The 57,671-nt window shown below is 26.3% G+C and carries 72 protein-coding genes and 1 tRNA gene (1 of these 73 running past the window's edge); 60 read left to right on the plus strand and 13 right to left on the minus strand.

Going from position 1 to position 57,671, the window contains the following annotated elements:
• The first annotated feature begins 83 nt into the window (after positions 1-83).
• From rpsJ to secY, 22 genes are all read left to right on the plus strand, one after another.
• Positions 84-395, plus strand: coding sequence for a 30S ribosomal protein S10 (gene rpsJ / locus AWT63_RS05195; protein WP_156414512.1), 312 nt, complete (start codon positions 84-86; stop codon positions 393-395).
• 66 nt (positions 396-461) lie between these two features.
• Positions 462-1,088: a 50S ribosomal protein L3 gene (gene rplC / locus AWT63_RS05200; RefSeq protein WP_068268800.1), complete on the plus strand. Its 627-nt coding sequence runs from the start codon at positions 462-464 to the stop codon at positions 1,086-1,088.
• 18 nt (positions 1,089-1,106) lie between these two features.
• Positions 1,107-1,751: a 50S ribosomal protein L4 gene (gene rplD, locus AWT63_RS05205; protein ID WP_068268807.1), complete on the plus strand. Its 645-nt coding sequence runs from the start codon at positions 1,107-1,109 to the stop codon at positions 1,749-1,751.
• A gap of 1 nt (position 1,752) precedes the next feature.
• Positions 1,753-2,037, plus strand: coding sequence for a 50S ribosomal protein L23 (gene rplW, locus AWT63_RS05210; protein WP_068268813.1), 285 nt, complete (start codon positions 1,753-1,755; stop codon positions 2,035-2,037).
• 146 nt (positions 2,038-2,183) lie between these two features.
• Complete coding sequence (gene rplB, locus AWT63_RS05215) at positions 2,184-3,011, plus strand: 50S ribosomal protein L2 (RefSeq protein WP_068268815.1); 828 nt, start codon at positions 2,184-2,186, stop codon at positions 3,009-3,011.
• 23 nt (positions 3,012-3,034) lie between these two features.
• On the plus strand, positions 3,035-3,307 hold the full coding sequence (gene rpsS, locus AWT63_RS05220) for a 30S ribosomal protein S19 (protein ID WP_068268817.1): 273 nt from the start codon (positions 3,035-3,037) through the stop codon (positions 3,305-3,307).
• 54 nt (positions 3,308-3,361) lie between these two features.
• Positions 3,362-3,706, plus strand: coding sequence for a 50S ribosomal protein L22 (gene rplV, locus AWT63_RS05225; protein WP_068268822.1), 345 nt, complete (start codon positions 3,362-3,364; stop codon positions 3,704-3,706).
• Between the two features lie 22 nt (positions 3,707-3,728).
• On the plus strand, positions 3,729-4,385 hold the full coding sequence (gene rpsC / locus AWT63_RS05230; RefSeq protein ID WP_068268824.1) for a 30S ribosomal protein S3: 657 nt from the start codon (positions 3,729-3,731) through the stop codon (positions 4,383-4,385).
• Positions 4,385-4,807, plus strand: a complete 423-nt coding sequence (rplP, locus tag AWT63_RS05235; protein WP_068268826.1) for a 50S ribosomal protein L16 — start codon at positions 4,385-4,387, stop codon at positions 4,805-4,807. Before rpsC ends, rplP begins: the two co-directional genes overlap by 1 nt.
• Positions 4,807-4,992 carry a 50S ribosomal protein L29 gene (rpmC, locus tag AWT63_RS05240; protein WP_068268828.1) on the plus strand — a complete coding sequence of 62 codons (186 nt, stop codon included), beginning with the start codon at positions 4,807-4,809 and terminating at the stop codon, positions 4,990-4,992. The genes rplP and rpmC overlap by 1 nt, the downstream gene beginning before the upstream one ends.
• A gap of 11 nt (positions 4,993-5,003) precedes the next feature.
• Entirely contained in the window at positions 5,004-5,258 is a 255-nt protein-coding gene (gene rpsQ, locus AWT63_RS05245) for a 30S ribosomal protein S17 (RefSeq protein ID WP_197407492.1), read from the plus strand.
• A gap of 27 nt (positions 5,259-5,285) precedes the next feature.
• Complete coding sequence (rplN, locus tag AWT63_RS05250) at positions 5,286-5,654, plus strand: 50S ribosomal protein L14 (RefSeq protein ID WP_068268830.1); 369 nt, start codon at positions 5,286-5,288, stop codon at positions 5,652-5,654.
• Positions 5,655-5,670: 16 nt separating this feature from the next.
• Complete coding sequence (gene rplX / locus AWT63_RS05255; protein ID WP_068268833.1) at positions 5,671-6,054, plus strand: 50S ribosomal protein L24; 384 nt, start codon at positions 5,671-5,673, stop codon at positions 6,052-6,054.
• A gap of 15 nt (positions 6,055-6,069) precedes the next feature.
• The gene (gene rplE, locus AWT63_RS05260; RefSeq protein ID WP_068268834.1) at positions 6,070-6,624 is read left to right on the plus strand and encodes a 50S ribosomal protein L5; all 555 of its coding nucleotides are present in this window, start codon (positions 6,070-6,072) and stop codon (positions 6,622-6,624) included.
• 18 nt (positions 6,625-6,642) lie between these two features.
• Positions 6,643-6,930: a 30S ribosomal protein S14 gene (rpsN, locus tag AWT63_RS05265; RefSeq protein ID WP_068268836.1), complete on the plus strand. Its 288-nt coding sequence runs from the start codon at positions 6,643-6,645 to the stop codon at positions 6,928-6,930.
• Positions 6,931-6,949: 19 nt separating this feature from the next.
• Positions 6,950-7,345: a 30S ribosomal protein S8 gene (rpsH, locus tag AWT63_RS05270; protein WP_068268838.1), complete on the plus strand. Its 396-nt coding sequence runs from the start codon at positions 6,950-6,952 to the stop codon at positions 7,343-7,345.
• 32 nt (positions 7,346-7,377) lie between these two features.
• Positions 7,378-7,911, plus strand: coding sequence for a 50S ribosomal protein L6 (gene rplF / locus AWT63_RS05275; RefSeq protein WP_068268840.1), 534 nt, complete (start codon positions 7,378-7,380; stop codon positions 7,909-7,911).
• A gap of 13 nt (positions 7,912-7,924) precedes the next feature.
• Positions 7,925-8,287, plus strand: coding sequence for a 50S ribosomal protein L18 (rplR, locus tag AWT63_RS05280; protein WP_068268842.1), 363 nt, complete (start codon positions 7,925-7,927; stop codon positions 8,285-8,287).
• An 18-nt stretch (positions 8,288-8,305) separates the two neighbouring features.
• On the plus strand, positions 8,306-8,803 hold the full coding sequence (gene rpsE / locus AWT63_RS05285) for a 30S ribosomal protein S5 (RefSeq protein ID WP_068268844.1): 498 nt from the start codon (positions 8,306-8,308) through the stop codon (positions 8,801-8,803).
• 17 nt (positions 8,804-8,820) lie between these two features.
• Complete coding sequence (rpmD, locus tag AWT63_RS05290) at positions 8,821-9,000, plus strand: 50S ribosomal protein L30 (RefSeq protein WP_068268846.1); 180 nt, start codon at positions 8,821-8,823, stop codon at positions 8,998-9,000.
• Positions 9,001-9,006: 6 nt separating this feature from the next.
• Complete coding sequence (rplO, locus tag AWT63_RS05295; RefSeq protein ID WP_068268849.1) at positions 9,007-9,543, plus strand: 50S ribosomal protein L15; 537 nt, start codon at positions 9,007-9,009, stop codon at positions 9,541-9,543.
• Positions 9,544-9,600: 57 nt separating this feature from the next.
• Positions 9,601-10,911 (plus strand): preprotein translocase subunit SecY, encoded by a 1,311-nt coding sequence (secY, locus tag AWT63_RS05300; protein ID WP_068268850.1) that lies wholly within the window; start codon positions 9,601-9,603, stop codon positions 10,909-10,911.
• Between the two features lie 43 nt (positions 10,912-10,954).
• On the opposite strand, the gene AWT63_RS05305 is transcribed toward secY, so the two are convergent.
• On the minus strand, positions 10,955-11,500 hold the full coding sequence (locus AWT63_RS05305; RefSeq protein WP_068268854.1) for a hypothetical protein: 546 nt from the start codon (positions 11,498-11,500) through the stop codon (positions 10,955-10,957).
• Positions 11,501-11,592: 92 nt separating this feature from the next.
• Here AWT63_RS05305 and AWT63_RS05310 point away from each other — a divergent pair.
• Positions 11,593-11,668: transfer RNA gene (locus AWT63_RS05310), tRNA-Thr, on the plus strand.
• Positions 11,669-11,700: 32 nt separating this feature from the next.
• Here AWT63_RS05310 and AWT63_RS05315 read toward each other — a convergent pair.
• The 4 genes from AWT63_RS05315 to AWT63_RS05330 are packed head-to-tail and all read right to left on the minus strand — an operon-like array spanning position 11,701 to position 13,341.
• On the minus strand, positions 11,701-11,898 hold the full coding sequence (locus tag AWT63_RS05315; protein ID WP_068268856.1) for a PspC domain-containing protein: 198 nt from the start codon (positions 11,896-11,898) through the stop codon (positions 11,701-11,703).
• Positions 11,899-11,902: 4 nt separating this feature from the next.
• A complete protein-coding gene (locus tag AWT63_RS05320) occupies positions 11,903-12,460 on the minus strand; it encodes a hypothetical protein (RefSeq protein WP_068268858.1) in 558 nt (185 codons plus the stop codon).
• Between the two features lie 15 nt (positions 12,461-12,475).
• Entirely contained in the window at positions 12,476-13,036 is a 561-nt protein-coding gene (locus AWT63_RS05325) for a DUF1700 domain-containing protein (RefSeq protein ID WP_068268860.1), read from the minus strand.
• Positions 13,033-13,341, minus strand: coding sequence for a PadR family transcriptional regulator (locus tag AWT63_RS05330; protein ID WP_068268861.1), 309 nt, complete (start codon positions 13,339-13,341; stop codon positions 13,033-13,035). The genes AWT63_RS05325 and AWT63_RS05330 overlap by 4 nt, the downstream gene beginning before the upstream one ends.
• A gap of 154 nt (positions 13,342-13,495) precedes the next feature.
• On the opposite strand from AWT63_RS05330, the gene AWT63_RS05335 reads away from it, so the two are divergent.
• The 9 genes from AWT63_RS05335 to AWT63_RS05375 all read left to right on the plus strand — a co-directional run bounded on the left by AWT63_RS05335 (position 13,496) and on the right by AWT63_RS05375 (position 23,214).
• Positions 13,496-14,920, plus strand: a complete 1,425-nt coding sequence (locus tag AWT63_RS05335; RefSeq protein WP_068268862.1) for an ABC transporter substrate-binding protein — start codon at positions 13,496-13,498, stop codon at positions 14,918-14,920.
• Positions 14,920-15,834: an ABC transporter permease gene (locus AWT63_RS05340; RefSeq protein WP_068268865.1), complete on the plus strand. Its 915-nt coding sequence runs from the start codon at positions 14,920-14,922 to the stop codon at positions 15,832-15,834. Before AWT63_RS05335 ends, AWT63_RS05340 begins: the two co-directional genes overlap by 1 nt.
• Positions 15,831-16,592: an ABC transporter permease gene (locus tag AWT63_RS05345; protein WP_068268868.1), complete on the plus strand. Its 762-nt coding sequence runs from the start codon at positions 15,831-15,833 to the stop codon at positions 16,590-16,592. Before AWT63_RS05340 ends, AWT63_RS05345 begins: the two co-directional genes overlap by 4 nt.
• Positions 16,592-18,685 (plus strand): glutamine synthetase III family protein, encoded by a 2,094-nt coding sequence (locus AWT63_RS05350; RefSeq protein ID WP_068268869.1) that lies wholly within the window; start codon positions 16,592-16,594, stop codon positions 18,683-18,685. Before AWT63_RS05345 ends, AWT63_RS05350 begins: the two co-directional genes overlap by 1 nt.
• Before the next feature lie 7 nt (positions 18,686-18,692).
• Positions 18,693-19,418 carry an ATP-binding cassette domain-containing protein gene (locus AWT63_RS05355; protein WP_068268871.1) on the plus strand — a complete coding sequence of 242 codons (726 nt, stop codon included), beginning with the start codon at positions 18,693-18,695 and terminating at the stop codon, positions 19,416-19,418.
• Positions 19,419-19,421: 3 nt separating this feature from the next.
• Positions 19,422-20,249 carry a GRP family sugar transporter gene (locus AWT63_RS05360; RefSeq protein ID WP_068268873.1) on the plus strand — a complete coding sequence of 276 codons (828 nt, stop codon included), beginning with the start codon at positions 19,422-19,424 and terminating at the stop codon, positions 20,247-20,249.
• 13 nt (positions 20,250-20,262) lie between these two features.
• Positions 20,263-20,736 (plus strand): thiamine-binding protein, encoded by a 474-nt coding sequence (locus AWT63_RS06155; protein WP_082680465.1) that lies wholly within the window; start codon positions 20,263-20,265, stop codon positions 20,734-20,736.
• 104 nt (positions 20,737-20,840) lie between these two features.
• A complete protein-coding gene (locus tag AWT63_RS05370; protein ID WP_068268875.1) occupies positions 20,841-21,827 on the plus strand; it encodes a hypothetical protein in 987 nt (328 codons plus the stop codon).
• Positions 21,828-21,957: 130 nt separating this feature from the next.
• Entirely contained in the window at positions 21,958-23,214 is a 1,257-nt protein-coding gene (locus tag AWT63_RS05375; protein WP_068268879.1) for a hypothetical protein, read from the plus strand.
• Between the two features lie 316 nt (positions 23,215-23,530).
• Here the strand turns inward: AWT63_RS05375 and AWT63_RS06160 are convergent, their stop codons facing one another.
• Both AWT63_RS06160 and AWT63_RS05380 read right to left on the minus strand, forming a co-directional pair.
• Positions 23,531-23,806 (minus strand): DUF1016 N-terminal domain-containing protein, encoded by a 276-nt coding sequence (locus tag AWT63_RS06160; RefSeq protein ID WP_156414516.1) that lies wholly within the window; start codon positions 23,804-23,806, stop codon positions 23,531-23,533.
• Positions 23,803-24,726 carry an alpha/beta hydrolase gene (locus tag AWT63_RS05380; RefSeq protein ID WP_068268881.1) on the minus strand — a complete coding sequence of 308 codons (924 nt, stop codon included), beginning with the start codon at positions 24,724-24,726 and terminating at the stop codon, positions 23,803-23,805. Before AWT63_RS05380 ends, AWT63_RS06160 begins: the two co-directional genes overlap by 4 nt.
• A 134-nt stretch (positions 24,727-24,860) precedes the next feature.
• On the opposite strand from AWT63_RS05380, the gene AWT63_RS05385 reads away from it, so the two are divergent.
• The 19 genes from AWT63_RS05385 (at position 24,861) to brnQ (ending at position 43,575) form a co-directional block, all read left to right on the plus strand.
• Positions 24,861-25,631: an undecaprenyl-diphosphate phosphatase gene (locus tag AWT63_RS05385; RefSeq protein WP_156414514.1), complete on the plus strand. Its 771-nt coding sequence runs from the start codon at positions 24,861-24,863 to the stop codon at positions 25,629-25,631.
• A 4-nt stretch (positions 25,632-25,635) separates the two neighbouring features.
• Entirely contained in the window at positions 25,636-27,018 is a 1,383-nt protein-coding gene (locus tag AWT63_RS05390; protein WP_068268885.1) for a coproporphyrinogen III oxidase, read from the plus strand.
• Complete coding sequence (locus tag AWT63_RS05395) at positions 27,002-27,544, plus strand: hypothetical protein (RefSeq protein ID WP_068268886.1); 543 nt, start codon at positions 27,002-27,004, stop codon at positions 27,542-27,544. The genes AWT63_RS05390 and AWT63_RS05395 overlap by 17 nt, the downstream gene beginning before the upstream one ends.
• Positions 27,528-28,508, plus strand: a complete 981-nt coding sequence (locus AWT63_RS05400; RefSeq protein WP_068268888.1) for an Mbeg1-like protein — start codon at positions 27,528-27,530, stop codon at positions 28,506-28,508. Before AWT63_RS05395 ends, AWT63_RS05400 begins: the two co-directional genes overlap by 17 nt.
• Before the next feature lie 33 nt (positions 28,509-28,541).
• Complete coding sequence (locus tag AWT63_RS05405; protein ID WP_068268892.1) at positions 28,542-29,759, plus strand: UDP-N-acetylmuramoyl-tripeptide--D-alanyl-D-alanine ligase; 1,218 nt, start codon at positions 28,542-28,544, stop codon at positions 29,757-29,759.
• On the plus strand, positions 29,759-30,847 hold the full coding sequence (gene mraY, locus AWT63_RS05410; protein ID WP_068268893.1) for a phospho-N-acetylmuramoyl-pentapeptide-transferase: 1,089 nt from the start codon (positions 29,759-29,761) through the stop codon (positions 30,845-30,847). The genes AWT63_RS05405 and mraY overlap by 1 nt, the downstream gene beginning before the upstream one ends.
• Before the next feature lie 8 nt (positions 30,848-30,855).
• A complete protein-coding gene (murD, locus tag AWT63_RS05415; protein WP_068268894.1) occupies positions 30,856-32,133 on the plus strand; it encodes a UDP-N-acetylmuramoyl-L-alanine--D-glutamate ligase in 1,278 nt (425 codons plus the stop codon).
• Positions 32,126-33,301: an FtsW/RodA/SpoVE family cell cycle protein gene (locus AWT63_RS05420; RefSeq protein WP_068268896.1), complete on the plus strand. Its 1,176-nt coding sequence runs from the start codon at positions 32,126-32,128 to the stop codon at positions 33,299-33,301. The genes murD and AWT63_RS05420 overlap by 8 nt, the downstream gene beginning before the upstream one ends.
• The gene (gene murG, locus AWT63_RS05425) at positions 33,301-34,365 is read left to right on the plus strand and encodes an undecaprenyldiphospho-muramoylpentapeptide beta-N-acetylglucosaminyltransferase (protein ID WP_068269012.1); all 1,065 of its coding nucleotides are present in this window, start codon (positions 33,301-33,303) and stop codon (positions 34,363-34,365) included. The genes AWT63_RS05420 and murG overlap by 1 nt, the downstream gene beginning before the upstream one ends.
• Positions 34,359-35,717, plus strand: coding sequence for a UDP-N-acetylmuramate--L-alanine ligase (murC, locus tag AWT63_RS05430; protein ID WP_068268899.1), 1,359 nt, complete (start codon positions 34,359-34,361; stop codon positions 35,715-35,717). Before murG ends, murC begins: the two co-directional genes overlap by 7 nt.
• Positions 35,718-35,720: 3 nt before the next feature.
• On the plus strand, positions 35,721-36,569 hold the full coding sequence (murB, locus tag AWT63_RS05435; RefSeq protein ID WP_068269013.1) for a UDP-N-acetylmuramate dehydrogenase: 849 nt from the start codon (positions 35,721-35,723) through the stop codon (positions 36,567-36,569).
• Between the two features lie 9 nt (positions 36,570-36,578).
• Positions 36,579-37,073 (plus strand): DnaJ domain-containing protein, encoded by a 495-nt coding sequence (locus AWT63_RS05440; RefSeq protein WP_068268901.1) that lies wholly within the window; start codon positions 36,579-36,581, stop codon positions 37,071-37,073.
• Positions 37,074-37,130: 57 nt separating this feature from the next.
• Positions 37,131-37,793 (plus strand): cell division protein FtsQ/DivIB, encoded by a 663-nt coding sequence (locus AWT63_RS05445; protein ID WP_068268905.1) that lies wholly within the window; start codon positions 37,131-37,133, stop codon positions 37,791-37,793.
• An 11-nt stretch (positions 37,794-37,804) separates the two neighbouring features.
• A complete protein-coding gene (ftsZ, locus tag AWT63_RS05450; protein WP_068268906.1) occupies positions 37,805-38,890 on the plus strand; it encodes a cell division protein FtsZ in 1,086 nt (361 codons plus the stop codon).
• A 16-nt stretch (positions 38,891-38,906) separates the two neighbouring features.
• The gene (locus AWT63_RS05455; RefSeq protein ID WP_068268907.1) at positions 38,907-39,536 is read left to right on the plus strand and encodes an adenylate kinase; all 630 of its coding nucleotides are present in this window, start codon (positions 38,907-38,909) and stop codon (positions 39,534-39,536) included.
• Position 39,537: 1 nt separating this feature from the next.
• On the plus strand, positions 39,538-40,308 hold the full coding sequence (gene map / locus AWT63_RS05460) for a type I methionyl aminopeptidase (RefSeq protein WP_068268908.1): 771 nt from the start codon (positions 39,538-39,540) through the stop codon (positions 40,306-40,308).
• Between the two features lie 22 nt (positions 40,309-40,330).
• Positions 40,331-40,867, plus strand: a complete 537-nt coding sequence (locus AWT63_RS05465) for an isoprenylcysteine carboxyl methyltransferase family protein (RefSeq protein WP_068268910.1) — start codon at positions 40,331-40,333, stop codon at positions 40,865-40,867.
• Positions 40,868-41,103: 236 nt separating this feature from the next.
• Positions 41,104-42,321 carry a sodium/glutamate symporter gene (gltS, locus tag AWT63_RS05470; RefSeq protein WP_068268915.1) on the plus strand — a complete coding sequence of 406 codons (1,218 nt, stop codon included), beginning with the start codon at positions 41,104-41,106 and terminating at the stop codon, positions 42,319-42,321.
• Positions 42,322-42,336: 15 nt separating this feature from the next.
• Positions 42,337-43,575, plus strand: coding sequence for a branched-chain amino acid transport system II carrier protein (gene brnQ / locus AWT63_RS05475; RefSeq protein WP_068268916.1), 1,239 nt, complete (start codon positions 42,337-42,339; stop codon positions 43,573-43,575).
• A gap of 44 nt (positions 43,576-43,619) precedes the next feature.
• On the opposite strand, the gene AWT63_RS05480 is transcribed toward brnQ, so the two are convergent.
• From AWT63_RS05480 to AWT63_RS05495, 4 genes are read right to left on the minus strand one after another with little or no spacing between them, the layout of a single operon-like run.
• Positions 43,620-44,393: an ABC-2 family transporter protein gene (locus AWT63_RS05480; protein ID WP_068268917.1), complete on the minus strand. Its 774-nt coding sequence runs from the start codon at positions 44,391-44,393 to the stop codon at positions 43,620-43,622.
• Positions 44,393-45,166, minus strand: coding sequence for an ABC transporter permease (locus tag AWT63_RS05485; RefSeq protein WP_068268921.1), 774 nt, complete (start codon positions 45,164-45,166; stop codon positions 44,393-44,395). The genes AWT63_RS05480 and AWT63_RS05485 overlap by 1 nt, the downstream gene beginning before the upstream one ends.
• Complete coding sequence (locus AWT63_RS05490; protein ID WP_068268923.1) at positions 45,141-46,058, minus strand: ABC transporter ATP-binding protein; 918 nt, start codon at positions 46,056-46,058, stop codon at positions 45,141-45,143. Before AWT63_RS05490 ends, AWT63_RS05485 begins: the two co-directional genes overlap by 26 nt.
• 10 nt (positions 46,059-46,068) lie before the next feature.
• Entirely contained in the window at positions 46,069-47,682 is a 1,614-nt protein-coding gene (locus AWT63_RS05495; protein ID WP_068268925.1) for a PTS transporter subunit EIIC, read from the minus strand.
• 153 nt (positions 47,683-47,835) lie between these two features.
• Here AWT63_RS05495 and AWT63_RS05500 point away from each other — a divergent pair, with 153 nt between their 5' ends.
• From AWT63_RS05500 to AWT63_RS05520, 5 genes are all read left to right on the plus strand, one after another.
• Positions 47,836-48,417 (plus strand): TetR/AcrR family transcriptional regulator, encoded by a 582-nt coding sequence (locus tag AWT63_RS05500; protein ID WP_068268928.1) that lies wholly within the window; start codon positions 47,836-47,838, stop codon positions 48,415-48,417.
• A 128-nt stretch (positions 48,418-48,545) separates the two neighbouring features.
• Positions 48,546-49,529, plus strand: a complete 984-nt coding sequence (locus AWT63_RS05505; RefSeq protein WP_068268930.1) for a LacI family DNA-binding transcriptional regulator — start codon at positions 48,546-48,548, stop codon at positions 49,527-49,529.
• A gap of 15 nt (positions 49,530-49,544) precedes the next feature.
• Entirely contained in the window at positions 49,545-50,420 is an 876-nt protein-coding gene (locus tag AWT63_RS05510; RefSeq protein WP_068268932.1) for an ATP-binding cassette domain-containing protein, read from the plus strand.
• Positions 50,421-50,545: 125 nt separating this feature from the next.
• Positions 50,546-51,838, plus strand: a complete 1,293-nt coding sequence (locus AWT63_RS05515; RefSeq protein WP_068268935.1) for a hypothetical protein — start codon at positions 50,546-50,548, stop codon at positions 51,836-51,838.
• A 79-nt stretch (positions 51,839-51,917) separates the two neighbouring features.
• Positions 51,918-52,508, plus strand: coding sequence for a hypothetical protein (locus tag AWT63_RS05520; protein WP_197407861.1), 591 nt, complete (start codon positions 51,918-51,920; stop codon positions 52,506-52,508).
• Positions 52,509-52,583: 75 nt separating this feature from the next.
• Here AWT63_RS05520 and AWT63_RS05525 read toward each other — a convergent pair whose 3' ends face one another.
• Positions 52,584-53,381, minus strand: a complete 798-nt coding sequence (locus AWT63_RS05525) for an ABC transporter permease (protein ID WP_068268944.1) — start codon at positions 53,379-53,381, stop codon at positions 52,584-52,586.
• Positions 53,374-54,054 carry an ABC transporter ATP-binding protein gene (locus AWT63_RS05530; protein ID WP_068268946.1) on the minus strand — a complete coding sequence of 227 codons (681 nt, stop codon included), beginning with the start codon at positions 54,052-54,054 and terminating at the stop codon, positions 53,374-53,376. The genes AWT63_RS05525 and AWT63_RS05530 overlap by 8 nt, the downstream gene beginning before the upstream one ends.
• A 225-nt stretch (positions 54,055-54,279) precedes the next feature.
• Between AWT63_RS05530 and uxaC the strand changes: the two genes are divergently transcribed.
• The 4 genes in view from uxaC to AWT63_RS05550 are tightly spaced (at most 4 nt apart) and all read left to right on the plus strand, a layout consistent with a single transcriptional unit that may run on beyond the window.
• Positions 54,280-55,680 carry a glucuronate isomerase gene (gene uxaC / locus AWT63_RS05535; RefSeq protein ID WP_068268948.1) on the plus strand — a complete coding sequence of 467 codons (1,401 nt, stop codon included), beginning with the start codon at positions 54,280-54,282 and terminating at the stop codon, positions 55,678-55,680.
• A gap of 3 nt (positions 55,681-55,683) precedes the next feature.
• On the plus strand, positions 55,684-56,736 hold the full coding sequence (gene uxuA / locus AWT63_RS05540; RefSeq protein ID WP_068268950.1) for a mannonate dehydratase: 1,053 nt from the start codon (positions 55,684-55,686) through the stop codon (positions 56,734-56,736).
• On the plus strand, positions 56,736-57,557 hold the full coding sequence (locus tag AWT63_RS05545; protein WP_068268953.1) for an SDR family oxidoreductase: 822 nt from the start codon (positions 56,736-56,738) through the stop codon (positions 57,555-57,557). Before uxuA ends, AWT63_RS05545 begins: the two co-directional genes overlap by 1 nt.
• A 4-nt stretch (positions 57,558-57,561) precedes the next feature.
• Positions 57,562-57,671, plus strand: partial view of an HAD family hydrolase gene (locus AWT63_RS05550; RefSeq protein WP_068268955.1) — the 5' portion only. 706 nt of this gene lie beyond the right edge of the window; the window shows 110 of its 816 coding nt (coding positions 1-110); its start codon is at positions 57,562-57,564; the stop codon falls past the right edge of the window.

The following is a 57,671-nucleotide window of genomic DNA, read 5'->3' on the forward strand; positions in this document are numbered from 1 at the left end:
AAAAATAAAATACATTTAATAAAATTTGAAAACACTGCTATAAGGGGCTTTATGCCCCTTGTAGAAATAAAATAGGAGGAAAAATTTTGGAAAATAAATTAAGTATACATCTTCAATCTTATGACCACAAATTGTTAGATCAATCTGCTAAAAAAATAGCTGAAGTTATTAAAAAAGCTGGTTCTGAAATTGTAGGACCTATGCCTTTACCAACAAAAATAAAAAAATACACAGTATTAAGATCAGTTCACGTTAATAAAGATTCGAGAGAACAATTTGAAATGAGAATACATAGAAGATTTATTGAAATTAACAATTCAAGCCAACAAGTTATGACAGCTTTAAGTTCACTTAGCTTACCATCAGGAGTTGGAATTGAAATAAAACAAAATTAATTGTGTTTAAGGACACTTTGATACAAGTTGGGTATTCCCAACCAATATATTAAGGAGGAAATATAAATGATATTAGGTAAAAAAATTGGTATGACACAAATCTTTGAAAACGAAAAATTAATACCTGTTACAGTAATAGAAGCAGGTCCAAGTTTCGTAGTTCAAGTTAAAACAATGGAAAAAGAAGGATATAATGCTATAACATTAGCATTTGATGAAAAAAAAGAAAAAAATACAACTAAACCTGAAATGGGTGTTTTCAAAAAGGCAGGAATTACTCCTAAAAAGTTTGTAAAAGAATTTAGAGTAGATTCAACTGAAAACTATTCACTAGGTCAAGAATTTACTGTTGCTTCATTAGAAACAATAGAATTTGTTGATATTCAAGGTGTGTCAAAAGGTAAAGGTACTGCGGGTGTTATGAAAAGACATAACTTCGGTGGAAACAGAGCTACACACGGGGTTTCAAGAAACCACAGACTTGGAGGATCAAATGCAGGGGGAGCAGCATCAAACAGTAACGTTCCTAAAGGTAAAAGAATGGCAGGAAGATTAGGAAATGAAAATGTAACTATTCAAAATCTTCAAGTTATTAAATATGATGAAGCTAATAGCTTACTATTAGTTAAAGGTGCAGTACCAGGTCCAAAAAATGGATACTTAGTGATAAAGAAATCAGTAAAAAAATACTAAAATTGGAAGGAGTAAACAATGTCAGTTATTAATTTAAATGTATATAAATTAGACGGTTCAAGTGCAGGAACTGTTGAAATTAATGAAAATATATTTGGTATTGAACCAAATACACATTTAATGCACGAAGTATTAACAGCAGAACTTGCAGCATTAAGACAAGGAACAGCTTCAACAAAAACAAGAGCTGAAGTTTCTGGTGGAGGAAGAAAACCTTTTAGACAAAAAGGAACAGGTAGAGCAAGACAAGGTTCTACAAGAGCAGCAAACATGGTAGGTGGAGGAGTAGTTAATGGTCCTAAACCAAGATCATATGAAAAGAAAGTAAATAAAAAAGCAAGAAAATTAGCTTTAAGATCAGCTTTAGCTACTAGAATACAAGCAGGACAAGTTATTGTATTAGATGATTATACTTTAGAAAGACCAAAAACAAAAACACTTGTTGAATTTGGTAAAAAAGTTGGTTTAAATCAAGAAAAGCAATTATATATAGTAAATGATTTCACTACTGATATGGATTACAATTTATATTTATCAGTTAGAAACATTGAAAAGACTTTCGTATTAATGCCTAATGAAATTAGTGTTTACTGGCTATTAAAGAGCGAAAAAATAGTAATCACTAAACAAGCTCTTTCAAATATAGAGGAGGTGCTAGGATAATATGACTATTTATGATATTATTAAAAAACCTGTACTTAATACAGAAAAAGCAAGAGACTTATTAAACAGCAACGAATATGTTTTCATAGTTGATAAAAAAGCAAATAAATTAGAAATAAAAAATGCAGTAGAAAAATTATTTTCTGTTAAAGTATTATCAGTTAATACATTAAATGTAAAACCAAAAACTGCAAGATCAAGAGCAACTGTATATACAATTTCAGGATACAAAAAAGCTATAGTTAAATTAGCTGAAGGTGAAAAAATAGCTGCTTTTGAAATATAAGAAAAAAGTAGAAAAAAAATATAATTTATGATATAATATTTTTTGTATAAAATGACTAGGCACATTATTTTTGTCTAGCATTGTTGAATAACACACGAGAATGTGTTGTATATTATAGGTTTAAATAATTGGAAGGAGAAAGTAATATGCCTATTAGAAAAATGAAGCCAGTTACTAGTGGGACTCGGCATATGTCTATACTAGTTAACGTAGAACTAGATAAAGTTAGACCTGAAAAAAGTTTAGTTGAACCGTTAAATTCTGCTTATGGAATTGATAACTACGGTCACAGAACAGGAAGAAACAGACAAAAAGGACACAAGAGATTATACAGAATAATTGACTGGAAAAGAAACAAGATTGGAATACCTGCAAAGGTTGCAACAATAGAATATGATCCAAACAGAACAGCCAATATTGCTTTATTACACTATGTAGATGGTGAAAAAAGATATATATTAGCTCCAAACGGACTTAAAAAAGGTGATATAGTTTTAGCTGGTAGTGAAGCTGAAATAAAACCAGGAAATGCTCTTAAATTAAAAGATTTACCAGTTGGTACACAAATTCATAATCTTGAATTAATACCTGGTAGAGGTGGACAATTAGCAAGATCAGCAGGAACTGCTGCAAGATTAGTAGCTAAAGAAGGAACTTACTGTCACGTTGAATTACCTTCAGGAGAATTAAGATTAATTCACAAAGAATGTATGGCAACAGTTGGAACAGTTGGAAACTCTGAACATTCATTAGTATCATTAGGAAAAGCTGGAAGAAACAGACACTTAGGTGTTAAACCTCATGTAAGAGGATCAGTAATGAACCCTGTGGATCACCCACACGGAGGGGGAGAAGGAAGATCTCCAATTGGTAGAAAATCACCAGTTACACCTTGGGGTAAACCAGCACTTGGTAAGAAAACTAGAGGTAAGAAAACTAGTGATAGGTTCATAGTAAGAGGAAGAAAAAAATAAGACGTTTAATTTAAGGAGGAAAAATGGCTCGTTCATTAAAAAAAGGACCTTTTGTTGATGCTTACTTATTAGAAAAAGTTGAAGCAATGGGAGAAAAAAAGCAAGTTATTAAAACATGGTCAAGAAGATCAACAATATATCCTCAATTTATAGGACACACATTTGCAGTATATAACGGTAAAAAACATATACCTGTATATGTTACAGATGAAATGATAGGACATAAATTAGGTGAATTTGCACCGACTAGAACATTCTACGGTCATGGAAAAGATAAAAAAGATAAGAAAAAATAGGAATAAGAACTAGAAGTACATTCTAGTTCTTATATAAAACCGAAAGGAGAAAAAATGGCAGCAAAAGCAAAACTAAGTTACCAAAGATTAAGCCCACAAAAGGCAAGATTAGTTGCGGACATAGTAAGAGGAAAAGACGTTTTATATGCGTTAAACATTCTTAGATTTACTAATAAAAAAGCAGCACCATTAATATTAAAAACTGTAAAATCTGCTATTGCAAATGCAGAACACAATTTTGGAATGAATCCAGATAAATTATATATATCAAAAATACTAATAGACAAAGGACCAGTTCTTAAGAGAATGAACCCAAGAGCTATGGGTAGAGCGGATATTATTAGAAAACCATTAGCACACATCACTGTTGAAGTTGATGAAAGAGCTGAGGAAAAATAATTAAAGTATAGGAGGTAAATCTGTGGGACAAAAAGTGGATCCTAGAGGACTAAGAATTGGAATTATTAAAACTTGGAATTCAAATTGGTTTGCTCAAGGGAAAGAATACTTAAATAACTTACATGAAGATTTAAAAATAAAAGAATACATAAAGAAAAATTATTATAACGCAGGGGTTTCTAATATATTCATTGAAAGAAACTCAGCAACTGAAATAACTGTTATAGTTGAAATTGCAAAAGCCGGAGTTTTAATTGGTAGAAAAGGTGAAGAAATTGAAGCCTTAAAATCAAAACTTGAAAAATTAACTGGTAAAAAAGTTCGTGCTAAAGCTTTAGAAGTTAAAGTTCCTAATAAAAATGCACAACTTGTTGCTGAAAATATCGCAACTTCAATTGAAAAACGTGTGGCTTATAAAAGAGCAGTACAACAAGCTATACAAAGAGCTGAGAAATCAGGAGTAAAAGGAATAAAAGTTATGGTTTCAGGAAGATTAAATGGAGCTGAAATCGCAAGAAGTGAATGGTCATTATCTGGAAGAGTACCATTACACACATTAAGAGCAGACATTGATTATGCAACTGCAACAGCAAATACAACTTACGGTTCACTTGGAATCAAAGTATGGATATTCAATGGAGAAGTTCTTCCAACTAAAAAGGAAGGAGAAGACAAATAATGTTAATACCTAAGAGAACAAAATATAGAAAACAATTTAGAGGAAAAATTGGTGGAATCGCAACAAAAGGTAACACAGTAGCTTTTGGAGATTTCGGACTTGCAGCTAAAGAGTTTGGATGGATAACATCAAGACAAATAGAAGCTTGTCGTATTACTATAAATAGAACTTTTAAAAGAGAAGGTAAAATTTGGATAAGAATATTCCCTGATAAACCTTACACAAAAAGACCTGAAGGAACAAGAATGGGTAAAGGTAAAGGTAACACTGAAGGTTGGGTTGCAGTAGTTAAAACTGGTAAAATCCTATTTGAAGTTGGTGAAGTGAACGAAGAAAAAGCAAAAGAAGCACTAAGAAAAGCAGGACATAAATTACCTATAAAAGTTAAGTTCGTAAGAAAAGAAGTAGGTGGTGAAAACTAATGACAGCTAAAGAAATAAGAGAATTATCAGTTGATAAATTAGAAGCTCAAGTTAAAGAAATGAAACAAGAATTATTCAACTTAAAATTACAAAAAACATTAGGACAATTACAAGATACAGCAAAAATTAGAACTATAAAAAGAGATATTGCTAGAATAAAGACAATATTAACTGAGAAAAAATAGGAGGTTTCGTTGTGGAAAGAAACGAAAGAAAAGTCAGAGAAGGTGTAGTTGTTTCTGATAAAATGGACAAAACGGTAGTTGTAGTAGAAGAAACAATGAAACTGCATAAATTATATAAAAAGAGAGTTAAATTTTCTAAAAAATATAAAGCTCACGATGAAAAAAATGAATGTAAAATCGGAGATAAAGTAAGAATTATGGAAACTAGACCTTTAAGTAAAGAAAAAAACTGGAGAGTAGTAGAAATAATTGAAAAAGCAAAATAGTAGTATAATGAGAGGGGAGGAACTGTAGTGGTTCAACAACAAACAATACTAAACGTTGCAGATAATACTGGTGCTAAGAAAATAATGGTTATAAGAGTACTTGGAGGATCAAGAAGAAGATTCGGAAGACTTGGAGATATAGTTGTTGCATCAGTTAAAGAAGCTATACCTAACGGTAATGTTAAAAAAGGTGATGTAGTTAAAGCCGTTATAGTAAGAACAAGAAAAGAAACAAGAAGACAAGACGGTTCATATATAAAATTTGATGATAATGCAGGAGTAATTTTAAATGCTGCATTAGAAATAAAAGGAACAAGAATATTTGGTCCTGTAGCAAGAGAATTAAGAGCTAAGAACTTTATGAAGATAGTATCATTAGCTCCAGAAGTACTTTAGGAAGGAGGCTTATAAAGTGATTAAGTCAAAAATAAAGTCAGTACCAAACAAATTACACGTTAAAACTGGAGATACAGTTGTAGTAATATCAGGTAAATCAAACAAAGAACTAAGAAGTGAAAAATCAGGACAAACTGGAGACAAAGGAAAAATCGGTAAAGTATTAAAGGTTTTCCCTAAAACTGGAAAAATAATAGTTGAAGGTGTTAATATCAAGAAAAAACATATTAAGCCTAATCAAATGAACACACAAGGTGAGATTGTTGAAAGAGAAATGCCTATTTTCTCATCTAAAGTTATGCTTTGGGACGCAGATGCTAAAAAAGCAACAAGAATAAGACATGAAATAAAAGATGGAAAAAAAGTAAGAGTATCAGTTGTATCTGGTAAAGAAATATAGGAGAGGAGGATACTAATGGCAGATAAATACATTCCAAGATTACAAAAAAAATATAAAGAAGAAATAATAGCAAATCTTATGAAAGAACTTAATATAAGTAACATTATGCAAGTTCCTAAGATTGAAAAAATAGTAGTAAACATGGGAGTTGGAGAAGCTGTAAACAATAGTAAGTTAATTGAAACTGCTATGAGAGAAATGGCACAAATTACAGGACAACAACCTGTTCCAAGAGAAGCTAGAAAATCTGAAGCTGGATTTAAATTAAGAGAAGGTCAAAAAATAGGGGTTAGTGTTACATTAAGAAAAGAAAGAATGTATGAATTTTTAGACAGATTAATCAATATAGCATTACCAAGAGTTAGAGACTTTGAAGGAGTTTCTGCAAAAGCATTTGATGGTAGAGGAAATTATACATTAGGAATAAAAGAACAAATAGTATTCCCTGAAATTGAAATTGATAAAGTTGATAAAGTTTTAGGTTTAGGAGTAACTATTGTAACATCAGCACAAACTGATGAAGAAGGAAGAGCATTATTAAGAGCATTTGGAATGCCTTTTGTAAAATAATAGGAGGTGCAAAATTAAATGGCTAAGGTAGCTATGGTTCAAAGAAATTTGAAAAGAGAAAGAATTATAAATAAATATGCTGCTAAAAGAGCAGAATTAAAAGCAGCAGCTAAAAAAGGCGACAAAGAAGCAATCTTAGAATTACAAAAATTGCCTAGAAACGCATCGCCAACTAGACATAGAAATAGATGCCAAGTTAATGGTAGACCAAGAGGGTATATGAGAGAATTTGGAATATCAAGAGTTATGTTCAGACAATTAGCTGGTGAAGGAGCAATACCTGGAGTTACTAAATCAAGTTGGTAATATTTGAGAGGAGGACAAAATGAATTTAACAGATCCTATTGCAGATATGCTTACAAGAATAAGAAATGCAAATGCAGCTAAACACAGTACAGTTGCAATACCATTTTCTAATATAAAAGAAAGCATAGCAAACATATTAAAAAATGAAGGATATATAGTAGATTACGAAATCAAAGAAGAAGGGGCTAAAAAAGATATAGTTGTTTCTATTAAATATGTTGATGGCGAAGCAGTTATCAAAGGTTTAAAGAGAATATCAAAGCCTGGAAGAAGAGTATATAGTTCAGTAGAAAACTTACCAAAAGTATTAGGTGGATTAGGAATAGCAATAGTTTCAACACCTAAGGGAGTTTTAACTGATAAAGAATGCAGAAAGCACAGTGTTGGTGGAGAAGTTATTTGCTACGCATGGTAGTACACTGTGGAAATTAATGCTTAGGAGGAAAAATGTCAAGAGTTGGTAAAAAAGTTATAACAATACCAGCAGGTGTTGAAATAACAAAAAATGAAAATATTTACACAGTTAAAGGACCTAAAGGAACTTTAATCAGAGAATTTTCTGATTTAATTAAAATAAACATTGAAGGTAATGAAATTACTTGTGAAAGACCAAATGATTTACCATTCACAAGATCATTACACGGAACAACAAGAGCAAACTTAAACAATATGATAGTTGGAGTAAGTGAAGGATTTTCTAAAAAATTAGAATTAGTTGGGGTTGGATACAGAGTACAAGCTAACGGTAAAGGACTTACATTAGCTTTAGGATATTCACATCCAGTTGAAATTGAAGCTGTTGAAGGAATTAATTTTGTTGTTGAAGGAAATACTAAAATAACAGTAAGTGGAATAGACAGACAATTAGTTGGACAAATTGCAGCAAATATAAGAGCAAAAAGACCTCCTGAACCTTATAAAGGAAAAGGTGTTAAGTATGCTGATGAAACAATTATAAGAAAAGAAGGTAAGAAAGGATAGGAGGTAGTTTAATATGTATAAAAGAATAGACAGAAATAGTTTAAGAGCGAAAAAACACGCTAGAATAAGAAACAAAGTAAATGGAACTGCTGAGAGACCTAGACTTTCTGTTTACAGAAGTTTAAAAAATATTTTTGCTCAAATAATAGATGATGTTAATGGAGTTACTTTGGTATCTGCATCAACAATAGAAAAAAATGGAAAAGTAGAAGCAGGATCAAACATAGAAGCTGCTAAAGTTATTGGTGAAAGAATCGCTAAGAAAGCGTTAGAAAAAGGAATAGAAACTGTTGTATTTGATAGAAGTGGATATATTTACACAGGAAAAGTAAAAGCTTTAGCTGACGCTGCAAGAGAAGCAGGGTTAAAATTCTAAGGATAAGGAGGATTTATTTTGGCTAAGGAAGTTAAGACTAATGAATACAAAGAAAGTCTTTTAAGAATAAGTAGAGTTTCTAAAACAGTTAAAGGAGGAAGAAGAATTTCATTCTCTGTATTAGCTGCTGTAGGAGACGGGCAAGGAAAAGTAGGAATAGGATTAGGAAAAGCAAATGGTGTACCTGATGCAATTAAAAAGGCGATAGCATCTGCTAAGAAAAGTATGATAAATGTTTCATTAAAAGGTGGAACAATTCCTCATGAACAAATAGGTAAATTTAATTCAACATCTGTATTATTAAAACCAGCAACAGCAGGGACAGGAGTTATTGCAGGTTCTGCAACAAGAGAACTTCTTGAACTAGTTGGATTAACAGATGTACTAACAAAAATTAGGGGATCAAGAAATAAAGATAACGTAGCACGTGCAACATTAGATGGGTTATCAAAAATAAGATCAATAGAAGAAATAGCAAGACTTAGAGGAAAAACAATAGAAGAAATAATTAGATAGGCTAGGAGGAAAAATTAATGTCTAGAGTAAGAATAACACTTGTAAAAGGAATTAATGGAAGAAAGCCTAATCATATAACAACTGTAAAATCACTAGGATTAAATAAAATTAATAGTAGTGTGGAACATAATTTAACAGACGATATAAAAGGGAAAATAAAATTAGTTTCTTATTTACTTAAAGTAGAGGAGGTTTAATATCAAATGAATATTAACGAATTAAGACCTGCCGAAGGATCAAAAAAAGAAAGAAAGAGAATAGGTAGAGGACACGGTTCTGGTTGGGGAAAAACAGCTGGTAAAGGTCATAATGGGCAAAAACAAAGATCTGGTTCTTATGTTTCTGCTGCATTTGAAGGTGGACAAATGCCTTTAATAAGAAGAATACCTAAAAGAGGATTCTCAAATTCTGCTTTCAAAAAAGATATGATAGTTTTAAACCTTAAAGATATAGTTGATAAATTTGAAGATGGAGAAACAGTAGCTATTGAAACATTAGTTGAAAAAGGTGTGTTAAAAAATCCAAGATTTATTGTAAAATATACAGAGGGTGGACTAAGAGATAGAGAATACACAAGCATTTTAAAAGTAATTGGTGATGCACAAGTAGATAAAAAATTAAACTTTGTTGTTGAAAAAATATCTGCAAATGCAAAAGCAAATATTGAAAAAGCTGGTGGATCTGTAGAACTTAAAGCTATTAAATCATATGCTAATATAGCATCAAACAATAAAAAATAAAATTAGGATTAAGTAAGTTTTCACTTACTTTTTTCCTATATATAAGGAGTGATTAGTTTGACATTATCTGAAGCAATTACAACAAGACTAAAATCTATTGTAAAAGTAAGAGAGCTAAGAAGAAGAGTTATATTCACTCTTTTAATGTTTATGGTTGCCAGAATTGGTATTCATATTACAGTTCCTGGAATTAATATGGCACTATTTAAGCAGTTTACTAATAATCCATTAGCACAATTTTTAGATTTGTTTTCAGGAGGGGCAATACAAAGAGCATCAATATTCTCTTTAGGTATAGCACCATACATTAATGCATCTATAGTATTTCAATTATTAGGTGTTTTATATCCTAAAATAGAAGAAATGCAAAGAGAAGGTGGAAAACAAAGAGAAAAAGTTACACAATGGACAAGATATCTTGCAATATTAATTGCGTTTGGGCAATCAATATTTAGTGTTGTTTTATTACAAACTCAAAAAATAGTACTTGAACCAGGAATAACATTTACTATCACAACTGTAGCACTTATGACAGGTGGAGCAGCATTTCTTATGTGGCTATCTGAAAGGATATCAATAAAAGGAATTGGAAACGGAACATCAATGCTTATATTTTTAAATATAGTTTCTAATTTACCACAAGTTGCTTACCGTTTATTTACAAGTCTACACTCATCAACAAAAGGACAAATATTATTAACAAGTTCTGTTGTTTTATTTATAGCACTTATAGTGATATTAGTAATAATTCAACTAGGAGAAAGAAGAATACCTATACAATATGTAGGAAAATCTAGTAGAGGCTTTGGTCAAGGACCAAGTACAGTAGGTAAAAAAACATATTTACCTATTAAAATCAATACAGCTGGAGTTATGCCTATAATCTTTGCTTCAATGCTTATGGTTATACCTACTTCAATTGGAACATTTCTTGTTAAAGATGCGACTAAAAAAGCTTATTGGAGCCAACTTCTAGGTCAAACAGGATGGGTATATTTAGCACTAACAGCAATTTTAATTATACTTTTCTCATTCTTTTATACAGCAATAGTATTTGATCCTGATAAAGTTGCAGATAGTTTAAAACAAAGTGGTGGAACACTACCATTAAAAAGAGCAGGTAGAGAAACAGCTGACTATTTAGAAAATATTGTTACACTAATTACATATGGTACAGCAGTATTTCTAGCAATACTTGGTATATTACCTAACTTATGGTTTGGATATGTACTTAATTTACCTGTTATGCTTGGTGGAACAAGTCTAATAATATTAGTTGGGGTAGCAGTAGATCTAATTCAACAAATAGACTCTCATTTAGCAGTAAAAAAATATAAGAGCTTTATAACTAATAGAAGAGATAGATAATAAAAAAACTGAATCATAAAGGTTCAGTTTTTTTGTATTATATTTATTTTCTTCTTAAAATTCGTACTATATTTTCAATTTCTTTTTGACTTTTTAATTTAAGAACTACTTTATCATTGTTAAAATATTTAACTGTTACAGTTTTATTATTAGTATTAGTGTCAATGTTTAAAATTTTTGATATATTCACGGTATTATTTCTATGCACTAATATGTTTTTGTCATATCTTACAACAGACCATGATTTTATTATATTACCGTAAGTGTACATTATAATTCCAATAGAAAGGATTGTTACATTAAGTTTTTTGTATAAAATTGCAAAAGCTATAAATGAAGCTATACTCCCAAGATATAAAAGAATAGCTAATTTATCATAAAAAGGATCTAATTTTTCTTTTTTTAGATTGGGATTAATTTTAAATAATTGTCTTAATGAAAGTAGCTCAACTACTGGTGGAAGAATTAATAGTATTGATAATAACCATGCTGTAAGCTTATCTTTATTATATATAGTAATAAATGATGCAACGGCTAACAATATATTTAAAACTATTGTTAAATATGTATTATTAATATCTTTTTTCATTTGAAAAAGCTCCTTTTCTTTTTTTTAATAATAACATAAATATGATTGACTTTCAATTGTAAATTTAGTATAATGATATTAATAATTCTTATGCCGCTTTAGCTCATCTGGTAGAGCAACTGACTTGTAATCAGTAGGTGGCTGGTTCGACTCCGGCAAGCGGCACCATTTTTAATCACTGTATGGTGATTTTTTTTATTTTAGTCCCAATAATTTGTTTGTTCAGGTATTATAAAATAAAGTATGAAATAAATTATTATGGGTAGTCCTAAAAATATTGATAATAGCCATAAAACTCTTACTATAGTAGGGTCAATGTTGAAATATTCGCCAATACCTCCTGCTATTCCAAATATTTTTTTATTTGTACTGCTACGATATAAATTTTTATTTGTCATGTTTTTATTCCTTTCTAATAATATCTGCTGTTCCAACAAAATTATTAATTAATAATTTTATTAAAGAATCAGGATTTAGTGATACATTATTATTTATTATACCCAAAGTATTGTTTATATTGTAATTTATATCAGTGTCTGCAAAAAGTTGCATAGTACCGGCAACATTAGTAAACGAATGAGAACCTTCAGTTAAATCATAATTAATTATACCTGCAAAATTTTCAATATTTAAATTAACTTTATCTTTGTATGTAATGTATATGTAATTTTCTTTTCTATTATTTTTACGAATATGTCGTATATTAAGTTTACCATCAACGTAATCGTAAGAAATATAATTATTTACTTCAATAGAATTATGATCTGATTTTTTAATTCTTAAAATGGCGTTAGTATCAATTATATTAATTTCTTTTAAATTATCATTAAGATTACTTTTAACTAAAGTAATATTTTTAGTATAGTTATAATAGTTTACAGGAAAATTTTGTAAAATACCTTTTACTATCAAAGCACCACCTATTATTATAAGGATTAATGCCAAAATATATTTTTTCATATTAATACCTCTTTTCTATTTTTTTATTTTATCATATATCCAAATTAAGATTTTATTATAAATATTAGCAATAATATTAAATAGGAATTTTATAATTCCATATGTTAGGATCATTAAACCACAGGTAGTTATTAGAGAACCGATAGTTATTAGTGAGCTTACATATGTACCTAGGAATACAGTATAATAAATTATTACTGATGGAACAATAAATATTAATATACCAAAAGCTAAAATTAAAGCGAATATAATAGCTATGATTGAAAATAAAACTACTATAAATGCTATAATTATTGGAATTGAAAGTGGAGCTCCTATTATAGTTAAAATTAAAAGTACCATAAATGAAAATGGATTGGAACTTTTTTTATTATTTTTAGTATTTCTTATATTGTATTCTAATAATATATCATTTGCTATTTTTTTAGGATCCATACTTTCAGGAATTTCATCATCTTTTTCTAAATTTAAATCTTGAAAGTACTCTTCATAATATTTGAAAAGTTCTATTTTTTCATCATATGGAAAATCTTTCAAATATTTGTCTAAATTTCTCATAAATTCTCTGGCTTTCATAAATTTGCCTCCTTAAGGAATGAATTAATTTGTTGTTGTAGCTCTTCCCATTCAGTTATATACCTTTTTAATTCTTCAAGTCCATTTTCTGTTATTTTATAATATCTTCTATTTCTGCCTTGGTAATTTTTATCATAAAAACTTACAAAGTTTTTACTTTTTAATCGTCTTAGTACGGGATACAAAGTTGATTCACTTATATTTATTTTATTTTGTAATGATTGAGTTAAAATATATCCGTATAAATCATCATTTACAAGACTGGAAAGCACACACAGTTCTAAAAAATCACTTGTTAATTGCATTTTATCACCTCTAGACTTTTATTTTGTTAATATTATATCTCATATAATATTGTTTGTCAATGAAATAGGTGATGATTTATGAATAAAAGTTGCTAAGAACAGCTAATAATGCTATAATTTATCCAACATTATTTAAAGGAAAGAGGCGTTTAAATTGAAGTATTTTTTAACTTTATTTTCAACTTTATTTTTGTTTTTATCTTGTGGTATAAATCAATCAAATAGTAGTATAAATACTGCAATGACTACAGATATTGATAGTATAAATCCATATAAATTGGTTTCAAGTAATAGTAAACAAATAATGTATAATGTGTATGAAGGATTAGTCATGCCAGATGAAAATGGAGATGTTGTACCAGCAATAGCAAAATCTTATTCAGTGTCAAATGATGGTTTAACATATGAATTTGTTATAAGAAATGATGTATATTTTCATAATGGCGAAAAACTGGTATTAGACGATGTGTTATTTTCTTTAAAAAAAGTTAAAGAATTAAAATTTCAAGAAGCATTTGAAAATATTAAAAGCATAGAAGCAAAAGATGAAAATACTCTTTTAATTCATTTAAATGAACCTGATTCATCATTTATTTATTATTTAACTACTGCAATAGTAAGTAAAAAAACATTTTATAGTATAGATACTAAAGAAAATGGAACAGGTGCATATAAAATAAAAACATATAAAAATGAACAAAAATTAGTATTGGAAAAATTTGATAAATATTATGGTCAAAAAGCCAATATAAATACTATAAATATAAATATAAGCCCAAATTCACAAACAAATTTTTTAAAATTATTAAGTGGGGAATATAACTTTTTAACAACAATAGATGTAAAAAGAGAAAAAGAACTTAAAAACTTTACTGTTATAAAACAAGTGCAAAACATGGTATTTATGATGGGTATAAACAATGAAAAAGTACCTAAAAATGAAAGACTTGGTCTTGCAACGTACATTAATAAAGATGATATAATAGCAAAAACTTCAAATAACAATTCAGTAAAAATTTATTCAAGTATGAGTCCTATACTTAAAAAGTATTATAATGACAATATAACAGAAATAGGTATACATGGAGAGAGTATTATGGGAAAAACATATACTTTAAAAATACCTACAAATGATAAAATTTATATTGAAACAGCACAAATTATAAAATCGCAATTTGAAAAAATGAGCGTTAAGATTAAAATAGTTGAAATGGAGTTTTCTGCTTGGTTAAAAGAAGTTTATACAAATAGAGACTTTGAATTGACATTAATAGGTCTTAGCGGTAAGTTAGATCCAAATTCAATTTTAAGAAGATATACAAGTACTTATAAAAGAAACTTTATAAACTTTAATAATAAAGAATATGATAAATTAATATCAGAAGCTAAAAAAACAGCTGATGATAACAAAAAAGTTGAAAATTACAAAAAAGCACAACAAATATTAGTGAGCGAAGGTTCATCCGTATATATCATGGATCCTGCATTTATAGTAGCTCACTCAAAAAATATTTCAGGATATACACAATATGCAATTCCTTATATAAATTTTGCTAAGTTAAAATTTGGAGAAAATTAATGTTTTATATAAAAAAAATAGCAAAAATGATTTTTAGTATATATATAATATCAACTATTTCATTTTTCATTATTTCTCTTATACCTGGAGAACCTGCAACCAGTATATTAGGTGTTGATGCTTCTTATGAAAATTTAGAACTTTTAAGAAAAACATTAGGTTTAGACAAACCTTTAATTACTAGATATTTTTTATGGTTGAAAAAAGCAATAATGGGTGATTTTGGAATATCTTTTAAGTATTCACAACCAGTTAAAGATTTGATACTTGAAAGGTTACCGCTTACAATAGCGATATCTTTAATTTCACTTGCAATTATTTTTACAATCTCAATATTATTATCGTTTTATTTAAATAAAAAGAAAAAATACAGTAAATTTTGGGATATTATTTTAAACCTAAGTATATCAATACCTTCATTTTGGATAGGAATAATATTTATATTTGTATTTTCTGTTATGTTAAGGCTTACAAGTGTAAGTTACAATAATACAATTACATCTTTAATTTTTCCTTGTATTATAATATCAATTCCTAAAATAGGGCATATTACAAAAAATATAAAGGAAAATTTATATGTGGAAACAAGACAGGAATATGTAAAATATCTATATTCAAATGGTATGAAATTGAAATATTTAAATTTATATGTACTGAAAAATTCATTGCTGCCGGTACTTTCTATTTTTGGATTAATAATTATTGACCTTATAACAGGCATAGTCATAGTTGAACAAATATTTTCTATACCAGGAATTGGTAGACTTATGACAGTTGCTGTGTATACTAGAGATATACCTTTAGTTCAGGCTTTAATTGTATATACATCATTTGTTATTATACTTATTAATTTTCTTGTTGATGTACTATACTCTGTATTAGATCCTAGAATAAAATTAGGTGATGTAAAATGAAAAAGTACATAAAATATATATTAATAATAGTTGCTATATTTTTTATATTTATTAATATAAAAAATCCCAGTAGAATGTCAGATAATAACCCATTATCTGCCCCAAGTATACATCATGTATTAGGAACGGATAATCTTGGCAGAGATATATATACAAGACTTTTATGGGGAACCTTTAATACTTTAGCAATATCTTTACTTTCTATATTATTGTCAACTGTTGTTGGAACAATTATTGGTGGGATATCAGGCTATTTTGGAGGCTATATTGATTTAGCCTTACAAACGTTTATTGAAATTATTTTATCCATTCCATCTATACTTATAGCTATAACAGTTGTAGTTATAATGGGTTCAGGATTTTATTCAATAATATTTGCTATATTTTTAATGTATTTACCTCTTATAGTCAATTATTCAAGAGGTTTAACAATTAAAGAAAAAGACAAAGAATACATAATGGCAGCAAAAACGTATGGAGTAAAAAATATTAGAATAATATTAAAACACATATTACCAAATATAAAAAAATATGTGATTATAAATTTTGTAATAAATTTTTCAAAAGGTATACTAACAGAAGCAGGATTAGGTTTTTTAGGAATTGGAATTGAAAGTTCAGTACCTACACTTGGAAATATGTTAAATATATCTCAGTCGTATTTTTTAGTAGCACCGTGGTTTACTTTATCTGCGGGTATCATGATTATTATATTGGTATATATTGCAAATGAGATTGCAAAAAGAGGAGCGAATTAATGGAAAATTCAATGAAAGTTTTCGGAGAAAATGCTTTTACTGAAAGTAATTTAAAAAAGAGGGTTCCCAAAGAAGTATTTAGGGAATTTAAATTATCACAATATGGAAAAACTCAATTATCTAAAGCGTCAGCGGAAGTTATAGCAAATGCTATAAAAGATTGGGCAACAAAAAGAGGAGCAACACATTATTGTCATTGGTTTCAGCCTCTAACAAATTTAACTGCTGAAAAGCATGACTCATTTATAGAACCTACAGGAGATAAAGAAATATTATATAAATTTTCTGGAAATAGTCTTGTAAAAGGAGAATCTGATGCTTCGTCATTTCCTAATGGAGGACTTAGAAGTACATTTGAAGCAAGAGGATATACAATTTGGGATACAAGTGTTCCACCATTTATAAGAGAGAATAAAAATGGAGTAACTTTATATATTCCCACTGCCTTTATATCTTTTAATGGAGATGCTCTTGATAAAAAAGTACCTCTTTTAAGATCTATGACATATATAAATAAACAGGCATTAAGAGTTTTAAAGGCTTTAGGAGATAATAAAACTAATCATGTTTTCAGTACACTTGGAGCAGAACAAGAATATTTTTTAGTAAGTAAAAAACTATTTGAAAAAAGAGATGATTTATTACTTACGGGAAGAACTTTATTAGGTGCACCAGCTCCAAAAGGTCAAGAATTAAGTGACCATTATTTTGGTAAAATAAAAGAAAAAGTAATAAATTTTATGAGCGATGTTGATGTTGAATTATGGAAAGTTGGAGTACCTTCAAAAACAAGGCATAATGAAGTAGCCCCAAATCAATTTGAAATCACACCTTTATTTTCAGTTGCAAATCTTGCTTCTGACCAAAACCAAATTATAATGGAAACTATTGAAAAAATAGCATTAAAACATGACTTAGTTGCATTATTTCACGAAAAACCTTTTCTAGGTGTAAATGGTTCAGGAAAACATAATAACTGGTCATTATCAACAGATGATGATAAGAATTTATTTAGTCCAGGTAAAAATCCTAGAGAAAATAAACAGTTTCTGTTATTTGTATCTGCTGTAATTGAGGCGGTAGATAGATATTATCCTATATTAAGATGTATGACAGCAAGTGCTACAAATGATAATAGATTGGGTGGGCATGAGGCTCCTCCAACAATAATTTCAATATTCTTAGGCGAAGAATTAACAAATATGTTGGAGAGTATAGCTTTAAATAAAAAACAATCAGATACATCTTTATCTAAATTAGATTTAGGTGTAAATGTGTTACCTACATTAAGTACTGAAGCTGATGACAGAAATAGAACTTCTCCGTTTGCATTTACAGGTAATAAGTTTGAATTTAGAATGCCTGGGTCAAGTTCTACACCTGCAACTACTGTTGCAACAATTAATTCTTGTGTTGGACTAGTATTATCTGAGTATGCTGATAAGTTGGAAAAATCAAAAAATGTTGAAAAAACAGTACTTGATATAATATCAAAAACATATAAAAATCATGGTAGAATATTATTTAATGGTAATGGTTATAGTGAAGAATGGATATCAGAGGCTAAAAAAAGAGGCCTTAAAAATGATAATTCTACTAATTCGGCACTTAGAGCTTACTGCGATAAAAATATTAATGAAATGTTTGAAAAAACAGGTATGCTAACTTCAAGAGAAGTACAAGCAAGATATAATGCATACATGAGTAGATATGTTACGCATTTAATAATAGAATCAAAAACTTTAATTGATATAGCAAATAAAAAAGTATTTCCGGCAGGAATAAAATATGCAAATATTTTAGCTGAAAATGTTGAAAAATCATCAAAATATGGAAATACAAAAGAGCAAGAAAAACTTCTTAAAGAAATTTTACAAAATATAAACTTATTAAGACAAGAAATTAAAAAATTAGAAACGAATATAGAAAAGATAAAAAATGAAACATCAATTGATAAGCAAGCGGACATGGCAAATAAATATTTGGTAAAAGGTCTTGAAGATCTAAGAAAACCTTGTGATACTTTAGAAACGCTAGTAGATAGTTCTTTATGGGAATTACCTACTTATAAAGACTTATTATTCACATTGTAGGTATAAAATGGAAAAAATATTAGATATAAAAAAATTAAATGTAAGTATAGATAATGAACATTTATTAAAAGACGTGAGTTTATCTATTAATAATAACGAAATTGTAGGTATTTTAGGTGAATCAGGAAGTGGGAAAACACTTACTACAAAGTTTATACTTGGGATTTTACCTGAAAGAAGTATAATAGAATATGAAAATTTTACAAAAAAATCAAGCATTGGAGCAATTTTTCAAAATGCTTTTATACTTTTAAATCCTACAGTAAGAATAGGAAAGCAATTAAAGCATCTATATATTTCTCATTATAATACCGACAAAGGATTTGTTGAAATGATAAGTCGACTTTTTAAAAAAGTCGGTTTAAATGATGTTAATAAATTTTTAAATAAATATCCTTTTGAAACAAGTGGAGGAGAAAGACAGCGAATAGCAATAGCAGGAGCCTTAATAGGAAAACCTAAAATTTTAATAGCTGATGAAATAACGACAGCACTTGATTTTGAAAGTAAAAAAGAAGTTATAGATTTACTAAAAGATATAAAAGATGAATATGGTTCTATCATATTTATTTCTCATGAAGTAAGTACAATGAAAAATTTTGTTGATAGAATTTATGTTATGTATAAGGGTCAAATAATAGAAGAAAATATTACAAGTGAAATTTTTTCAAACCCGCAAAAAGAATACACTAAAAAATTAGTGGATTTAGAGAAAAAATATTATGAGGAGTAGTGAATGTACTATATATTAGCATTTTTACCGGCATTATGTTGGGGACTTATTGCCATTGTTATATCAATTTTTAAAATTGATACGAAAAAGCAAGTTTTTGCAGTAGCTTTTGGAGCTTTTTTACTTTCACTTGTTTTTATAACTAAAGTAACAAAACTATCATTTTTAGCAGGAATTACAAGTGGACTATTTTGGGTACTAGGCTTTTATTATCAAACAAAATGTTTGAAAAAGATTGGTATATCAAGAATAATACCGCCATCAACAGCCATGCAAATATTTGGAACAACAATAATAGGTATACTTGTATTTAGAGAAAAAGTTAATGTATATTTAGTTATTATTTGTATTTTAGCTTTAATTATTGGAGTTAATTTAGCTGTATATAAGCAGAAGAAAGAAAATATAAATAAAATAGATAAATACATAATAATTGATTTAATAATTTCTACAATAGGTTTTGTAGTTTACGCAACTGTAATTAAATATTTTAAAGTAGATGCAAAATCATCAATACTTCCACAAACAATGGGTATGGTTTTAGGGAGTCTATATTTAAATAAGAATAACTTAAAAGATTTACTTAGCATTAAGGTAGTTCAAAATATGTTAGCCGGAATACTTTGGTTTGTTGGGAATATAAGTATGTTTTTATCAAGTGAAGTTTTAGGAATTACTGTTGCATTTGCAATTTCACAATTAAATGTTGCAGTTTCTGTATCATCAGCTATAATCATATTAAAAGAGCATAAAACAAAAAAAGAGCTTATTTATATATCCATTGGAATTATTTTAATAATACTTTCAGGTATATTTATTTCAAGGGCTTAGAAAGGATAAAAATATGAATGCAAGTGTAGCGATTCAGATTTTGCCGAAAGTAATTGATGATGAAAAATTAATTATTATAGTTGATAAGGTGATAGAATATATTAAAAGTAAAGGACTAAAAACAGTTGTAGGACCTTTTGAAACAACGATAGAGGGTGATTACGATGAGCTTATGGAAATTATAAAACAATGTCAGATTATTGCTGTAAATTCTGGTGCTCCTTCTGTAATGTCTTATGTTAAAATAAATTATAATCCATTAGGGAATATGTTTACTATAAGTCAAAAAATAGATAAATATAATAATTTAACAGAAGGCGTATTTTTAGACAACTACATTGACAAAACTGATGAAACTTATATTCCTATACAATATAAATTAGATGATTCACCTGAATCAATAAATGATTTAAAGCCATATATACTTTTAACAGAATTTAAGTTAAAAAAATATTTATTAGTGCTCTTTTTGAAGATAATATTTTAACAGTAAGTGATTTTGAACGTAATGAACAAAATATTAGAGAAAAATATAAATATTTTATTAAGGATATTGAAAATTTAAAAAATATATCTTCTAATTTACATCTAATGTATTCTTTACCTAAAATTTTTACAAATAGAGAAGGTAAAGTTTGTTATGATATAAAATTAGAATATTTAATATCATATAAATCTCTTTTGGATAAATTAGAAGAGGAAAATATAATATATTATTCTGATTTATATAATAAAAAAATAGATGAAAAATTGCTTAGAAGTTTAAATAAGAAAATATATAATCTTATACCAATAGTTGAAAAACGATATAGGCAAGTTAAAATAAATTATAGTGAAAAGTTAAAATCTATTTTAGAACATTTTGAGGCAATGCTAAGTGATGATGATCTGAAATCAATAGATAGCTATATTTATAATAATGAAGAATATAAAGAATATATATTTGATAAGTTAAAATTAGTTGTTGAAAAAAATATAATAGAAAAATTAAAACAAAATAATAAACCAGTCAAGATATATGAGTTATGGTCTAATTTACCTGAATATTTTAGAGATGAAAATTATTTGAAATTGATATTAAGTAAACATGAAAATTCAATATGTTCTTATACATTATCGGATAATACGAGTATATATATTACAAAAAATGAAAGTATTATAGAATATTTGAATAAAGCTCACAATTCTGATGATAAAAAAATAGAAATACTTAATCAAAGATTAAAAGGTGATACTTTAGATACTATAGGGAAAAATCAAAATGTAACTAGAGAAAGAGTAAGACAAATTTTAGTTAAAATTAAAGACTCATTTGATGAATCAAATAAATATTTTTTTGAAGATATATACTCGTATATTTTTACTGAATATGATACAAGTATTAATGATTTTTCTATTTCATTAGGAGATAATGGACATATAATTTATAATTATTTAGATTTTAGGTATGTAAAAGGGGAAAAAAGTATAAATCTTTTATTAGATGATGATAATGTTCCTGTAAAATTAAAAAAAGAGTTTGAAAAGGCTATTTACAAAGATTACATAAAATTAGGAAAAGATAGGGTTTATAAGTAGAAATTCTATCTCTGAATACATTTTAAAAAATCTAGGTGTAGATGGTATAACTTTTGAAGAGTTTCAAGATCTGTATTTTGATGTTATATCAAAAGTAGAACCTGAGAAATTGACTACAGTTTTGACAACAATGGATAGAGGGTATCTAAATAGATTAGCAAATAGTGAAAAAATATTATGGAATTTAGGTAAATTTAGATATTATAATATCAGTTCCAAAGATTTTACAGAATTGTTAGAAACATTAAATTTAGAACAATATCAAAACATTGAAATTTCTACATTGAAATTTATTGAAGATTTTCCTGAATTAATGAAAAAATATGATATTAGAGATCAATATGAACTTCATAATTTATTGAAAAAAATATATAAGAGTGAAGCTATAGATTATGGAAGAATGCCAACAATAGAATTTGGAGTAGAAAATAGGCAAAAACAAGTTTTGGATTTATTATTTAATCTAGCACCAATATCTAAAAAGGACTTAGCAAATGAATATAAAAAATTATATGGTATAGAAGTTAATACTTTTTTAGCTAATTATTTAGATGGATTTGAGACGTTTATGGATGGAGATATTTTAAGAATAGATTTTAAATTCATGCCTATAGAAAAGCAAAAAAAGCTAATGGAAGTATTAAAAGAAGATTTTTACTTTATAGATGATATAAAGAAGATATATTATAATGAGTTTGGTATGCATGATAATGGTGAAATAAATACCAATACACTACAAGATATGGGTTTTAAAATATTTAGCAATTATGTTTTAAAAAATAATTATAGTTATGTGTCTGAATATATTAGAGATACTTTTGAAAAAGGTGAAGGTTTTTATTCGGGAAATTTATGTGTAAAATTTACATCTTCATTTCACACTGAACTTATAAAAGCTAAAGAGAATTATGATGTTATAGAATATAGTCATAGAAAGTATGTAAATAAAAATTGGTTAAATAATAATAATATAAGTAAAGAAATGATATTAGAATATGTTGAAAAGACATTAAATTCTCTTAAAGATGAATTTTTTACAATACAATGGTTAATAAAAAATGGGATTGATTATAGATTTGATAAAAATTTACCAGATTATTTTTATTCATCTATATTAGTGGAGCAAAAAGAGCATATTTCATATAAACAATCAACAACAGTGTTATTAATGTATAAAGGAAAAGGTATTAAAAATGTATCTTTTTCAGATTTTATAATTAGCTATTGTTTAAATAATAATTTTGACAGTATTAGTTTAAATACAATATTAATGGTATTAAGAAATGAATATGGAATTAGTATAGAAAAGCATAGACTAATTGAGGATATTAAAGAAAGTAATTTTTTAAATTATGATTCAATAGAAAATATTATAATTTTAAAATAAATTTTAGCTCATCAAAAAAACTCGTAATCATATATTAAATTGCGAGTTTTTTCTTTTAGTAATATTTCTTGCATAAAAAATTAGAGCTTACAAATTTATTATTATCAATATATTCATAAGTCTGTTAAAAAAAAGGAAGCTTGAATTTTTTCTTCCTTTTACGGAACTTCTTTTTGCAACAGCCCCTTTTCTCTATCACATAGTTTATCTATATATATTTTTTATTGTTCTTTGATTTTTTTATATTCTCTATAATAAGTTGTGGTCTTATTTGTAATTTCCTTATACTAGACTGACCTTTTGACAACTAACATTTTCATATATGGTATATACTCAATTCTCCATACAGTGTTTGGAAAATTGGATATGTCAGATAAAAGCTTATCATATAGAATGCGTTTGACCTTGAAAAAACCTTTCCATATTCTTTTGTAAGTTTCTTAGATAAGTCATACTCAGTTTTGTCTGAATGACCTTGCTCGTCTTCCACAATAATTCTACCTATTTCCCAGTAGGTTTTTACCAATATGTTATTAACTTCTCTTGCAACATTATTTCGTGCATTTAATACTACTATAAATATCCTCTTTATAAATTACTTAAAAAATTATCTATTTGTTCCCAATATTCATTTCTAAATTTTGATTCAGCCTTAACGTGTTTTGTTCCTTTAAATACATGTATTTTTTTATTTGATTTTAAAGAATTGAAAATTTCATAAGCATTTTTAATAGGAACAAAAGTATCAGCATCGCCATGTAAAATAAGGGCAGGTATTGTTACATTTTTTAGACCATTTCTAACACTTATATCTTCAAAATAGTATCCTGCACGTATTTTAGTAATTAAATTAGTTGTAGGTATTATTGGAAAACTTGGCAAATGATATAATTTTTTTAATTGAAACGAAAATTGTTCTCTTAAATTTATATATCCACTGTCTTCTATAAAAGCAATAACATTTTTAGGCAAATCATTTTTAATAACACTATTCATAATTGTTGTGGCACCCATACTTATACCAAATAAAATGATATCTGGATTATTATATTCCTTTGAAATTAACTTAGACCAATTTATAATATCATATGAATCAAAACCACCCATTGAATAAGTATTACCTTCACTTTTACCATGTGCTATTAAATCAACTGCTAATATATTATATCCTCTATCATAAAATTGTTTAATATATGTAGACATATTTATAGCCCTGTTTGCATAACCGTGAACAACTATTATCCACTTATTACTTTTTTTATTTATAAACTTATAACCTGTTAATTTGTTTTTTGTAATTGAAACAGAATTAATTTCTATTTTGTTTTGCTCAAACCATTTCATATCATCTTTTTTTCTTGTGTTTACAGTATCATCATCATCTTGATTTGTTATTTTTGATTTATTTGTTTTAGCATTTAATGCGAAATTATAAAAATAATTACTTACAAGACCTAAACTAAGTAAACTTAATATTGAAATAACGCCAAATATCTTTAATGTTTTTTTCATACGTATCCTCCTTTTTTAGCAATTTATTATATAATTTTCATTATTAAAAGTAAATAAATTTTGATTTATCTGAAAATTGATTTTATATTGAGCTTTTTAATATTTGTGGTATAATACCAGATGAAAAGGGGAAGATTATGATAACAATATTAAAGGTAATATTTTTAAGTTTTATTGAAGGACTTACGGAATTTATACCTGTAAGTAGTACAGGTCATATGATATTGGTAGAGAATTTTTTAACTTTATCTAAAAATAGGCAATTTGTTAATGCTTTTGAAATAATAATTCAATTAGGAGCCATACTTTCAGTTATAGTATATTTTTATAATACAATATTTCCTATAAATATTAATTTATGGAAAAAAATATTGGTTGCAGTTTTACCTGCTGTTGTTTTAGGGCTACTTTTTGATGATTATATAGATAAGCATTTTTTTAATCCAATAGTTGTTTCAATAATGCTTATATTTTATGGTATTATCCTTATTTTTATTGAAAAAAGAAAAAAAGAAAGCAATATATTACATATTAATAATATAAGCTATAGATCAGCATTTATAATAGGTATATTTCAATGTCTTGCTATGATACCTGGAACATCAAGATCAGCAGCAACAATAATAGGAGCAATGTTGCTTGGTACAAGTCGTATGGTTGCAACAGAATTTTCATTTTTTCTAGCAATACCTACTATGCTTGGGGCAACAACATTAAAATTAGTGAAAATTAATAGTTTATCATCATCAGAGTACGGATTAATTGCATTAGGATTTGTTTTTTCATTTATTTTTGCCTACATATTTATTTCATTTTTCATAAACTATATTAAAAAGCATGATTTTTCTATTTTTGGATACTATAGGATAATAATAGGGATATTAGTTTTAATAATTTTAAAGTGATATAATGAAAATAAAAAGCAATAAAGATATAAGTGAGAATAAGCTTAAAGAGTTTATTTACTCTATTTTCCCAGATAATAATGATGAAATAGAAATTAATTTTAAGGAAAATAAAAATAATATTGAGATAGAATATAATAAGGAATATACTTTTTCTTTACCTGTTTTATACAATAGAGAAAAACAAAAACTCGCAATGTTAAAAACAGGTCTTTTAAAGTTATATAATAAAAATATGTTATGGGGAGGTATTGTCGGTGTAAGACCGACAAAACTTTTTTTTGCTCTTTTAAAAGAAGTAAAGTCTTTTGAAAAAGTTTGTGAAATATTAAAGAAAGTATATTTGGTATCAGATGAAAAGACAAAACTTCTTGAAAATGTAGCAAGAAATTCTATTGAATATATTGATGAAACTAGTGTTGGAGTGTATATAGGCATAGCTTTTTGTCCAACAAAATGTTCATATTGTTCGTTTCCTGCTTATTTAAAAAAAGGTAAGTATGAACTTAATTATAGTAAGTATATTGATACATTAATTGATGAAGTGACAAAAATAGGAAAACTTTTATCAAAACTAAATCTTAAATTAAGTACAATATATATAGGTGGAGGAACACCAAGTATTTTAAATGTTACTGAACTAAGAAGACTTCTTGATGCAATAATTAAAAATTATAATTTACAACATTTGATTGAGTTTACATTTGAAGCAGGGCGTATAGATACATTAGATGATGAAAAATTAGAAATATTAAAACATTATAATGTAGATAGAATTAGTATAAATCCTCAGTCTTTTAAAGATGAAACATTAAAATTAGTAAATAGATATCACAATATTGAAAAATTAAATGATGTGTATAATAAAGCTAAAGAACTAGGATTTATAATAAATATGGACTATATTTTAGGATTGCCTAAAGAAAGTACACAAGATATATTAAATACTATACAAAAAATGTATGAATATGATGTTGAAAATATTACTATACATAATTTAGCACTTAAAAAAAGTAGTTATCTTACTAAAACAAAATTTTTTCATGAAACATTAGATTATAAAAAAATATATGAAAAAATTTTTGAAATGGCAAAATCAAAAAAATATGTACCTTACTATATGTACAGACAAAAAAATAGTTATGATTGGGGAGAAAACATAGGTTTTTGTAAAAAAGGATATCAATCTGTATATAATATAGATATGATAGAAGAAAATAAGAATATTTTTGGTATAGGTGCAGGTTCAGTAACTAAACTTATTGATAAAAATACTATAAAAAGGATATCAAGTCCTAAAGATCCTCTTTCTTATATCCTAGAATATGATAAAAGACTAAATCAAAAAATTGATGAAATATTGGAGTATTATGAAAAATTTGAATAAATATTTTTTGCTTATGTTAATTGTGTTAATTTCAGGTTATTTTATTACAAATAATAAAAGTATAAATATTGATGAGAATGATTATGGTGTCGAAATAAATGAAAATATAGAATATCAAACATACAGCGAAAAAAAGAGTATTAATAATTTAACATATGATGATTTTAAAAATTCAAAGTTATCATCAAAAAAGGTACAAGAGATAATAGAATACAAAAAGTATATGGGAGCAATAAAAACGGTTGATGAATTAAGATTTATATCAAGATTTAGCGATGATGATATTGAAATAATAAAGCAAATATTTACAGATGAAACACATGATGTGAATTATAAATCACATAATATTAACATTGCAACAAAAAAACAATTGAAATTTTTAGGATTAAGTAGCAAAGATGTAAATAAAATTATAAATTACAGAAAAAATAAAAATATAGAAAATTTAATAGAATTAAAGAGTATAATTTCTGAAAGTTATTCTAATATTAAAGGTGGTGTAATTTTTGATGGCAACGATATTTGATTATATTAAAGAAAATAATGAAGAAATAACTGAAAAAAATTTTAATATACTTGATAGTTTGATTATGACAAGAATAGTGTACCTACCTTTTGATAAAATATTATTTAAAAATGAGAAAAAAACGCTACATTATCTACTTAATATTGTTTCAAAATATAAAGATAAATATTTTTTAATGAAAGATGATATAAAATTAGTTAAATATTTACTTGAAAGCAAAAGATTTAAAAATATAGAGGTTTTTAATTATATAAACATTATTGATAAAGAAATTGAAAAGCAGTTTGGTGCAATGGTCTTGGATTTAGGTTTTGCAAATTATGTATCTTTTAAAGGTACAGATAAAACTTTAATAGGTTGGAAAGAAGACTTAAATATGAGTTATGATAAGGTTCCGTCTCAAGAAGAATCAATTATATATCTTAAAGATGTATTAGACATTACAGATAAAAATGTTTTTATAGGAGGACATTCAAAAGGAGGAAATTTAGCTATTTATTCTTCAATATATGTAGATAATGCCTCAAGAATAAACAGAATATATAATTTTGATGGACCTGGATTTTTAAATGATGTTTTGAATGAAAAAGGGTATGAAAAAATAGTTGATAAAATTGAAACAATAATACCAAGTTCTTCAATAATAGGACTTTTATTAAATAGAAAAGAAAAAATAAAAATAATAAATAGTACGAGTTTTTTTGTTATGCAACATGATTTATATTCTTGGGGAATAAGTAAAAATGATTTTGTTTATTTGGATAAAATAACTAATATAAGTTCTTCTTTGGATAAATCAATATCAATGTGGCTTGAACAAACAACCCCTAAAGAAAGAAAAGAATTTATAAATTCAGTTTACAGTAAAATAATTAAAGAAAAAAGTGTAAAAAATTTAAAAGAAATTAATACTGAAGTCATTACAAAATTATTAAATAATATACTTAAAAATATTAAATTGTGATATAATAAAAGGCAAACAATTTTGGAGAAAAAAATGAATAAAAGAGAAGTATTTAGAAGAATATTAAACGAGAATTTTGATTTTAGCGGTCAGGTATGTATGGACTCAAAATTAGCAAAAAAAGGAGATATATTTTTTGCTATAAGAGGTGGAAATAAGTATATTGAAGAAGTTATAAAAAAAGGAGCATATCCTATATATGACTGTGATAAAGATTTTAATATAGGTAAAAAAGTAAATGATACAGTTAGCTTTATGCAAGAATTTGCTAAAAACTATAGAATGAATCTTAATGCAAAAGTAATAGCAATAACTGGAAGTAATGGGAAAACAACGGTTAAAGATATATTAGCTATACTTCTGGAAAATAGTTATGCGACTTATGGAAATTATAATAACCATATAGGTGTTCCATTTACAATATTGTCTTGTCCTATAGATAAAGATTATTTGATTTTAGAAATGGGAATGAGTATGACTGGAGAAATTAAATTACTTTCAAGTATATCATTGCCTGATTATAGTATAATTACAAATATAGGAGATTCTCATATAGAATATTTAAAAACTAGAGAAAATGTTTTTAAAGCTAAAACTGAATTAATTCCATATACAAAATCAAAGGTTATAGTTAATGGTAAAGATGAGTATTTGAAGACTTTAGAGAAAGCTTTAAAAGTTGTACTTGATAATGATGTAATAATAGATGATAAAGGAACAAGTTTTTTATATAATAACAATAAATATCATACTAATTTATACGGAAAACATAATGCGGAAAATATAAGCTTATGTATAGCAGTTTTAAATGAGATGGGTGTATCTAATTTTGAAAGCAAACTAGATAATATAAAATTAACATCTATGAGATTTGAACTTTTAAATCAAGGAGACAATGTAATAATAAATGATGCATATAATGCAGCACCAAAATCTGTTGAAAGTTCACTTGAAACATTAAATCAAATATTTAAAGATAAATATAAGGTTGTAATTCTAGGTGATATGTTAGAGCTTGGAGAAAATGAAGTTAAATATCACAGTAATTTAAAAAATGTGCTTAAAAATATAAAATATGATAAGTTATATTTATATGGAAAACTTATGGAAAATTTAAAGATAGACGGTGCAATACATACTATGGATAAAAATTTTATAAAAACTGAAATAAGAAATTTAAAAAATGCCGTAATTTTTTTAAAAGGTTCAAGAGGTATGAAACTTGAAGAAATAGTGGAAGGGGATAGATAATGCTATATTTACTACAACAGTTGTTTATAAATCAAGTAAGCTTTTTTAGAATATTTAAGTCTTTAGCAATAAGAGGATCAATAGCATTTTTTGTTGCTTTATTATTAACTTTAATTTTTGGTGGAAAAATTATAGACATATTAAGAGCAAAAAAATTGGGAGATAAAATAAGAGAAGAGGGACCTAGCAGTCATTTAAGTAAGGCTGGAACTCCTACTATGGGAGGTATAATAATTATTTCTGCAATAATTATTGCTATGTTAGTTGCAGGAAATTTCACAAATAAATATACAGTTTTTCTATTTTGTATGACAATTTTATTTACTTATATAGGTTTTTATGATGATTATTTAAAATTAACAAAAAGTAAAAAAGGTTTATCAGGAAAGAAAAAATTATTAGGTCAATTAATAATGAGTTTAATAACTTTCCTATTTATATTAAAATTTAGATTAAGTGGAACAGAAGTTGATTTTTCATTAGTAAATCCATTTATAAAAAATTCATATTTATATATTGGAGCTTTTGCTTTCTTTATATTCATATGTTTTGTAGTCATAGGTTCATCAAATGCAATAAATTTAACTGATGGATTAGATGGACTTGTAAGTGGACCAATAATGATAGTAAGTATAATATTTCTTATGATTGCATACTTTGCAGGACATAAAGAATTATCATTGTATCTTAACATTTACTATATTGAGGGAGCAGGAGAAATAGCTGTTTATCTTTCAGCGGTAATAGGAGCAATAATTGGATTTTTATGGTTTAATTTTTATCCAGCTCAAGTATTTATGGGAGATACAGGTTCTCTTACTTTAGGTGGTATACTTGGAATGATAGCAATATTTGTAAAACAAGAGTTTTTACTTCCTATTGCGGGATTTGTCTTTATCGCTGAAGCTCTTTCGGTTATAATACAAGTTTTGTATTTTAAAAGAACTCATAAGAGAATATTTAAAATGGCACCAATACATCATCACTTTGAAATGGGTGGGTTGCCAGAAACAAAGGTTACAGTTAGATTTTGGATAATAACAATAATAATGTGTATAATAGCATTTATGATACTTAAAATTAGATAGGAATAGTTATGAAGTATATAGTATTTGGTTTAGGGATAAGTGGAGAGGGAGCAAAAGAGCTCTTGGAATATAAAAAAGAGGAATTTGTTGTTGTTGATGATAAGCAGGGAATACCAAGCATTAATGCAATAGAAATAACAAATAAAGATGATATTGTTATCAAAAGTCCAGGTATATCTTGGAATAACGAATATTTAAAAAGATGTTTAGAAAAAGGAATTAAAATAATATCTGAAATAGATTTAGCGATAAAATATGTGAATCCTAAAACAAAATTAATTGCTATTACAGGAACAAATGGAAAAACGACAACTTGCACTAAAATATATGAATTATTAAAATATGCAGGATACAATGTTGCACTTGGGGGAAATGAAGGGCATTCATTTGCAAAAATAATAACTGATAAGAATGATTATGATTATATAGTATTAGAACTTAGTAGTTATCAACTAGAAAATAATCCAAGCATAAAACCATATATTTGTGCAATTACAAATTTAACACCTGACCATTTATTAAGATATGATAGTGTAAATGATTACTATATAACTAAAATGAATATATTTAAAAATCAAGATGAAAATGATTATATAGTCATTAATCCTAAAGACGAAGAGTTTAAAAAACTTTTTAAGGATTGTAAATCAAAAAAAATATATATAGAAGAAGACGAGAATTACTTAGTATTTGAAGGAGAACGTATTATACAAAAGGAAAAAACAAGTTTAAAAGGCGAACACAATATTCAAAATATGAATTTTATTATTGCAGTTGCTAAAATTGTTGGTGTTGATACAAAAATAATAGAACAGTTTTTATCATCAACAAAGTCTTTAGAACATAGAATGGAGGTCTTTTTTAAAAAAGATATGACTTTTTTTATAAATGATTCTAAAGGAACTAATGTTGAATCTTCTTTATTTGCACTTGATGCTTATAAAAATAAAAATCTTGTTTTAATATGTGGTGGACAAGATAAGAAAATTGATAATACAAAAATGTATGAGAAAATATATGAGTGTGTTGATTTTTGTTTACTTATAGGGGAAAATGCAAATCAGTACATTAGTGAATTTGCGAAGTCTGGATATAATTTGTATTATAATGCAAAAACTTTGGAAAATGCTGTTACATATATATCAAAAAATATGGATTTAAAAAAAGAAACATATGTTTTATTAAGTCCTGCAACTGCAAGTTTTGATCAATTTAAAAGTTTTGAACATAGAGGAGCAGAGTTTAAGAGATTAGTTGTTGAGATAATTGGAGATAAAAATGAATAATATTATAGATAATGCAACGGAAAGTGTAAATAAAAATAAAGAATTGCAACAGTTTATAAAAACTCATATTTCATTAATTATACTTTGTATTTTGCTTATACTTCTTACAATAGGAATAGTTTCTGTTTGGAGCATAAGTTCGCCTTTATCTGAATTGAAACATACAAATATAGGTAGAAAATACATTGGTTTAGTTGGAATATCTGTATTTTTGGTTGCAATACCTTCATATTATTTAATACGTTTTAAAAAAATAAGTGAAGGAACTTTAATTTCTCTTTACATATTAGGATTTTTATTTTTGCTTTCACCTTTAGTATTGGGGCATAAAATAAATGGAGCAAGAAGATGGATTAATGTTTTCTTTATACAATTACAACCTTCTGAATTTGCGAAACCTATATTAATATATATTTTTGCGATATATTTTAATGAATTAAAAGATGTTATAAATAAATATATATTATTTTTTAATGTTAAAATGAAAGCACATATGGGGATAACTATTATTTGGTCTGCACTGGTCTTTTTTTACTGCTTAGCTATATTATCAGGAAAAGCATTAACATCAACGTTACAAGTTGCATTACTTTCATATTTGATGTTATGTGTATCTAATGTTGAAAAGAAATATAAGACAGCAATATTAGGACTTTCTTCATTATTATTAATACCTGCGGCATTTTTAGTAAAATATAGACTTGAACGTATAACGCAATTTCAAAGCGGGGGTTCACAACAAACTTTAGAAGGACTTACTGCAATAAAAACAGGTTTTTTATTTGGTAGAGGTTTCGGTAGTGGATTTCAGAAATATTTTTACTTGTCAGAAGCACATACAGATTATATTTTTTCTGCTATAGCTGAAGAATTAGGGCTTATATTAAGCTTAATTGTACTTAGCTTATTTATCGTTTTAGTAGCTCTTATCTTTTATGCTGCTATAAATGCAGCGGATAGCACTGAAAAATATGTAATATTTGGTGTAGGATTTGTATTAACTAATCAAATAATAGCCCATATAGGAATTAATTTGGGATTATTACCTTCAACAGGTATTACATTACCGTTTATAAGTTATGGAGGAAGTGCCTTAATGTCAAATTTAATTTGTATGAGTTTATTATTTAAAGCTTTAGATAATATGGAATGGAAGGTAATAAAATAATGAAAAGAGTCGTGCTTACAACAGGTGGAACTGGAGGTCATATATACCCTGCAATTTCACTTGCTAAAAGTTTAAAAGAAGAAGGATATGAAGTTACATTTATAGGCACTTGTCATAGAATGGAAAAAGATATTGTAACTAATGCAGGATATGATTTTATAGGTCTTGACGTAGTACCTTTAAGAAGTGTTAAATCTATATTAAAAATGATTTCTGCTATATTTCAAGCAAGAAAAATACTTAAAGAAAAGAATATAGATATGGTCATAGGTTTTGGAAACTATATTTCAATACCTTCAATTATTGCTGCAAAACTGCTTAATAAAACAATATATTTACAAGAACAAAATGTTCTTATGGGTCTTGCGAATAAATATGGATATAGATTTGCCAAAAAAGTTTTTTTAGCATATAAGACAAGTCTTAACTATATTCCTAAAAAGTATCATCATAAGTTTATAGTTACAGGTAATCCATTAAGACATGAATTTTACACAGCAATAAAAAGCAAGAATAGAGAAAAACTTGAAATATCTGAGAATGAAAAAGTTATACTTGTAATGGGTGGAAGTTTAGGAGCAAAGCCTATTAACGAAGCAATAATAAAAAACATTGAGAAAATAAATGAAAAACAAAATTTAAAATTTTATTGGTCTACAGGGGAATCTTTATTTAAAGAAACTTATGCAAAAATAAAAAATTTAAAAAATATAATACTTATGCCATATTTTGAAAATGCTTGTGAGCTTATGAGTGCGGCAGACTTAGTAATATGTAGAGCAGGAGCGTCAACTATATCTGAATTATTACAGTTAAAAAAACCTTCTGTAATGATACCATATAGTTTTGTTGGGCAAAAAGAAAATGCAGAGATGTTAGAATATGCAGATGCAACAAAAACATTTACTAATGAACAAGCTGTTGAAGCTATAGATGTGGCATTAAATTTATGCTATCAAGATGATAAACTTGAATTTATGATAGATAATATTTCAAAATTAGATACAGGGAATGCCGTAGAAAATATAATAACGATTATAAAAGGAGATAATAGCAAATGCTAAAAAAAGTATATTTTAGTGGTATAAATGGAATAGGAATGAGCGGAATTGCAAAAATTTTAAAACAAAAAGGGTATGAAGTAGAAGGCTCAGACTTAGAGTATAAAGATGCTACAAAAAATCTTGAAGATTTGGGTATAAAAGTACATATAGGTCAAGTTGTTGAAAATATAGAAAGTTTTAATCCCGATTTATATGTTTATTCAACAGCAATTAGAACAACTAATCCTGAATATATATATGCAAAGTCAAAAAATATTGAAATGAAAAGAAGAGGCGAAATGTTAGCTGATATAGTTAATACTTTTGAAAATAGTATAGCTATTGCAGGAACTCATGGTAAAACTACAACTTCTTCTATGTGTTCAGTATGCTTTTTAGAAAAGGATCCTTATATAGTAGTTGGCGGTGTAATTCCTGAAATAAATAGCAATAGTAAAATAGGAACAAGCAATTATTTCATAATTGAAGCTGATGAAAGTGATAATTCGTTCTTATACTTGTATCCTAATTATTCTGTTATAACTAATATAGAAGCTGATCATCTAGAACATCATGGTACATTTGAAAACATAAAGAAATCGTTTATTCAGTTTATAGAACAAACAAAGAAAAAAGTAATATTATCAAAAGACTGTCCAAATATAGAAAGCTTAGATTTAGAAAAATATAAGGAAAAATTAATATTTTACAGTGCAAATAAAAAAACTGACATATATGCAACAAATATTAGAAATTTAGATGGAATAACAACGTATACTGTAGTAATTAATGATACTGAAATAGGGGAATTTAGTTTAAAAGTTCCTGGTATACATAATATACAAAATTCTTTACCTGTAATATATTTATCATATATTGAAGGATTAGATATAAATTTAGTTAAAAAGCATTTAGAAAATTTTAGTGGTGCAAATAGAAGATATCAAGTTATATATAACGAAGAAATAAAAATAATTGATGATTATGCACATCATCCTACTGAAATTAAAGCAACATTAAATGCTGCTAAATTAAATGAAAAAGGTAAGATAACAGTAGTATTTGAACCACATAGATATACAAGAACAAAATTCTTTATGGATGAATTTGCAAAAGCTTTATCTATTGCAGATAAAATAATACTTTTACCTATTTATGCAGCAAGTGAAGATAATGATAGTGGAATAAGCTCGTATGATTTATATGAAAAAATCAAACAATTTGATAAAAACAAAGAAGTTGATGTTATGCTTCCTATGGAAGTAATGGAATATATATATATGAATAATGAACCTACAGATATATACATTTTTATGGGGGCAGGAACAGTTTCTAAATTTGCTTATAGATTAGTAAATAAAATAAAAGGGTAGGTGATAAGCGTGATAAAAGAACAAAATGTAACAATGAAACCTTATTCAAATATGAAAATAGGTGGAATTGCTAAAAGTTTAACTTTTATAGAAGATGAAAAAGAATTAATTGATTTTTTTAATAAAGATGAAAGATACTACCTTTTAGGTAATGGAACTAATACTTTAATAAATGATGAATATTTAGATATTAATTTTGTAAGTTTAAAAAAGCTTAATAAAATAGAAAAAATTTCACAAAATACAGTTTATGCACAAGCTGGAGCTGATTTATCTGACTTAATATCTTTTATGGAAAAAAACGATTTGTCAGGACTTGAGAATATTTCAGGAATCCCTGGTTCTATAGGTGGTTTAGTTAATATGAATGGTGGAGCCTATGGTACTACTATATTTGATAAAATAGAGAGTGTTAAGATTTTTATAACTGATAAAAATGAAATAAAAGTTTTTAAAAAACAAGATATAGAACATAGATATAGAGGTACAGCTATAAAGGATAATCATTGGATAGTTATAGGTGCTACTTTTGTTTTTGATAAAGGATTTGATAAAGAAGCTTCTCAAGATAAAATAAATAAGAGAAAAAATAATCATCCCTTAGATTTTCCTAATCTTGGTTCGACTTTTAAAAACCCTGAAGGAAATTTTGCAGCACAGTTAATATCAGATTGTGAATTAAAGGGTTACAGAATAGGTGATATGGAAGTATCGCCAAAACATCCTAATTTTTTAATAAATCATGGTAATGGTAAATTTAGCGATGTTTTAGAATTAATAAATAACATAAAAAAAACTGTTTTTGAAAAGACAGGTATAATGCTTGATACAGAAATAATAATAATAAAATAAGGATATATAATGTTAATAATTTTTTATATTTTAGCTTTAATGGTAGGAATAATGTCATTGTTTCTTTTACTGCCATATTGGGTATATTTTTTAATAGCCGCTATAACACTTTTTACTAAAGGTCAAATAAATTATTTAGTTGTAATTTGTGTGATTTTAGGAATACTTAAACTTGTAAATAAAAATAAAGGTCCTAAATTTAACTTTAAAAGAACATATTATTATGATAATTCGGATTTTTTTAATCAATTTAAATATCGTAGTAACTATGACAAACAATACTATAATACATTTGAAAATATTAAAACTGAAAGTGAATATGAAAAAGCTTGTGTAATATTGGGTGTTTCTCCAAACAGTTCTATGGAAGAAAAGAAAAAAAGATATTTACAATTACTAAAAAAATACCATCCTGATATAAACCATACAGATGAAGCTGTAGAAAAAACAAAAGAAATAAATGATGCTTGGGATATAATACAAAAATATCAAGGACAACAATAAAATTGAAAAAAAAATAAAATCATGTTAAAATAAAAGTTGAATTTAAAAGAGGTAGCAATGGATAAATTTGTAAGGCGAATTTTCTTTATACTTTTTCTTTTTGTTTTAATCATATTTGGATTTAGGTTTACTCAATCTGCTTTTTTTGAAGTAACTGAAATAAATATTTCAGGGGATAATTTGATGATAAATAGCGACATCACAAATAAACTTCAACATTTAAAAGGTTTATCTATATTTTATGTTAATAAAAGTGAACTTATATCAGATATATTAGAAGATATCAGAATTGAAAAAGTTAATGTTGAAAAAAAATACCCAAATATATTAAATATTGAGATTATTATTAGAAAACCGGTAGCGTTTGTTTCTATAGATAATAAATTTTTTGCCGTTGACAGTAATTTGAATATTTTTGGAAAATTTGAAGAAATTAATGATAAAAATATTCCAATAGTACATTTTGATGATAATTCAAAAAATAATATAATAAATATACTAAATAGTTTAATACCTAGTAAAATGTATGATATAACATCGGAAATAGTCGAAGAACAAGGATATTTTTCTTTAATATTGGATAGTGGAGTTAGAGTTTTTATGAATAAATCTATTACAACAAATAAACTTAATCAGGCTTTTAAAATATATAGTGATGAAATAAAAAATAATAATTTAGAATATATGGATTTAAGATTCAAATACATAAATGTAAAGTAGGAGGAAAATGTATGGACGATAATCAACAATATAATGGATATACGAACACGGAAGAACCAAAAGCTAAAATTAGAATAGTGGGGGTTGGTGGAGCCGGAGGTAATATCATAAATAATATGATAGACTCTAACATAACAGGCGTTGAGTATGTTGCCATAAATACAGATTATCAAGACCTAAATAAATCAAAAGCTCAATACAAAATTAGCATAGGTCATTTAGGAGCAGGAGGGACACCTGAAACAGCTAGAGTTTTAGCTGAAGATAAAAAATCAGAAATTAAAAATGTGTTAAAAGACCAAGATATGATTTTTGTAACTGCCGGAATGGGAGGAGGAACAGGTACTGGAGCAGCACCTATTATAGCCCAAGTAGCAAAAGAATTGGGAATTTTAACGGTTGCGATAGTAACAAAACCTTTTACATTTGAAGGTAAAAAAAGAGCACAAAATACTGCCGATGGGTTAGAAAATTTAAAAAAATATGTTGATACATTAATCGTAATACCTAATCAAAAATTACTTGAGCTTCCTACTGCAAAAACATCATCTTATCCTGATCAGTTAAAACTATCAAATGATATATTAAGATTTGGAGTTAAAGGGATAACAGAATTAATAACAAAAATAGGATTAATAAATCTTGATTTTTCAGACGTACAAGCTATAATGAAAGATTCTGGAGTAGCACTTTTTGGATTTGCAGAATCACAAAGAGACGAAGAAACAGGACAATTTGAAGATATTATTAAAGTTGCTGAAAAAGCAATATTTAATCCATTATTAGAAAAAGATATAAAAGGGGCAACAAAGATATTAGTAAACTTAACAATAGGGCCTAATTGTAGTCTTGCAGATGTAGATAGAGTACAAAGCTTTATTGCACAAAAAGCTTCAGGAACTATTGATGGTGTTGAAAATGTAATTGCCGGTGTTATATTTGAACCTGAAAGAGAAAGTGTGGTTGTATCAATTATAGCTACAGGTTTTGATGAAAATAAAATTTATGAAAATTCTGTAAATCAAACAACAGAAACAGATGTAAATATAGAAGAAAAAAAAGAAGAACCTATGGAATATAATGTTCCAATCTTTTAATAAAAGGAGAATAAAATTGAATATAGTATTATTTGGACCTCCGGGAGCTGGAAAAGGAACACAGGCAAAAGAATTAATTAATAAATACAGTATACCTCAAATATCAACAGGAGATATTTTACGTACTGCAATAGCTAATAAAACAACATTAGGATTAGAAGCTAAAAAGTTTATGGACGCAGGGAATTTGGTTCCTGATGAAGTTGTAAATGGGTTAGTAAAAGAAAGACTTCAAAATGATGATTGCCAAAAAGGCTTTATTTTAGATGGTTTTCCAAGAACAGTAGAACAAGCTAAAACTCTTGATGAAATACTTATGTCGCTTGGAAAAAGCGTAGAAAAGGTAATAGCTTTAGATGTACCTGATTCTGAAATAGTTGAAAGAATTACAGGAAGAAGAACATCAATAAAAACAGGTAAAATATATCATTTGAAATATAATCCACCTATTGATGAAAAAGAAGAAGATTTAATACAACGTGATGATGATACGAAAGAAGTAGTTTTAAAAAGGCTTGAAAACTATGAAAAACAAACTGCACCAGTTTTAGATTATTATAATAATCAAGGTAAAGTTATTATGATAAACGGAACAAAAACACCAACAGAAATAACAAGGGACATAATAGAAATATTAGGTGAATAAAATGGTTAAATTAAAAACATTAGATGAAATAAAAAAAATAAAAAAAGCTAATGAAATAATTGCAAGAATATATAGAGATATTATACCTAAATATATAAAAGCAGGTGTAAGTACTTGGGAACTTGATCAAATCTGTAATGACTATATTTTATCACAAGGAGCAAAATCGGGAACTATCGGTTATGATATAGGTTGGCCTTATCCACCATATCCAGCAGCAACTTGTATATCAGTTAATGAAGATGTAGTTCATGCAATACCAAGTAAAACAAAAATTCTAAAAGAAGGAGATATAGTAAGTATAGATATAGTTACTGTATTAGATGGTTTTTACGGAGATGCCGCCTGTACTTTTCCTGTAGGTCAAATTGATGAAATATCTCAAAAACTTATTGATGTAACAAGAAAATCAAGAGATTTAGGTATAGAACAGGCAGTAGCAGGGAACAGTTTAGGTGACATAGGACATGTTATACAAGAATATGTTGAATTACATAATTTTTCAATTGTAAGAGACTTTTCAGGACATGGTGTAGGATATGAAATGCACGAAGATCCATATGTTTTAAATTATGGAAAAAAAGGAACAGGTCTTAAAATTCAAAATGGACTTGTAATAGCTATAGAGCCTATGGTTAATTTAGGAACGCACAAAGTTAAGATACAAAAAGACATGTGGACTGTAACTACACTTGATAAGAAAAAATCTGCACATTTTGAACATAGTATTGCAATAGTAGATGGAAAACCTCTGATTTTATCAGAATTATAAATTTATATAAAGGAGCTGCGATATGCCATATTATTTAGCAAGTATTATTGTTGTTTTAGTCTTTATTATTAGACTATATTTTTTAAAGATTTCTATTAAAAATGAAAAGAAAATTTTAGAAGATAGTGGAATTGAATATGGAAAAGAAAATACTAAGCGTATTACAATTTTACATATTTTATTTTACTTATTCTGTTTTATAGAATCATTAGTTAAAAAAAGACCATTTGATGGTATAAGTATAGTAGGTTTATTATTAATAATTTTTGCTTTATTTATGCTATATACTGTAACAAGATTATTAAAAGATATATGGACTGTAAAACTTATGATTTTAAAAGACCATAAATATGTAAATCATTGGTTATTTAGAAATGTTAAACATCCTAATTATTATCTTAATGTTTTTCCTGAATTAATAGGAATTGCATTGCTTTGTCATGCTATATATACAGCAGTTATTATATTCCCTTTATATATTGTTGTTATGTATATTAGAATAAAAGAAGAAGAAAAATTAATAAAAGATGTAATAATACCTAATGGTATAAGAGATTAATATTTATATTATTTATTAATACAATCATTAATATAATTAATAGATAAACTTATTATTGATTATATTAATAATAGATGATAATGTAATAAATATAATACTTATAGAAAATAAAAAATATGAAAACATTTATAAAAATATTTGAAAAGGTTGCTAAACAGAGTTTTAGCAACTTTTTTTTTACATTAAAATATAGTATAATGAAAAAGTTGAAATTATAGACAGAAAGAGAGCAAAACATGATAAAAATACATTTAGATATGATACAATCCATAGGACTTGCTATAATATTATTACTTATTGGACGAAAAATGAGAGTTAAAATACAAATTCTTAAAAAATATTGTATTCCTTCACCTGTAATAGGTGGATTTATATTTGCTATATTAACGCTTATATTAAAACAATTAAATTTAGCCACATTTATATTTGATACAACATTACAAACATTTTTTATGACTATGTTTTTTACAAGTGTCGGATTTAATGCAAGTTATAAAGTATTAAAAACTGGAGGCATAAAAGTATTAATATTTTTAATAGTGTCAACAGGTCTGATATTTGTACAAAATATAGGAGCGGTACTGCTTGCAAAACCACTTGGAATAAATCCTTTACTAGCACTTATGACAGGTTCTACAGCAATGACTGGAGGGCATGGAACATCAGCTTCAATATCACCTTTAATTGAAAATTATGGTATAGCTTCTGCTCAATCTGTAGCTATTGCAGCAGCAACTTTTGGACTTATAGCAGGTTCAGCAGTAGGTGGACCGGTTGCAAGAAGACTTATAACAAAATATGATTTGCTAAAAAATTATAAAGTAGAAAATGAAGTTAAAGAAGATGTAGAAAAAGAAGAAGATTTCTTTAATAAAAAAGAAAGTATATTAAACGGAGAGAAATTTGCAACTGCATTTTTTATGATACTTCTTTCAATGGCATTTGGGACATTTTTTAATTACTTGTTTAAACTATTAGGATTAAATTTCCCGTATTATTTAGGACCTATGATAGTTGCTGCAATAATAAGAAATATAACTGATGTAGTTACACAAATTTCAAATTCTCCGATAGAAGAAATAAAAATAATAGAAAATATAGCACTTAATTTATTTTTATCAATGGCTCTTATGACTTTAAGACTTTGGGATTTAATTGATTTAGCCCTACCTATAACAGTTCTTCTTTTAGCACAATTAATTTTTACAGTTCTATATACAAGATATATAACATTTTATGTTATGGGAGCAGATTATGATGGTGCTGTAATTTGTGCGGGTCATTGTGGATTTGGAATGGGAGCAACACCTAATGGTATAACTAATATGGAAACAGTTTGTGACAGTTATGAGTATTCAAAAATTGCATTTTTTGTAGTTCCATTAGTTGGAGCATTATTTATTGACTTTGTAAATGTTTCAATAATAACAGGATTTATAACATATTTTAGATAAAAGGAAGTGAACAAAATGAATGAAACTAAAAATAAATTTAAAACTTTAATTATAGGATTTGCATTATTTGCAATGTTTTTTGGAGCCGGAAATGTGCTGTTACCGCCATTTATAGGTTTAAAATCTGGATCTAATTTTTATATGTCAATAGCAGGCTTTATTCTAACTGGAGTAGGACTTCCTTTACTTGCTTTATTAGTTGTTTTCTATATTAATGGAGAATATACAAAGTTATTTGAACCACTTGGAACAAATTTTTCTAAATTTTTATTAGTAGCTGCATTTTTAACTATAGGTCCTGCTATAGCAATACCTAGAACTGCTGCAACAACATTTGAAGTTGGAATAAAACCTTTTTTTCCTATGATATCACCTGTTATAGGAGGGTTAATTTTCTTTTTAATAAATTTAGTATTTGTTATGAAAAAAAGCGATGTATTGGATAAGATAGGTTCATTATTAACACCAGCATTAATTTTAACTACTGTTATGTTAATAGTTAAAGGAATAATAAAACCAATAGCACCTATTGGAGTTCCTCATATACCAGATGCTTTCTCACAAGGATTTTTAGAAGGATACAATACTATAGATGCTGTTGCTTCTGTAATTTTTGCAGGTCTTGTTTGGAATAACTTAAGTCAAACTATAAAAAATAAAGAAGTTTTAAAGAAAACATCAATAAAAGCTTCATTTATTGCAGCAATAGGTTTATCAGCTATTTATGCAGGATTTATATACTTAGGTGCAACTGCAAGTACTGTTTTTCCTCAAAATATAGAAAGAACAACATTATTAAATGGAATAACAACAAAATTACTTGGTAATTCAGGAATGAGTTTACTTGCAATAATTGTATCACTTGCATGTCTTACAACATCAATAGGTTTAATTGTTTCAGTGAGCAGTTATTTTGAAAAGGTATTGAATTATAAAGTGAAATATAATGTTATAGTTATATTTGTTGTAGCTACATCATATATAATATCTCAACTGGGTGTTGATAAAATAATAAATTACACTATACCAATACTTACAGTATTTTATCCATTATTAATAGTTGTACTTTTCTTAACATTATCAAAAGCTAATTATAAGGTATATAGATATACAACTTATACAACATTTGTTTTTTGTATTATAGATTTATTATATCCATTACCTCTTCATGAACAAGGATTTGCTTGGCTTATACCTACATTTATAGCTTATGCAATTTTAACATTAGAGTATGCTTGGAAAAAGAATAGATAAAATTTATAAGGCAGCATTTGCTTAGTAGCAAACACTGCCTTTTTTTAATTTGAAGACTGATATTTTTTTATGGCTATAAACCATAATTTATATGTTATTATTAAAAATAGAAGCAATGATATTATATAGCCTAAAAGATACGAGTAATTAATATTTCCTTTAAGTACGTCTATTGGTCCATTATAAACCATTAAATAAGATATAAAATATATAAATATGTATCTTATAAACTTAGGATATATTCCTTTAGGTCTAGAAGCAGCATCTTCTAATAATTCAGGTATACCTTGTATAGAATTAGCTTTATCTGTATAAAATACTAGTAATACTAATGCTCTTAGTATTAAAAAGATATAAAAGCTACCTAATATAACCATTAAAATATAAGCTGATATTTTTAAAGCTGTTACTTTTTGTAATGAAAATAAGTATATTTGAAATATTGCATGTAATAAAAAAGTTATAAAGCTTTGTATATCAAAACCATAAAAAGCATAAAGCCAATATGAATTTATAGGTCTTAAAAACTTATAATCCATTTCACCTTCAATTAATTCATAATAAATAGATTCATTACCTATAATAAATAAAGAATAGTTTAAATGAGTTATTAGAGTAGCTGTATTTATTAAATTTATACTATCAAATAATGTATATCCTGCGATACTATTTGTATATTTATAAAAAATAAAATTTGCTAATATTTGTAATAAAAAGAATAAAAACACAACAATAAACATAATGACTGATGATGTTCTGTAAGCAAGTGATTCTTTTACTGAATTTTTAACTAAACGTATAAAAACTTTAAATCTCATTATGCTCCCATCCCTTCGTATGAATTTAATCCTTTTTTTATAATTTTAATCAGTATAAATCTAAAAGTGATAATCCATAAAATACTAGCTAATAGATATATTAAAATTTGTTCATAACTTAATTTATTTTCTAATATATTGGCTAAAACATATGAAACTAATGAAAATGGGTTAAATTTTAATATATTGTAAATTTTTCCTGGTAATAAATTTAATGGAAAATATACACCTGCTAATATATAAAAAATTCCATTAAATAAACCTTGTAACGGTCCTGTTTGAAAAATGAAAAAACCTAAACATGCTATTAACATTGTTAAATAAAAATACATCATAAATGTTGAACTAATATATAATATACTTAGTATTTTGAATTTTATATTTGAAAATATAATAATCAAAAAAGATAAAATATATGCAAAAATTTTATTACCTAGGTATTGTGAAAAACTTTCCTCAATGATGCTTAACGGTCTTAATAAGATTGTTGTTAATTTTCCTGTTCTAACTAGTTGTCCTATTCTATGTATGCCATTAAAATTATAGACTAGTGCAGAGATATTGGTAATTAATATATATATAATCATTTCATTATAATTATAATTTCCTATAGTTTTTAATTCACTATCTTTATAAATAGATTTCCACATAAAATAAATGATAAAAAACTGAAATAAATAAATTGAAACTTTTGCAATGAAATTAAATCTGTATTGAAAATTTATTAATACTTGATTAAGTGCTATACTATATTGCTTCTTTAAAAATTTCATATATAATTTCTTCCAATTCTTTTGTTTGTGTTTCAATTGATTCTATTTCATTTTCATTTATTTCATATTTACAAGATTCTATTTTTTTGTATTCAATGTCTTTAAATGGAAATTTATCTTCTTTTGTTTTTATAATAAATTTTGTTTCAGTTTTATATTTATTTTTTAAATCTGTAATATTTGTATCATGGACTATTTTACCGTTTAAAATAACAACAATTCTTTCACATAAAGCTTCAATATCTTTCATATTATGACTAGTTAAAATTATTGTTGTTTGTTCTTCTTTATTAAGTGTAATTAAAAATTCGTATATTGATTTTTGGCTAACTATATCTACACCAATAGTAGGTTCATCTAAAAATAATATTTTAGGCTTATGTATTAATGAACAAATTAATTCAAATTTTAATCTCTCTCCAAGAGATAATTTTCTTACAGGTATATATAATTTAGATTCTAAATTTAATAATTTAACTAATTTTTTTAATCTTTTTTCAAATGATAATTCATCAATTTCATAAATGTCTTTTAACATTTTTAAAGTATCAATACTTGGCAAATCCCAAATTAATTGACTTTTTTGTCCAAGAACAACTCCAATTTCTTTTAAAAACATATTATTTTTTTCATATGGTATGTAATTATCGCAAAAGATTTGACCTGATTTAGGTGATAAAATTCCGGTAATTAGTTTTATAAATGTTGTTTTCCCAGCACCATTTGGTCCTAATAATCCTATTATTTCACCTTTATTAATATTAAATTCTTTTATATCTATTGCTTCGTGATATACATATTTTCTTTTAAAAAAGTCTTTTAGATTTTCGAAAAATCCACTTCCTTTTTTATATGTTTTATATTCGTATTTTAAATTTTTTACTTTAACCATTTTTTTCCTTTTATATATCGTATTTATATTTTATTTCATTTTTGTAATTATCAGCTTGTGTTCCATATATTAATTGTATACCATTTCCTGATCTTATAACACCTTTTGCATTAAGTTCTTTCCATTTGTTGTCATCGCAAACTTTACTAGGATCTTTTACTGTTACTCTTAATCTTGTTATACAAGCATCTAAATTTTCAATATTGTCAATTCCACCAAGACCTTTAACTATTTCATCTATAATCTTATTATCTTTTTCCTTATTGTAATCAGCTCTTGTATATAGCTTATTTTCTCCACCATCTCTACCAGGAGTTGCAAAGTTAAATTTAAGTATTAAGAATTTAAATAAATAATAATAAATTAAAGCATAACCAGGTCCAAGTATTAATATCCAATAATATGATGTTTTTGCAGGTCCTTGAAGTAGTCCAAAGAATGTAAAGTCAATAACTCCACGAGAAAAAGTGATACCAACTGCAACATTTAAAATATACATTAACATATATGAAAGACCTTCAAGTAATGCATGTATTACGTAAAGAGCAGGTGCAACAAATAAGAAAGTAAATTCTATAGGTTCAGTTATACCAGTTAAAAATGATGTTAATGCAGCTGAGAGTAAAATCCCTTTAATTGCTGCTTTGTTTTTATCTTCCACTGTTTTATACATAGCTAAAGCTGCCGCAGGAAGTCCAAACATCATAGGTAAGAATCCACCTGTCATAGTTTTTGTGGCTGCTGCACTGAAATGTTTTATTGTTGGATCAGCAAGTTGTGCAAAAAATATTTTTTGACCTCCTGCAACCATAACTCCTGCAACTTCTTCATATCCACCAAGTTGAGTATACCAGAATAAAGGATAAATTGCATGATGAAGACCAAATACATTAAGTAGTCTCATTGATGCACCATAAAAGAAAGTTCCGATTGCACCTGTAGCTGCAAATAATTCTCCAGCTTTAACAATTAACATGAAAATTGTTGGCCAAATAACTGGAAAAATAGAAGCAATAGGTATGAAAATTAATATAGTCATAACAGGAACAAATCTGTTACCGCTAAAGAAAGCTAAATAATCAGGTAATTTTTTATCTGAAAATTTATTAGTTATTAATGCAGAGCTTATACCACAGATAATACCACCAAAAACTCCAGTTTGTAACGTAAAAATACCAAGTTCTTTTGTATAAAGTGCAGCAATTCCACGAGCAGAAGCTTCACTTAATCCATTTGCAATTAGTGCGTCATAACTTACAGAAGCAGGTGTTATTCCTTTAAATGTAAGTATAGTATTTATTATAGTATGGAATAAAATAAAGCCTAAAACCGCAGATAGAGCAGAAGTTTCTTTATTTTTATTTGCCATACCTATTGCAACTCCAACAGCAAATAGTAATGGTAAGTTTGCAAAAACAAATAGTCCAACATTAAAAAATAATTGTAAAATATAGTTTAGTGGTGTTCCTGGTAACAAGAAATTTAACTTATAAGTTTCTATTAATACGGGATTTGTGAAAGAACCTCCAACACCAAGTAATATACCTGCCATAGGTAAAACAGCTATAGGTAGCATAAATGCACGACCTATTTTTTGTAAATTAGAAAAAATATGATTTTTCATAAATTTATACTCCTTGTTAAATAAATATATATATATTATACAATAGAAATTTTACAATACAACAATTTTAAGTATAAATTTAATAAACCTTTATTTATTTTTGTTTCTTGTGGTATAATTATAATGAAAATATTTAAAAGTAAAGGAAAGTATATGAAAAAAAATCTTGAACAAAAAAAGAGGAATGTTTTAGAAAAGAGTGCTAAATTATTCTATTATCAAGGGTATGTAAATACGGGGATAAATGAAATACTTAAAGAATGCAAAATACCTAAAGGTTCTTTTTATTATTATTTTAAAAATAAAGATGATTTGTTAATGCAAATTATAGACTATCATACAGATAATTTAATACTTTTTTTTGATAAAGTTGTTGATGATTTATCAATGGTTAAACTAAAAACCTTTTTTTCAGGATATTTTAATAGCATAGTAAAAAACAAATGTCATGGTGGAAGTCCACTTGGCAACTTTGCTATAGAACTTGCGGATATAAATGAAGAAGCAAGAGAAAGATTAAATTTTTCATATGAAAAAATAGAAAAAAGAGTGGCTTTATTTTTAGAAATGATAAAAAATACGAATTCTAAATATACAAATATAAACTCACAAATATACTCTAAAATGTTGATTGCACAAATGGAAGGAGTAATGTTTAAAGTAAAACTAACCAGAAATGAAGAAGAAATTGAAAATTTCTTTAGATTTTTTGACGTTTTAGTTTACGGTGATTAAAATTAATTGATAATTTTGTATATTAATCTTCCAAAATGAAATTAGAATATTTTGGAAGTTTTTTTATTTGTATTTAGTATAAATTTGAAGTATACTTAAATTAAATAGATTAAAAATAAGTGGTGAATATGAAAAAACTAACGATTAAAGATATTGCAAATTTGGCAGGAGTATCATTTAAGACGGTATCTAGGGTTTTAAATAAAGAACAAAATGTAAAAAAAGAAACTAGAGAAAAAATTGAAAAAATATTATTAGAAACTAATTTTAGTATAAATTATAACGCAAAAAGACTTTCAATAAGTAGAACAAAACAAATTGGACTTGTAACAAATACGGTTTTGGACTATGAACTTAATAAAAATTATATAATTATGAATTATATTGTAAATTATGCAAGAAAACGAGGTTATACTATTTTAGTTAATAGAAGTTTTAAAGAACTTGTGAAAAATAATTTTGATAAAATTGATTCAGGTTTTTATGAAGGTTTGATATTTTTAAATCCTAAAAATAGTGATGAAGTTGAAAAAGCAGTTCAAAGTAATTTACCTGTTGTTATTTCAGGGATTAGTGAAAAATATATATATGTAGGAACAGATCAATATGAAAGTGCATATATAGCAACTGAAACATTAATTAGGAAAGGGTGCAAGGATATTTGCATACTTTTAGGAGATAGTAACACCAAAACTACAAATGAAAAATATAGAGGATATAAACAGGTAATAGATAAATTTAAAATGAAAGAAAATGTGTATTATAATTACTCAAGTAGTGAGGAAGTTGAGAAATTTATAATATCAAAATATAAAGACAAAAAATTACCTGACGGTCTTGTTATAAATTCTGATTACGCAGCACTTGGAGCTATAAGGGCTATTAATAAACTTGGTATTAAATGCCCAGAAAAACTTAAAATAATAAGTTTTGGAAACACTTTTATATGTAATGAAGTATATCCTAGTTTAAGTTCCATGAAACAAAAATTTGATATAATAGCAAAAGAATTAGTTGATAAAATAATTTATATGATAGAAAATGAGGGTAAAAAAGCACAAAGTTATAAAATACCCGCAGAACTTGTTGAAAGGGATACTATTTTAAAATAGATAAGGAAGAAGAGTATGAATAAGATTTGTATTGAAAATTTGGATTATCAATATAAAAAATTTCAAAAAAAGGCTGTTGATAACATTTGTTTAGAGATAAAGCAAGGAGTGTATGGGTTAGTAGGAGCTAACGGAGCAGGGAAAACTACTTTATTAAAAATAATAGCTACGCTTTTGCCATTTAATAACGGAAAGATAGTTATAGGCGATTTAGATATGAAAGTTGATTTGAGTAAAATTAGATCGCAAATAGGTTATGTTCCTCAAAAATTTGAATTTTTTGAAATGCTTACAGTTTATGAATTTTTGTATTATATAGGTTTAAATAAAAAAATATCTTCAGAAGATATTAACCAGTCAATAGAATATTGGCTTGAAAAATTTAATCTTATAAATAAGAAAAATGAAAAAATAAAAACATTATCTGGTGGAATGAAACAAAGAATTGCAATTATTCAGGCAATATTAGGAGATCCTAAAATTTTAATTTTTGATGAACCAACGGTTGGATTAGATCCAATGGAACGACTTAGATTTAAAAATATTATCAATGAAATAAAAAAGGATAGAATAATTATTATTTCAACACATATTATATCAGATGTTTCAGCTCTTTGCGATATGATTGGAGTTATGAGTAGTGGAAAAATTTTATATTCAGGGACAGTTGATAACCTTATTGATGAGGCAAAAGGAAAGATTTCTACTATAACAATTAAAGAAAATGATAACATTGCGGAAGAGATTATGAATCAAGTTATATCTATCAAACGTTTTAAGGATAATATATACATAAAAATAATTGATACAAAAGGAATTGGAAGTAGTTGTGTACCTGACTTGGAAGATGCATATTTTCTGAAAATAAAAGAAAAGGAGTTAAACATATGACTTTAGAAGTCAAATACATTGTTAAAATTCAAATTCAAGAAATTTTTAAGATGAAGAAAATTTATTTAGCGATGTATGCGTTTATTATCTTTTTTTCTAGTATCCTCTATATACAGGATTTTAGTATGAAAATAACTGCAAATTTGGTAGTTTTTATTTGGATAAGTTTAATGAGTTTAATTGGTTTAAAGGCATTTGTAGAAAATGAAAGAGAAAGCTTGTTTATTATTAATAAAACATCACTTTTTTCTAAATATGTCAAATTAATTTTAGCTCAAATTATTTTAAATTTACCTTTACTTCTATGTATAGGTTTTCAGTTATTTTTTTTGAGACAAGATATTTTAAAAACTTTAGAATTGACAATTATTTTTTATATGTTTGCTATAATGTTTGGATTTTTATTAGGGAATACAGTTTCAAAAACAAGTGGGATAATTATTTTAGTACTTGTTTTTTTATATAATTTTTTCTTGGTCAATCCATATAAAATGACAGAGTATACTTATTTACTTGGTGTTAATGAATTTTTATTTAATTTAGATAACTTAAATAAGATTAATATATTAAAAATGTTATTTATTATTTTATTGGGTATTTTTACGGTGTTTATCAACAGAAAATATTTATTTTCAAAAAATGGTAAACTCATTTCTTTTACTTTTCTGATAATGGGATTTATAATTTTAGAGTGTGTTCAATATAGATTTTATATATTTGGGGAAAATACAGAACTAAAAACCACGTATATAAAAGATAGGAAAATTATTTATACTAATGTGGATATTTTAGAATATTCTAAGGGTGTGGAAATTTTACAAAAAGTACAAAACTCTTATATGAATCTTGGTGGAAGTACAGTTAAATGCTATATGATAAAAAAAGAATTTTTATCTTCTTTAGAATGGAAATTTATAAAACAATCCGTAAGTTATGAATTAGAAAAAGAGTGTTTAAAGATTAATATATATAGTTTAGCAAATTTAAATTTTTATGATCCAGCTATAGTGTATTCAATGGCAGGTGATATTGCAGGAGTATGGAAACAATCTATACCTAATTATGTTGGTGGAAATAGGTATTTTCGTCATATTATAGATGGAAGTGAAGCAGTATTTATATCAAAAACTATAAAAACAACTTTTGGTGAAAATAGCAGGATTTCAAAATATGCACAGAATGAATTAGATGATACATATAAATCACCAATAACAAAAAATAATTATGTAAAAAGAATAGGTATTTTAGTAGCTGATAAATATGAAGACCAATTAGCATATTTAATTAAAATACTTAATGAAAATAAATTAGATAACAATGAAGAATTTATAAAAATATTAAAAGATAAGTTTTTTGATATTTATCAAGATCCATATATTTATGATTTTTTGAAAAGAAATATAAAGGGAGTGCAATAAAATGAGTTATATGAATCTGCTAATAAGAAATAGAAAATTTATATTTCTTATTTTTATCTCTTATTTTTTGTTGATTTTTATGGATATGAAAACTGTTGGCGTGATACATACACATGAAAATATGCTTTTTCGCTTATTAAATCATCAGGTTTTTTTAGTATTTTTGATTCCTTTTCAAATACTTAGTGTATTAAACCAAAAGTTTATAAGCATACAAAAAAATTATCTTGTATTATATACAAACGATGAAGTTTCAAATATAAAAAAGACATTTTACTGCATTATTGCAATTGAAATACTTTTTTACATTTTAGGACAAGTTTTTTTTCAATTTGTTAATTACATATTTTTAGGACAGGTATATATGCAATATCTTAATTTTAATTTTTTAACTATTATTGAGATAGTAACTGTGAATTATATTATTATATTTTTTCTACTGATTTTCAAAAAAGATTTGTTTTCATATATTACATATTACATTTTGATATTACTATTGTTAATTTATAATAATACATATATAACAATACCTGTAACTGTAAAATTTATTAAATTATTGAATGATGCTCCTTTAAAACTTCTTTTATCAAGAATAGTTTGGGTAATTGTTTCATTTGTTGGTTTTTGTATATCACTTTATAAATACAGTATTTCTTTTTATGATAATTAAAGTATTTTAGTTATAGAGAAAAAAATCGTTATAAGCTTAAGCAAATAACGATTTTTTTATTAATTATAGTATATTTTACATTTCACTTCTACTAAACTTAACTTGCTTTATTAATAATAGATTAATCAAAAATACTATTAATGTCATAAGTACTACGATTATAAAATCCTTTGAAAAATTAGTAAATAACATTGCTTCTCTTAAACCGTTTAGCTGATATGTTAATGGATTTAAATGTGCTACAATCTTAATATATTTATCAACATCACTTAAAATGTAATAAGCAGGAGCACTAAAATATACAGGTAATAGTAATAAGTGCGTTATTAAATCTCTTGTCTTATAACTTTGAACCTTTAGTGCTATAAGTATTCCAACATTTACCCAAAATAAAGTTATTATTATAGACATTATGTATCCGATTAATAGATTAATAAATCCTATATTAGTAGTTAATTTAGTTATAATTAAAAGTATTGGAATTTGTACATTTATTCCAACAATTGCGTAAAATGATTTACTTAAACTATATGACAATATTCCTATTCCATTTGCTAATTTAAGATGAAGCAGTCCCCATTTATTATCTATAACAGTTCTATATATTATGTTTGTTATTTCTCCTACACAAATTATACCTATAAGACCTGTTAGAGAGTAAAGTTCATAATTTAAGTCTCTTCCTTTATAATTAAAAACTCCAATAGTCTTTGCTAAGCCTTTAACAAAGAAAATATAATATACTATTGGGAATAGAATATTGGTGTATAAAATGGAACTATTTTGTATTAAAGCTTTATATTCAAACCACAAACCATTTTTTAGTCCTGTAAGAAATGATTGTTTATTCTTTATATTTGAAAAATTATTCATAACTCAACTCCTTTAATATCTTATCTCTTAATGAGTCATCTTTAATAAATTCGTTAATAGGTCCGTCATATTTTATATTCCCGTCGTAAATGTATATTATTCTGTCACAAAATTTTTGTATAAGCTCTAAGTCATGTGAAGAAACTAAAACAATTTTATTTTTAGCAACTTCATCTTTAAAGTATTGCATAACCTTTTCACTTGAGTATACATCTAAACCTGTTGTAGGTTCGTCTAAAATGTATAATTTAGGTTTTTTCATTATTGCTCTTGATATTTGTACTCTTTGAAGTTGTCCTCCTGATAAGTCTTCTATAGAATTATTTAAATATGGTTTTAATTCTAGAAGTTCAGTGATTTTATTAAATAAATTATCATCTCTTTTTGGTAAAAAGATTTCTTCCATTCTTATATTACTTTCAACATTTAAATACCAGTCTATAACCTGTTTTTGAGAGATAAATCCAATTTCATTATATTTATAATCAATGGATATTTCACCTTCATTATAATCTTTAATTCCCATTAAACTATTTAAAAATGTTGATTTACCAGCCCCATTATGACCTAAGATAGCAACAAATTCACCTTCGTTAATACTTAAAGTTACGTTTTTTATTCCTTTTTTGTTACTGTATATTGATGTCATATTAATTAAATTTATTTTTTTCATTATAATATCTCCTAATGTATTAAACTTTGGCTGTAAAACTAATTGCTTAGAATTAGTTTCTTTGTTTTTAATTGTATAGTAGTAGCATTTTTCAGACCTCCCTTAGTTTAAATATAATGATATTTTATCATTTGTCAATAATGTTTTTTTGTACAAGCTATTGACATTATCAAAAACCGAGCTATACTACAAATGACAACGCAAACATTTTGAATTGGAGGAACAATGAAATTTATAAACCCTAACTTTATGCTACATAATGACACGGCAAAGAAGTTATATAATGATTATGCAAAAGATATGCTTATATATGATTATCATTGTCATTTAAGTCCGGAAGAAATAGCAAAAGATAAACCTTTTGATAATATCACACAAATATGGCTATATGGTGATCACTATAAATGGAGAGCTATGCGTGCAAATGGTGTATATGAAAAATTTGTTACAGGAAATAGCAGTGATTTTGAAAAATTTGAACATTGGGCAAAAACTTTAGATAATTGTATAGCAAATCCTCTTTATCACTGGAGTGCTTTAGAACTTAAAAGATATTTTGATATTGATGAGATATTAAGTTTTGATAACTATAAAGATATATGGGAAAGAGCAAATAAAGTTATTATAGATAAAAAATATTCTCCTAAAAAGATGATAACTATGTCTAATGTAGCTGTTGTATGTACTACAGATAGTCCTGTTGATGATCTTAAATGGCATAAGATAATAAAAGAGGATAAAGAATTTAAGACTAGAGTTGTTCCAGGATTTAGACCTGATGAAGTATTATCTATAGGAACAAAGAAATTTTATGATTTTATACCAAAACTTGAAAAAATTGTAGATTTTAAAATAGATACATATGAAAAAATGCTAGATGCAATTAAACTTAGAATAAAATATTTTGATGAAAATGATGGATATATATGTGATCACGGTATACTTAAATTGCCATATATAAAATCATCAAGAGATGAAGTATACAGCATTTTTGAAAAAGCATTAAATAAACAAGTTTTAACAAATGAAGAAATTGAAAAATATTTAACAACTTTACTTATTGACCTTGCAAAAGAATACAAAAAGTATGATTGGACTATGCAAATCCATTTTGGAGCTATAAGAAATAATAATGAAAAATATTTTGAAACTTTAGGTCCTGATACAGGATTTGACTCTATAGCTGATACTTCAGATGTTGCATATTGTCTTAATAATTTATTAAATGATATGAGTAAAAATGATGGATTACCTAAAATGATAATATATAATTTAGATCCTACATTAAATAATGTAATTGCTTGTAATATTGCTAATTTTCAAATAAATTCTGGTAAATTACAATTTGGTGCGGGCTGGTGGTTCAATGATACGAAAGAAGGGATGATAAGACAAATGAAAACATTAGCAGATCAGGGTTTACTTGCTAAATTTGTTGGGATGCTTACAGATTCAAGAAGTTTTGTATCATATACAAGGCATGAATACTTTAGAAGAATATTGTGTCAATATATTGGGGAATTAGTAGAGCTTGGTGAAATACCAAATGATGAAAAAATATTAAAAAAATTAATACAAAATATTTGCTATAACAATGCAAATACGTATTTTAAAAAGGAGAGATAAATAGTGAAAATAGGATTTAGATGGTATGGAACAGAAGATACAATACCTGTGGAATATATAAGACACATACCGAATGTACATACGGTAGTTACAGCTGTTTATAGTGTGCCTGTTGGTGAAGTTTGGCCTATGGAAGATATACTTTCTTTAAAAGAACAAACTGAAAAAACTGGACTTTCATTTGAAGTAATTGAAAGCATACCGGTTCATGAGGATATAAAACTTGGAAAAAGAGATTATTTAAGATATATAGAAAATTATAAAGAAAATATTAGAAGATGTGCAAAAGCAGGAGTGAAGGTTATTTGTTACAATTTTATGCCTGTTTTTGACTGGACTAGAAGTGAACTAGATCATGTTAGAGAAGATGGTTCAACTTGTCTTGTGTATTATAAGGATCAAATAGATAAGTTAGATCCTACAAAACTTGCATTACCTGGTTGGGATTCTTCATATAATCCTGAGGAAATGTCAAAATTAATAGCTGAATATAAAGAATTGGGCGAAGAAGGATTATGGAAAAATTTAGAATTTTTCTTAAAAGAAATCATACCTGTTGCAATTGAAAATGATATAAATATGGCAATACATCCTGATGACCCACCTTATTCAATATTTGGTATACCTAGAATAATAACTGATAGAGATAATTTAAGAAGATTTTTAGATATATATCCTGATACTCATCATGGATTAACTATGTGTGCAGGTTCTCTTGGGTGTTCTCCTACTAATGACTATATTTCGATGGTAAATGAATTTGGACCTGAGGGAAGAATACATTTTGCTCATTTAAGAAATATAAAAATACTAGAAGATGGAAGTTTTGAAGAATCTGGGCATATTTCAAAAGAAGGAAGTTTAGATTTTGCAGATATAGTTAAAGCTTACCACAGTTTTGGATATAAGGGATATATAAGACCTGATCATGGAAGAATGATATGGGGAGAAACTGGTAAACCTGGTTATGGGCTATATGATAGAGCATTGGGAGTAACATACATAAACGGACTTTGGGAAATGTGTGAAAAAGTCTATGGAAAGGTTGAAGATTAATGGATAAAAGATTTGATAACAAAGTAGTTGTTGTTACAGGAGCAGGAGGTATAATCTGTTCTGCAATAGCTAAAGATTTTGCGGAAAAAGGAGCAAAAGTAGCTTTACTTGATTTAAATTATGACAGTGCAAAAATGTATGAAGACGAAATGACAAAAGAGGGCTTAATTGCAAAAGCATACAAATGCAATGTGTTAGATAATAATAGTGTAATAAAAGTAAATGAAGAAATAAAAAAAGATTTTGGAAAAGTAGATATTTTAATAAATGGAGCAGGAGGAAATTCTCCAAAAGCTACAACAGATCAAGAGATATATGATAAAAATTTAAAAGGAAGCAGTTTTTTTGAATTAGATCCTCAAGGAATAAGCTTTGTATTTGATTTAAATATTTTAGGAACAATTATTCCTACTCAAATCATAGCAAAAGATATGGAAAGTGGTTCGTGTATAATTAATATATCAAGTATGAACTCATATACTCCGCTTACAAAAATAGTTGCATATTCAGGTGCTAAAGCTGCTGTAAATAATTTTACAAAATGGATAGCTGTGCATTTATCTAAACAAGGCATAAGATGTAATGCTATAGCTCCAGGATTTTTAGTAACTAATCAAAATAAAAACTTATTATTTAATCAAGATGGAACACCAACAGCAAGAACAGAAAAAATATTAAGAAATACTCCTATGAACAGATTTGGAAATACAAAGGAGATGCTTGGGGCAATAACATTTTTAGCAGATAATGAAATGTCAGGATTTGTTACAGGTGTAATAATCCCTGTTGATGGTGGATTTAGTGCATATTCAGGAGTGTAATGAAATGGAAAAAAAGATTATTTGTATAGATTCAGACGGTTGTGTAATGGATACGATGAATTATAAGCATGAACTGTGTTTTGGACCACTTGCTGCTGATTTTTGGGAAGTAAA

The organism is Caviibacter abscessus (assembly GCF_001517835.1).
In the GTDB taxonomy this organism is placed as follows: Bacteria; Fusobacteriota; Fusobacteriia; order Fusobacteriales; family Leptotrichiaceae; genus Caviibacter; species Caviibacter abscessus.

Bases quoted from the DNA above. Each gene is read 5' to 3' on its own strand.
- AWT63_RS05490 (WP_068268923.1), bottom strand. From the start codon at position 46,058: ATGGTTAAAGTAAAAAATTTAAAATACGAATATAAAACATATAAAAAA.
- AWT63_RS05480 (WP_068268917.1), bottom strand. From the start codon at position 44,393: ATGAGATTTAAAGTTTTTATACGTTTAGTTAAAAATTCAGTAAAAGAA.
- rplV (WP_068268822.1), top strand. From the start codon at position 3,362: ATGGCAGCAAAAGCAAAACTAAGTTACCAAAGATTAAGCCCACAAAAG.
- AWT63_RS05400 (WP_068268888.1), top strand. From the start codon at position 27,528: ATGGCAACGATATTTGATTATATTAAAGAAAATAATGAAGAAATAACT.
- AWT63_RS05525 (WP_068268944.1), bottom strand. From the start codon at position 53,381: ATGAATAATTTTTCAAATATAAAGAATAAACAATCATTTCTTACAGGA.
- rpsH (WP_068268838.1), top strand. From the start codon at position 6,950: ATGAATTTAACAGATCCTATTGCAGATATGCTTACAAGAATAAGAAAT.
- AWT63_RS05370 (WP_068268875.1), top strand. From the start codon at position 20,841: ATGTATTCTTTACCTAAAATTTTTACAAATAGAGAAGGTAAAGTTTGT.
- AWT63_RS05485 (WP_068268921.1), bottom strand. From the start codon at position 45,166: ATGAAATTTTTAAAGAAGCAATATAGTATAGCACTTAATCAAGTATTA.
- AWT63_RS05440 (WP_068268901.1), top strand. From the start codon at position 36,579: ATGTTAATAATTTTTTATATTTTAGCTTTAATGGTAGGAATAATGTCA.
- rpmD (WP_068268846.1), top strand. From the start codon at position 8,821: ATGTCTAGAGTAAGAATAACACTTGTAAAAGGAATTAATGGAAGAAAG.
- AWT63_RS05520 (WP_197407861.1), top strand. From the start codon at position 51,918: ATGGATATGAAAACTGTTGGCGTGATACATACACATGAAAATATGCTT.
- gltS (WP_068268915.1), top strand. From the start codon at position 41,104: ATGATAAAAATACATTTAGATATGATACAATCCATAGGACTTGCTATA.
- AWT63_RS05530 (WP_068268946.1), bottom strand. From the start codon at position 54,054: ATGAAAAAAATAAATTTAATTAATATGACATCAATATACAGTAACAAA.
- rpsN (WP_068268836.1), top strand. From the start codon at position 6,643: ATGGCTAAGGTAGCTATGGTTCAAAGAAATTTGAAAAGAGAAAGAATT.
- AWT63_RS05500 (WP_068268928.1), top strand. From the start codon at position 47,836: ATGAAAAAAAATCTTGAACAAAAAAAGAGGAATGTTTTAGAAAAGAGT.
- AWT63_RS05405 (WP_068268892.1), top strand. From the start codon at position 28,542: ATGAATAAAAGAGAAGTATTTAGAAGAATATTAAACGAGAATTTTGAT.
- AWT63_RS05515 (WP_068268935.1), top strand. From the start codon at position 50,546: ATGAAAATAACTGCAAATTTGGTAGTTTTTATTTGGATAAGTTTAATG.
- ftsZ (WP_068268906.1), top strand. From the start codon at position 37,805: ATGGACGATAATCAACAATATAATGGATATACGAACACGGAAGAACCA.
- AWT63_RS05345 (WP_068268868.1), top strand. From the start codon at position 15,831: ATGAAAAAGTACATAAAATATATATTAATAATAGTTGCTATATTTTTT.
- AWT63_RS05465 (WP_068268910.1), top strand. From the start codon at position 40,331: ATGCCATATTATTTAGCAAGTATTATTGTTGTTTTAGTCTTTATTATT.
- rplF (WP_068268840.1), top strand. From the start codon at position 7,378: ATGTCAAGAGTTGGTAAAAAAGTTATAACAATACCAGCAGGTGTTGAA.
- AWT63_RS05380 (WP_068268881.1), bottom strand. From the start codon at position 24,726: ATGAAAAAAACATTAAAGATATTTGGCGTTATTTCAATATTAAGTTTA.
- rplE (WP_068268834.1), top strand. From the start codon at position 6,070: ATGGCAGATAAATACATTCCAAGATTACAAAAAAAATATAAAGAAGAA.
- AWT63_RS05330 (WP_068268861.1), bottom strand. From the start codon at position 13,341: ATGCAATTAACAAGTGATTTTTTAGAACTGTGTGTGCTTTCCAGTCTT.
- rplP (WP_068268826.1), top strand. From the start codon at position 4,385: ATGTTAATACCTAAGAGAACAAAATATAGAAAACAATTTAGAGGAAAA.
- AWT63_RS05505 (WP_068268930.1), top strand. From the start codon at position 48,546: ATGAAAAAACTAACGATTAAAGATATTGCAAATTTGGCAGGAGTATCA.
- rplO (WP_068268849.1), top strand. From the start codon at position 9,007: ATGAATATTAACGAATTAAGACCTGCCGAAGGATCAAAAAAAGAAAGA.
- map (WP_068268908.1), top strand. From the start codon at position 39,538: ATGGTTAAATTAAAAACATTAGATGAAATAAAAAAAATAAAAAAAGCT.
- AWT63_RS05390 (WP_068268885.1), top strand. From the start codon at position 25,636: ATGAAAATAAAAAGCAATAAAGATATAAGTGAGAATAAGCTTAAAGAG.
- AWT63_RS05325 (WP_068268860.1), bottom strand. From the start codon at position 13,036: ATGAAAGCCAGAGAATTTATGAGAAATTTAGACAAATATTTGAAAGAT.
- murD (WP_068268894.1), top strand. From the start codon at position 30,856: ATGAAGTATATAGTATTTGGTTTAGGGATAAGTGGAGAGGGAGCAAAA.
- AWT63_RS05420 (WP_068268896.1), top strand. From the start codon at position 32,126: ATGAATAATATTATAGATAATGCAACGGAAAGTGTAAATAAAAATAAA.
- AWT63_RS05495 (WP_068268925.1), bottom strand. From the start codon at position 47,682: ATGAAAAATCATATTTTTTCTAATTTACAAAAAATAGGTCGTGCATTT.
- AWT63_RS05545 (WP_068268953.1), top strand. From the start codon at position 56,736: ATGGATAAAAGATTTGATAACAAAGTAGTTGTTGTTACAGGAGCAGGA.
- AWT63_RS05305 (WP_068268854.1), bottom strand. From the start codon at position 11,500: ATGAAAAAAGATATTAATAATACATATTTAACAATAGTTTTAAATATA.
- rpsS (WP_068268817.1), top strand. From the start codon at position 3,035: ATGGCTCGTTCATTAAAAAAAGGACCTTTTGTTGATGCTTACTTATTA.
- rplR (WP_068268842.1), top strand. From the start codon at position 7,925: ATGTATAAAAGAATAGACAGAAATAGTTTAAGAGCGAAAAAACACGCT.
- AWT63_RS05320 (WP_068268858.1), bottom strand. From the start codon at position 12,460: ATGAAAAAATATATTTTGGCATTAATCCTTATAATAATAGGTGGTGCT.
- AWT63_RS05315 (WP_068268856.1), bottom strand. From the start codon at position 11,898: ATGACAAATAAAAATTTATATCGTAGCAGTACAAATAAAAAAATATTT.
- AWT63_RS05445 (WP_068268905.1), top strand. From the start codon at position 37,131: ATGGATAAATTTGTAAGGCGAATTTTCTTTATACTTTTTCTTTTTGTT.
- AWT63_RS05340 (WP_068268865.1), top strand. From the start codon at position 14,920: ATGTTTTATATAAAAAAAATAGCAAAAATGATTTTTAGTATATATATA.
- brnQ (WP_068268916.1), top strand. From the start codon at position 42,337: ATGAATGAAACTAAAAATAAATTTAAAACTTTAATTATAGGATTTGCA.
- AWT63_RS05510 (WP_068268932.1), top strand. From the start codon at position 49,545: ATGAATAAGATTTGTATTGAAAATTTGGATTATCAATATAAAAAATTT.
- rplW (WP_068268813.1), top strand. From the start codon at position 1,753: ATGACTATTTATGATATTATTAAAAAACCTGTACTTAATACAGAAAAA.
- AWT63_RS05395 (WP_068268886.1), top strand. From the start codon at position 27,002: ATGAAAAATTTGAATAAATATTTTTTGCTTATGTTAATTGTGTTAATT.
- AWT63_RS05355 (WP_068268871.1), top strand. From the start codon at position 18,693: ATGGAAAAAATATTAGATATAAAAAAATTAAATGTAAGTATAGATAAT.
- AWT63_RS05375 (WP_068268879.1), top strand. From the start codon at position 21,958: ATGGATAGAGGGTATCTAAATAGATTAGCAAATAGTGAAAAAATATTA.
- murC (WP_068268899.1), top strand. From the start codon at position 34,359: ATGCTAAAAAAAGTATATTTTAGTGGTATAAATGGAATAGGAATGAGC.
- rplC (WP_068268800.1), top strand. From the start codon at position 462: ATGATATTAGGTAAAAAAATTGGTATGACACAAATCTTTGAAAACGAA.
- AWT63_RS05350 (WP_068268869.1), top strand. From the start codon at position 16,592: ATGGAAAATTCAATGAAAGTTTTCGGAGAAAATGCTTTTACTGAAAGT.
- AWT63_RS06155 (WP_082680465.1), top strand. From the start codon at position 20,263: ATGAATGCAAGTGTAGCGATTCAGATTTTGCCGAAAGTAATTGATGAT.
- rplD (WP_068268807.1), top strand. From the start codon at position 1,107: ATGTCAGTTATTAATTTAAATGTATATAAATTAGACGGTTCAAGTGCA.
- mraY (WP_068268893.1), top strand. From the start codon at position 29,759: ATGCTATATTTACTACAACAGTTGTTTATAAATCAAGTAAGCTTTTTT.
- murG (WP_068269012.1), top strand. From the start codon at position 33,301: ATGAAAAGAGTCGTGCTTACAACAGGTGGAACTGGAGGTCATATATAC.
- AWT63_RS05360 (WP_068268873.1), top strand. From the start codon at position 19,422: ATGTACTATATATTAGCATTTTTACCGGCATTATGTTGGGGACTTATT.
- uxaC (WP_068268948.1), top strand. From the start codon at position 54,280: ATGAAATTTATAAACCCTAACTTTATGCTACATAATGACACGGCAAAG.
- rplB (WP_068268815.1), top strand. From the start codon at position 2,184: ATGCCTATTAGAAAAATGAAGCCAGTTACTAGTGGGACTCGGCATATG.
- rpmC (WP_068268828.1), top strand. From the start codon at position 4,807: ATGACAGCTAAAGAAATAAGAGAATTATCAGTTGATAAATTAGAAGCT.